The organism is Lentzea sp. NPDC054927, assembly GCF_053610285.1.
In genome coordinates, this window is record NZ_JBSGXZ010000037.1 from 1 (window position 1) to 56,337 (window position 56,337).

The 56,337-nt window shown below is 67.7% G+C and carries 56 protein-coding genes (1 of these 56 only partly in view); 28 read left to right on the top strand and 28 right to left on the bottom strand.

What is annotated here, in order from left to right; all coding sequences use genetic code 11:
• Positions 1 to 177 precede the first annotated feature (177 nt).
• Positions 178 to 834, bottom strand: a complete 657-nt coding sequence (locus tag ACWGE0_RS34560; RefSeq protein WP_452265089.1) for a response regulator — start codon at positions 832 to 834, stop codon at positions 178 to 180.
• Positions 835 to 843: 9 nt separating this feature from the next.
• Positions 844 to 2,019: a sensor histidine kinase gene (locus tag ACWGE0_RS34565; protein WP_452265090.1), complete on the bottom strand. Its 1,176-nt coding sequence runs from the start codon at positions 2,017 to 2,019 to the stop codon at positions 844 to 846.
• 118 nt (positions 2,020 to 2,137) lie between these two features.
• Here ACWGE0_RS34565 and ACWGE0_RS34570 point away from each other — a divergent pair, with 118 nt between their 5' ends.
• The gene (locus tag ACWGE0_RS34570; RefSeq protein ID WP_452265091.1) at positions 2,138 to 2,818 is read left to right on the top strand and encodes a hypothetical protein; all 681 of its coding nucleotides are present in this window, start codon (positions 2,138 to 2,140) and stop codon (positions 2,816 to 2,818) included.
• Positions 2,815 to 3,183: a GntR family transcriptional regulator gene (locus ACWGE0_RS34575; protein WP_452265092.1), complete on the top strand. Its 369-nt coding sequence runs from the start codon at positions 2,815 to 2,817 to the stop codon at positions 3,181 to 3,183. The genes ACWGE0_RS34570 and ACWGE0_RS34575 overlap by 4 nt, the downstream gene beginning before the upstream one ends.
• Here ACWGE0_RS34575 and ACWGE0_RS34580 read toward each other — a convergent pair.
• The gene (locus tag ACWGE0_RS34580) at positions 3,168 to 3,617 is read right to left on the bottom strand and encodes a hypothetical protein (RefSeq protein WP_452265093.1); all 450 of its coding nucleotides are present in this window, start codon (positions 3,615 to 3,617) and stop codon (positions 3,168 to 3,170) included. The two genes, ACWGE0_RS34575 and ACWGE0_RS34580, sit on opposite strands and share 16 nt — an antisense overlap.
• 48 nt (positions 3,618 to 3,665) lie before the next feature.
• Between ACWGE0_RS34580 and ACWGE0_RS34585 the strand changes: the two genes are divergently transcribed.
• From ACWGE0_RS34585 to ACWGE0_RS34615, 7 genes are all read left to right on the top strand, one after another.
• Complete coding sequence (locus ACWGE0_RS34585; protein WP_452265178.1) at positions 3,666 to 5,177, top strand: dynamin family protein; 1,512 nt, start codon at positions 3,666 to 3,668, stop codon at positions 5,175 to 5,177.
• Positions 5,174 to 5,539, top strand: a complete 366-nt coding sequence (gene grpE, locus ACWGE0_RS34590) for a nucleotide exchange factor GrpE (protein WP_452265094.1) — start codon at positions 5,174 to 5,176, stop codon at positions 5,537 to 5,539. Before ACWGE0_RS34585 ends, grpE begins: the two co-directional genes overlap by 4 nt.
• Positions 5,536 to 7,356, top strand: coding sequence for a dynamin family protein (locus ACWGE0_RS34595; RefSeq protein ID WP_452265095.1), 1,821 nt, complete (start codon positions 5,536 to 5,538; stop codon positions 7,354 to 7,356). The genes grpE and ACWGE0_RS34595 overlap by 4 nt, the downstream gene beginning before the upstream one ends.
• A 245-nt stretch (positions 7,357 to 7,601) precedes the next feature.
• On the top strand, positions 7,602 to 8,189 hold the full coding sequence (locus ACWGE0_RS34600; RefSeq protein WP_452265096.1) for a hypothetical protein: 588 nt from the start codon (positions 7,602 to 7,604) through the stop codon (positions 8,187 to 8,189).
• Entirely contained in the window at positions 8,186 to 9,070 is an 885-nt protein-coding gene (locus ACWGE0_RS34605) for a copper resistance D family protein (protein ID WP_452265097.1), read from the top strand. Before ACWGE0_RS34600 ends, ACWGE0_RS34605 begins: the two co-directional genes overlap by 4 nt.
• Before the next feature lie 23 nt (positions 9,071 to 9,093).
• Positions 9,094 to 9,963, top strand: a complete 870-nt coding sequence (locus ACWGE0_RS34610) for a cupredoxin domain-containing protein (protein ID WP_452265098.1) — start codon at positions 9,094 to 9,096, stop codon at positions 9,961 to 9,963.
• Complete coding sequence (locus ACWGE0_RS34615; protein WP_452265099.1) at positions 9,963 to 10,535, top strand: cupredoxin domain-containing protein; 573 nt, start codon at positions 9,963 to 9,965, stop codon at positions 10,533 to 10,535. The genes ACWGE0_RS34610 and ACWGE0_RS34615 overlap by 1 nt, the downstream gene beginning before the upstream one ends.
• On the opposite strand, the gene ACWGE0_RS34620 is transcribed toward ACWGE0_RS34615, so the two are convergent.
• Positions 10,500 to 10,685 (bottom strand): DUF397 domain-containing protein, encoded by a 186-nt coding sequence (locus tag ACWGE0_RS34620; RefSeq protein WP_452265100.1) that lies wholly within the window; start codon positions 10,683 to 10,685, stop codon positions 10,500 to 10,502. The two genes, ACWGE0_RS34615 and ACWGE0_RS34620, sit on opposite strands and share 36 nt — an antisense overlap.
• The gene (locus ACWGE0_RS34625; protein WP_452265101.1) at positions 10,682 to 11,542 is read right to left on the bottom strand and encodes a helix-turn-helix domain-containing protein; all 861 of its coding nucleotides are present in this window, start codon (positions 11,540 to 11,542) and stop codon (positions 10,682 to 10,684) included. Before ACWGE0_RS34625 ends, ACWGE0_RS34620 begins: the two co-directional genes overlap by 4 nt.
• 101 nt (positions 11,543 to 11,643) lie before the next feature.
• Between ACWGE0_RS34625 and ACWGE0_RS34630 the strand changes: the two genes are divergently transcribed.
• From ACWGE0_RS34630 to ACWGE0_RS34645, 4 genes are all read left to right on the top strand, one after another.
• Positions 11,644 to 11,880 carry a hypothetical protein gene (locus ACWGE0_RS34630; protein ID WP_452265102.1) on the top strand — a complete coding sequence of 79 codons (237 nt, stop codon included), beginning with the start codon at positions 11,644 to 11,646 and terminating at the stop codon, positions 11,878 to 11,880.
• 41 nt (positions 11,881 to 11,921) lie between these two features.
• Entirely contained in the window at positions 11,922 to 12,608 is a 687-nt protein-coding gene (locus ACWGE0_RS34635) for a DUF6802 family protein (RefSeq protein ID WP_452265103.1), read from the top strand.
• Between the two features lie 314 nt (positions 12,609 to 12,922).
• Entirely contained in the window at positions 12,923 to 14,734 is a 1,812-nt protein-coding gene (locus ACWGE0_RS34640) for a phosphoenolpyruvate carboxykinase (GTP) (protein WP_452265104.1), read from the top strand.
• A gap of 74 nt (positions 14,735 to 14,808) precedes the next feature.
• The gene (locus ACWGE0_RS34645) at positions 14,809 to 15,018 is read left to right on the top strand and encodes a hypothetical protein (protein ID WP_452265105.1); all 210 of its coding nucleotides are present in this window, start codon (positions 14,809 to 14,811) and stop codon (positions 15,016 to 15,018) included.
• A gap of 293 nt (positions 15,019 to 15,311) precedes the next feature.
• Here the strand turns inward: ACWGE0_RS34645 and ACWGE0_RS34650 are convergent, their stop codons facing one another.
• From ACWGE0_RS34650 to ACWGE0_RS34670, 5 genes are all read right to left on the bottom strand, one after another.
• A complete protein-coding gene (locus ACWGE0_RS34650; RefSeq protein ID WP_452265106.1) occupies positions 15,312 to 16,157 on the bottom strand; it encodes a septum formation family protein in 846 nt (281 codons plus the stop codon).
• Entirely contained in the window at positions 16,154 to 17,401 is a 1,248-nt protein-coding gene (locus ACWGE0_RS34655) for a hypothetical protein (RefSeq protein ID WP_452265107.1), read from the bottom strand. Before ACWGE0_RS34655 ends, ACWGE0_RS34650 begins: the two co-directional genes overlap by 4 nt.
• 70 nt (positions 17,402 to 17,471) lie before the next feature.
• Positions 17,472 to 19,106, bottom strand: coding sequence for a monocarboxylate uptake permease MctP (mctP, locus tag ACWGE0_RS34660; protein WP_452265108.1), 1,635 nt, complete (start codon positions 19,104 to 19,106; stop codon positions 17,472 to 17,474).
• Positions 19,106 to 19,372: a DUF3311 domain-containing protein gene (locus tag ACWGE0_RS34665; RefSeq protein ID WP_452265109.1), complete on the bottom strand. Its 267-nt coding sequence runs from the start codon at positions 19,370 to 19,372 to the stop codon at positions 19,106 to 19,108. The genes mctP and ACWGE0_RS34665 overlap by 1 nt, the downstream gene beginning before the upstream one ends.
• Before the next feature lie 105 nt (positions 19,373 to 19,477).
• Complete coding sequence (locus ACWGE0_RS34670; protein ID WP_452265110.1) at positions 19,478 to 20,164, bottom strand: GntR family transcriptional regulator; 687 nt, start codon at positions 20,162 to 20,164, stop codon at positions 19,478 to 19,480.
• 96 nt (positions 20,165 to 20,260) lie between these two features.
• Between ACWGE0_RS34670 and ACWGE0_RS34675 the strand changes: the two genes are divergently transcribed.
• Complete coding sequence (locus tag ACWGE0_RS34675) at positions 20,261 to 21,040, top strand: LamB/YcsF family protein (protein ID WP_452265111.1); 780 nt, start codon at positions 20,261 to 20,263, stop codon at positions 21,038 to 21,040.
• A gap of 155 nt (positions 21,041 to 21,195) precedes the next feature.
• Here ACWGE0_RS34675 and ACWGE0_RS34680 read toward each other — a convergent pair whose 3' ends face one another.
• The 7 genes from ACWGE0_RS34680 to ACWGE0_RS34710 form a co-directional block, all read right to left on the bottom strand.
• The gene (locus ACWGE0_RS34680) at positions 21,196 to 22,095 is read right to left on the bottom strand and encodes an ROK family protein (protein ID WP_452265112.1); all 900 of its coding nucleotides are present in this window, start codon (positions 22,093 to 22,095) and stop codon (positions 21,196 to 21,198) included.
• A gap of 11 nt (positions 22,096 to 22,106) precedes the next feature.
• Positions 22,107 to 24,275, bottom strand: coding sequence for an NEW3 domain-containing protein (locus tag ACWGE0_RS34685; RefSeq protein ID WP_452265113.1), 2,169 nt, complete (start codon positions 24,273 to 24,275; stop codon positions 22,107 to 22,109).
• A gap of 58 nt (positions 24,276 to 24,333) precedes the next feature.
• Positions 24,334 to 26,445 carry a hypothetical protein gene (locus tag ACWGE0_RS34690; RefSeq protein ID WP_452265114.1) on the bottom strand — a complete coding sequence of 704 codons (2,112 nt, stop codon included), beginning with the start codon at positions 26,443 to 26,445 and terminating at the stop codon, positions 24,334 to 24,336.
• A gap of 4 nt (positions 26,446 to 26,449) precedes the next feature.
• The gene (locus ACWGE0_RS34695; RefSeq protein ID WP_452265115.1) at positions 26,450 to 27,217 is read right to left on the bottom strand and encodes an amino acid ABC transporter ATP-binding protein; all 768 of its coding nucleotides are present in this window, start codon (positions 27,215 to 27,217) and stop codon (positions 26,450 to 26,452) included.
• Positions 27,214 to 28,014, bottom strand: coding sequence for an amino acid ABC transporter permease (locus ACWGE0_RS34700; RefSeq protein WP_452265116.1), 801 nt, complete (start codon positions 28,012 to 28,014; stop codon positions 27,214 to 27,216). The genes ACWGE0_RS34695 and ACWGE0_RS34700 overlap by 4 nt, the downstream gene beginning before the upstream one ends.
• A 76-nt stretch (positions 28,015 to 28,090) precedes the next feature.
• A complete protein-coding gene (locus ACWGE0_RS34705) occupies positions 28,091 to 28,903 on the bottom strand; it encodes a basic amino acid ABC transporter substrate-binding protein (protein ID WP_452265117.1) in 813 nt (270 codons plus the stop codon).
• 143 nt (positions 28,904 to 29,046) lie between these two features.
• Positions 29,047 to 31,701, bottom strand: a complete 2,655-nt coding sequence (locus ACWGE0_RS34710) for an MGH1-like glycoside hydrolase domain-containing protein (protein ID WP_452265118.1) — start codon at positions 31,699 to 31,701, stop codon at positions 29,047 to 29,049.
• A gap of 148 nt (positions 31,702 to 31,849) precedes the next feature.
• On the opposite strand from ACWGE0_RS34710, the gene ACWGE0_RS34715 reads away from it, so the two are divergent.
• Positions 31,850 to 33,619 carry a hypothetical protein gene (locus ACWGE0_RS34715; RefSeq protein WP_452265119.1) on the top strand — a complete coding sequence of 590 codons (1,770 nt, stop codon included), beginning with the start codon at positions 31,850 to 31,852 and terminating at the stop codon, positions 33,617 to 33,619.
• Here ACWGE0_RS34715 and ACWGE0_RS34720 read toward each other — a convergent pair.
• Positions 33,570 to 34,988, bottom strand: coding sequence for a M20/M25/M40 family metallo-hydrolase (locus ACWGE0_RS34720; RefSeq protein ID WP_452265120.1), 1,419 nt, complete (start codon positions 34,986 to 34,988; stop codon positions 33,570 to 33,572). The genes ACWGE0_RS34715 and ACWGE0_RS34720 overlap by 50 nt on opposite strands.
• A 355-nt stretch (positions 34,989 to 35,343) precedes the next feature.
• On the opposite strand from ACWGE0_RS34720, the gene pdhA reads away from it, so the two are divergent.
• From pdhA to ACWGE0_RS34740, 4 genes are all read left to right on the top strand, one after another.
• Complete coding sequence (gene pdhA / locus ACWGE0_RS34725) at positions 35,344 to 36,540, top strand: pyruvate dehydrogenase (acetyl-transferring) E1 component subunit alpha (RefSeq protein ID WP_319964862.1); 1,197 nt, start codon at positions 35,344 to 35,346, stop codon at positions 36,538 to 36,540.
• On the top strand, positions 36,540 to 37,565 hold the full coding sequence (locus ACWGE0_RS34730; protein ID WP_452265121.1) for an alpha-ketoacid dehydrogenase subunit beta: 1,026 nt from the start codon (positions 36,540 to 36,542) through the stop codon (positions 37,563 to 37,565). The genes pdhA and ACWGE0_RS34730 overlap by 1 nt, the downstream gene beginning before the upstream one ends.
• Before the next feature lie 14 nt (positions 37,566 to 37,579).
• Entirely contained in the window at positions 37,580 to 38,983 is a 1,404-nt protein-coding gene (locus tag ACWGE0_RS34735) for a dihydrolipoamide acetyltransferase family protein (protein ID WP_452265122.1), read from the top strand.
• A gap of 94 nt (positions 38,984 to 39,077) precedes the next feature.
• Complete coding sequence (locus ACWGE0_RS34740; protein WP_452265123.1) at positions 39,078 to 40,577, top strand: carboxylesterase/lipase family protein; 1,500 nt, start codon at positions 39,078 to 39,080, stop codon at positions 40,575 to 40,577.
• Positions 40,578 to 40,641: 64 nt separating this feature from the next.
• Here ACWGE0_RS34740 and ACWGE0_RS34745 read toward each other — a convergent pair whose 3' ends face one another.
• Positions 40,642 to 41,163, bottom strand: a complete 522-nt coding sequence (locus tag ACWGE0_RS34745) for a hypothetical protein (RefSeq protein ID WP_452265124.1) — start codon at positions 41,161 to 41,163, stop codon at positions 40,642 to 40,644.
• 246 nt (positions 41,164 to 41,409) lie between these two features.
• Here ACWGE0_RS34745 and ACWGE0_RS34750 point away from each other — a divergent pair, with 246 nt between their 5' ends.
• Positions 41,410 to 42,330: a helix-turn-helix domain-containing protein gene (locus tag ACWGE0_RS34750; RefSeq protein WP_452265125.1), complete on the top strand. Its 921-nt coding sequence runs from the start codon at positions 41,410 to 41,412 to the stop codon at positions 42,328 to 42,330.
• Positions 42,331 to 42,405: 75 nt separating this feature from the next.
• Positions 42,406 to 42,726, top strand: a complete 321-nt coding sequence (locus tag ACWGE0_RS34755) for a hypothetical protein (protein WP_452265126.1) — start codon at positions 42,406 to 42,408, stop codon at positions 42,724 to 42,726.
• Between the two features lie 126 nt (positions 42,727 to 42,852).
• Here ACWGE0_RS34755 and ACWGE0_RS34760 read toward each other — a convergent pair whose 3' ends face one another.
• The 3 genes from ACWGE0_RS34760 to ACWGE0_RS34770 form a co-directional block, all read right to left on the bottom strand.
• On the bottom strand, positions 42,853 to 43,560 hold the full coding sequence (locus tag ACWGE0_RS34760; protein WP_452265127.1) for a thermonuclease family protein: 708 nt from the start codon (positions 43,558 to 43,560) through the stop codon (positions 42,853 to 42,855).
• A gap of 104 nt (positions 43,561 to 43,664) precedes the next feature.
• Entirely contained in the window at positions 43,665 to 44,879 is a 1,215-nt protein-coding gene (locus ACWGE0_RS34765; RefSeq protein ID WP_452265128.1) for an acyl-CoA dehydrogenase family protein, read from the bottom strand.
• 23 nt (positions 44,880 to 44,902) lie between these two features.
• Positions 44,903 to 45,532 (bottom strand): SCP2 sterol-binding domain-containing protein, encoded by a 630-nt coding sequence (locus ACWGE0_RS34770; RefSeq protein ID WP_452265129.1) that lies wholly within the window; start codon positions 45,530 to 45,532, stop codon positions 44,903 to 44,905.
• Between the two features lie 98 nt (positions 45,533 to 45,630).
• Here ACWGE0_RS34770 and ACWGE0_RS34775 point away from each other — a divergent pair, with 98 nt between their 5' ends.
• A complete protein-coding gene (locus ACWGE0_RS34775; RefSeq protein WP_406601489.1) occupies positions 45,631 to 46,269 on the top strand; it encodes a TetR/AcrR family transcriptional regulator in 639 nt (212 codons plus the stop codon).
• Here the strand turns inward: ACWGE0_RS34775 and ACWGE0_RS34780 are convergent.
• Both ACWGE0_RS34780 and ACWGE0_RS34785 read right to left on the bottom strand, forming a co-directional pair.
• Positions 46,258 to 47,028, bottom strand: coding sequence for a MaoC family dehydratase (locus ACWGE0_RS34780; RefSeq protein ID WP_452265130.1), 771 nt, complete (start codon positions 47,026 to 47,028; stop codon positions 46,258 to 46,260). The genes ACWGE0_RS34775 and ACWGE0_RS34780 overlap by 12 nt on opposite strands.
• A complete protein-coding gene (locus ACWGE0_RS34785; protein WP_452265131.1) occupies positions 47,028 to 48,263 on the bottom strand; it encodes a 3-oxoacyl-ACP reductase in 1,236 nt (411 codons plus the stop codon). Before ACWGE0_RS34785 ends, ACWGE0_RS34780 begins: the two co-directional genes overlap by 1 nt.
• A 53-nt stretch (positions 48,264 to 48,316) precedes the next feature.
• On the opposite strand from ACWGE0_RS34785, the gene ACWGE0_RS34790 reads away from it, so the two are divergent.
• From ACWGE0_RS34790 to ACWGE0_RS34800, 3 genes are all read left to right on the top strand, one after another.
• Entirely contained in the window at positions 48,317 to 49,522 is a 1,206-nt protein-coding gene (locus ACWGE0_RS34790) for an acetyl-CoA C-acetyltransferase (RefSeq protein ID WP_452265132.1), read from the top strand.
• On the top strand, positions 49,519 to 50,490 hold the full coding sequence (locus ACWGE0_RS34795) for a serine hydrolase domain-containing protein (protein ID WP_452265133.1): 972 nt from the start codon (positions 49,519 to 49,521) through the stop codon (positions 50,488 to 50,490). Before ACWGE0_RS34790 ends, ACWGE0_RS34795 begins: the two co-directional genes overlap by 4 nt.
• Positions 50,491 to 50,575: 85 nt before the next feature.
• On the top strand, positions 50,576 to 50,830 hold the full coding sequence (locus ACWGE0_RS34800) for a hypothetical protein (RefSeq protein WP_452265134.1): 255 nt from the start codon (positions 50,576 to 50,578) through the stop codon (positions 50,828 to 50,830).
• On the opposite strand, the gene ACWGE0_RS34805 is transcribed toward ACWGE0_RS34800, so the two are convergent.
• From ACWGE0_RS34805 to ACWGE0_RS34815, 3 genes are all read right to left on the bottom strand, one after another.
• Entirely contained in the window at positions 50,820 to 51,497 is a 678-nt protein-coding gene (locus tag ACWGE0_RS34805) for a S1 family peptidase (protein WP_452265135.1), read from the bottom strand. The genes ACWGE0_RS34800 and ACWGE0_RS34805 overlap by 11 nt on opposite strands.
• Positions 51,498 to 51,571: 74 nt before the next feature.
• On the bottom strand, positions 51,572 to 51,940 hold the full coding sequence (locus ACWGE0_RS34810) for a hypothetical protein (protein ID WP_452265136.1): 369 nt from the start codon (positions 51,938 to 51,940) through the stop codon (positions 51,572 to 51,574).
• A gap of 71 nt (positions 51,941 to 52,011) precedes the next feature.
• A complete protein-coding gene (locus ACWGE0_RS34815; RefSeq protein ID WP_452265137.1) occupies positions 52,012 to 52,626 on the bottom strand; it encodes an SIMPL domain-containing protein in 615 nt (204 codons plus the stop codon).
• A 154-nt stretch (positions 52,627 to 52,780) separates the two neighbouring features.
• Between ACWGE0_RS34815 and ACWGE0_RS34820 the strand changes: the two genes are divergently transcribed.
• The 3 genes from ACWGE0_RS34820 (at position 52,781) to ACWGE0_RS34830 (ending at position 55,359) form a co-directional block, all read left to right on the top strand.
• Positions 52,781 to 53,974 (top strand): AAA family ATPase, encoded by a 1,194-nt coding sequence (locus ACWGE0_RS34820; RefSeq protein ID WP_452265138.1) that lies wholly within the window; start codon positions 52,781 to 52,783, stop codon positions 53,972 to 53,974.
• Between the two features lie 158 nt (positions 53,975 to 54,132).
• On the top strand, positions 54,133 to 54,279 hold the full coding sequence (locus ACWGE0_RS34825) for a hypothetical protein (protein ID WP_167969512.1): 147 nt from the start codon (positions 54,133 to 54,135) through the stop codon (positions 54,277 to 54,279).
• A 225-nt stretch (positions 54,280 to 54,504) separates the two neighbouring features.
• Positions 54,505 to 55,359, top strand: coding sequence for an NAD(P)-dependent oxidoreductase (locus ACWGE0_RS34830; RefSeq protein ID WP_452265139.1), 855 nt, complete (start codon positions 54,505 to 54,507; stop codon positions 55,357 to 55,359).
• Here ACWGE0_RS34830 and ACWGE0_RS34835 read toward each other — a convergent pair.
• Positions 55,356 to 56,337, bottom strand: partial view of an LGFP repeat-containing protein gene (locus ACWGE0_RS34835; protein ID WP_452265140.1) — the 3' portion only. The gene runs 158 nt beyond the window's last position; 982 of the gene's 1,140 nt are visible here — the last part of the coding sequence; its start codon lies off the right edge, out of view — the gene reads right to left on this strand; its stop codon occupies positions 55,356 to 55,358. The two genes, ACWGE0_RS34830 and ACWGE0_RS34835, sit on opposite strands and share 4 nt — an antisense overlap.

Here is a 56,337-nt window from a genome sequence, read left to right on the forward strand (position 1 = left end):
ACCAACACCCGGGTTGGGGTCACTACCCGCCCATACGGGGGTCTTTTCGCCACCCCTGCCTGGTTGCAGCAAGTGCTGAGGCACGACTCGTGACGGGGACCCGCCCGGAGCGCTGTTACAAGCTAAGGACGCCTCGGCTTCGCCATCAGGTCGCCTCGGCTTCGCCATCGGCTTGATTTAGGCGTCGCCTGGGCGGACTAGGCCGGTTTCGTAGGCCAGGACCACGGCTTGTACGCGGTCTCGCAGTTCCAGCTTTGCCAGGATCCTGCCCACGTGGGTTTTCACGGTGGCCTCGGACAGGAAGAGCTTGCGTGCGATCTCGGTGTTCGACAGGCCCTTTGCGATCAGCACGAGCACCTCGCGCTCGCGTTCGGTGAGGACGTCGAGCATGGCGGCGTCGCGGAGTTCGCCGCCACCGTCGCCTAGGAAGCGGCCCAGGAGGCGCTTGGTGACGGAAGGGGAGACGACGGCGTCGCCGGAGGCCACCGCGCGGAGGGCCGATACCAGGTCGGCTGGTGGGGTGTCCTTCAGGAGGAAGCCGCTGGCGCCGTTGCGGAGGGCGGACAGGGCGTATTCGTCCATGTCGAAGGTGGTCATGACCAGCACTTTGGCTGTGTCGGCCTCGGTTATGCGCTTGGTGGCTTCCACGCCGTCCAGCACTGGCATGCGGACGTCCATGAGTACGACGTCGGGGCGGAGTTTGTCGGCCATTTGCACGGCGTCCAGTCCGTCGGCGGCTTCGCCGATGACGTCGATGTCCTCTTGCGCGCCCAGCACCATGCGGAAGCCCATGCGCATGAGTTCTTGGTCGTCGACCAGCAGCACCCGAATCACTCGATCACCCTATGCGGCTAGTGGGAAGCTCGCGCGGACGCGCCAGCCTCCGCCTGGGTTGGGGCCTGCTTCGAACTCGCCGCCCAGGACTGCGGCGCGTTCTCTCATGCCGATCAGGCCGTTGCCGCCGGAGACTTTCACGACGTCGTGGGGGGTGCCGAAGCCGTTGTCCACGATTTCCAGGCGTAGTTCTTCTGGCGAGCGGGTCAGGCGGACGATGGCGGTGGTGCCTGATCCGGCGTGTTTGATGGTGTTCGTCAGTGCTTCCTGCACGATTCGGTAGACGCTCAGGCCCACGCCTACTGGTAGGTCGTCCACGTCGCCGCTGATTTCCAGGCGGACCGGTACGCCGGCCGCGCGGGTGTTTTCGGCCAGTTCGACCACGCCTCGTGCGTCGGGTTGGGGGGCCCACTGCGTTTCGGCGTCTTCGCTGCGCAGGACGCCTAGGAGGCGGCGCATTTCGGTCAGGGCCTGGCGGCCGGTGTCGGCGATGGTGCGGACGGCGTTCTCGGCTACTTCTGGCTGGGAGCGGATCGTGTAGGCGGCGCCGTCGGCGTGGACGATCATCACGCTCACCGCGTGTGCGACCACGTCGTGGAGTTCGCGGGCTATGCGGGAGCGTTCTTCGCCTACTGCGATCTTGGCTTGCTGGTCGCGTTCGGTTTCCAGCAGGGCGAGGCGTTGTTCGAGTTCGCTTTGGTAGGCGCGGCGGGCGCCTACGAACTCGCCCATGGCCCAGCTGAAGCCGAAGATCACGAAGACCATGAACACCAGGAAGACGCCCTGGATCTCGCCGATCTGGAAGATCGCCCAGAGCAGGGTGCCCGCGAGCAGCCAGGCCGAGTAGATCAGGCCTGACTTGCGGCCGATGTACGCGACGAGCGTGTACAGGGCGATGGCGAGTGCGAAGTCCGACATCCGGGCCGGGATGCCGTTCTCCCCGCCGTGTGTGAAGAGTTGCAGGAACGCGCCCGCGAGGATCAGGTAGCTGGTGCCGAGCGGGTGGTAGCGCCGGAACGGCAGAGGGCCGAGCATCAGGAGTGTGACGGCGAGGAACGCGGAGAACGACACCCCGCGGTCGATCCCGCTGACACCTACTCCGAGGTCGAAGATCAGCAACAGCCCGGCGATCAGGGAGTCCCCGAACGCCGGGTGAGCCTTCATCCACAGGCTGAACCTCCGCACTGGACAAGGTTAGGTGCGGGCCGAACCTTCGCGCGTCGCGCCACGGGTTGACGCTGCGTACTACTTCAGTGTGAGTTATTGTGTCGAGGGGTTGATACAAAGCTGAAGGGGGTGGCCGATGTTCGACCGGGATTTCTGGATCCAGTTCGTTGCGCTCGCGATCTCAGGCCTGTTTCTGCTGGTGATGTTGTGGCCGATCACGTCGACCGGTGTGAAGCTGTTGAAGAAGTGGCAGGTGGCGGACCCCTCCGACGGGCAGGTCGAGGACGCCGTCCGCTACCTGAAGCGGCGTCGGCTGCTCTACCCGTGGCTCTATTCGGTGCTCTGGCTCGTGCCGAAGTGGGGCGACGACGTCGACCAGCTCGTGGTGGTGGTGCTCGCGGGAACGCTGCTCGCCGAGTTGCTGGCGCTGCGTCCGCGCCGTGGCGCTCGTCGTGAGGCGTCGCTCGCACCGCGGGGGTTGTTCGACATCGCGTCGAAATGGGTCCTGCTCACCTACGTGGTGTTCGTGGTGGTTGTCGTGGTCTACCTCGTGATCAGCCCGCGGTGGACCGCTGTCGCCTGGCTGGCGGGGTCGGTGCTCGCGGTGGGGCTGGTCGTCTGGGCTGCCGTCGCGCGGCCTGCCGATGGTGATGAGGAGGTCGACATGGCGTTGCGCACCCGCAGCGTGCATGTCGCGACGGGGCTCGGTGTGGCCGTGGTGGGAGGGCTGGCCGGTCCCTGGTTCGGGATCGCCGGCCTGCTGGCCTGGGTCTCGATGGCGAACACGAAGCCGCAACCAGCCAAGATCGTCAGGTGACAGCTCCCAAGATCGTCGTCGACGTCGACAACGGCGTCGCGCCCTGGCGTCAGGTGCGCGATCAGCTGGTGCGGTTGATCGGCGGGGGTGTGCTGCCGGTCGGGTCGCGGTTGCCGACGATCCGGCAGCTCGCCGCCGACCTGGGGCTCGCCGCGGGAACCGTCGCGCGGGCGTACCGGGAGCTGGAGACCGAAGGGGTGCTCACGACAGGACGAAGGCAGGGCACCGTGGTGGCTGCCCTGCCTTCGCATGCACCGGACCCGCTCTCCGCCGCTGCGGCGGAGTTCGTCGCCATCGCTCGGTCACTCGGCGCCAGTGAGGGGGAGGCACTGAACGCCGTGCGAGCCCACTACGTGGGTGAGTAAGGCGACTCGATCTTTGGTGCGGGTCGCGGTTCGCCGATGTGCGCTTGACGTTCCTCTTGCCGCTCTTCGTAGATGCGGTGTTCCTCGGCCATCTGGTCAGCGAGTTGCTGCTGCATCTGGCGATCCCGAATCCTGGCCAGGATCGCCATCGTCGCGCCGTGAGCGGCTGCCAGCAGCAACAGCACGACGCCCAGTTTCAGGACCACGTTCTTCACCGCGCTGCCGGTGTCGACCTCGATGATCGACACGATCGCCAGCAGGCCGAGCACGACGAGGTGGAACAGCACGGCCGTCAGCTTCATCATGCCGCTGGCCTGCTCGTCGTCGTACGCAGCGCGCCTCAGGTATCCCTTGCCGCTGTGGTAGATCAGCTGGCCGTCGACCACGACCAGGACGATCCCCAGCACTAGGAACGTCACGTAGCTGTCACCCATGTGGTGTGGCTACCCGCGCACGCACGTACACAAACCGTGGCACGATCAGTGCCCGTGACGGCGTTGCAAGGACAACAACAACTGGCTGGACCGCTGTGCGCGGCGGTGGCCCACTTGTGCGTCGCCTTGCAACCTCAGGTCTCCCAGCAGACCGCCGCCGGATTCCAGGAAGTGTTGCGCCGCCTGCACGCGCCGTTGCAGGTCGCGGTGGCCGGGCGGATCAAGTCGGGCAAGTCGACGCTGGTCAACGCGTTGATCGGACGACGGGTCGCGCCCACCGACATCGGCGAGTGCACGCGGCTCGTCACGCGCTATCAGTACGGAACGGTCGACCGCATCGAAGTCGTGCTTCGGGACGGACGACGCCAGGTGCTGCCGTTCGACGCGAACGGCATGATTCCCGCTTCTCTTGGCGTGGAAGGCATCTCCCACATCGAGGCGTACCTGACGAACGCCGTGCTGCGCGACTTCACCGTCATCGACACACCAGGTCTCGGGTCGCTGGACGCGGCATCGGTCGCGCGCACCGAGGAACTGCTGGATCCCGTGTCGCGCAACGCTGTCGCTGGTGCCGAGGCCGTTCTCTACGTCGTGACGCAGGGCGTGCGCGCGGACGACCACTCGACGTTGGCCGCGTTCACCGCCGCGACCGCCTCACGTGAGGCAGGGCCGGTCAACGCCATCGCCGCCTTGAACAAGGTCGACGCCGTGGCGCAGGAAACCGTGGAAGGCTCGGACGGCGACGTCTGGCGGGCCGCGGAGATCCTGGCGTCGAAGCAGGCCCAGCTGCTGAAGCCGCGGGTCGCGGACGTGCTGCCGGTGATCAGCCTGCTGGCGGAGTCGGCCGAGACCGGGGAGTTCACGTCGGCGGACGCGGAGGCGTTGCGGCAGCTCGCGGCGTTGGACGCGGACACCCGCACGATGATGCTGATGTCTGGCGACCTCTTCACGTCGTGGGACTGCGAAGTGGCGGCGGGCGTGCGCTCGCGGTTGCTGGAGAAGCTCGACCTCTACGGCATCGGCCGCGCTCTCGCGGCGTTGGACGCCGAACCAGGGCTGACGGCCGGCGCGCTGCGGCGGGTGCTGTTCGACGCGTCCGGGTTCGCCGCTGTCCGCGGCCGGCTGGACGCGGTGTTCCGGGCGCGGGCCGATGGCATCAAGGCGGCGGCCGCGCTGGCGTCCGTCACCTCGCTGGCCTCGGGCGATCCCGGCGAACGGCAGCGCGTGCACGACGCGATCGAGGTCCTGCTGGCCCGGCCGGAGGCGCACCAGCTGCGGCTGCTGGAGGCGTTGACGCTGGTGTCGTCCGGCGCGGTCACGCTGGCCCCGGACCTGACGGAGGAGGTGCTGCGCGTCGGCAGCACCCCGGACGTCCCCGCTCAGCTGGGACTGGCCGGCCGTCCTGGCTCTGACCTGGTCGCATACGCGCTGGAACGGGCCGGTTGGTGGCGTTCGTTCGCGTCGTTCGGCGCGACGCCGGCGCAGGCTCGAGTGGCGCATGTCGTCCATCGGGCGTATTTCCTCATCTGGCAGCAACTACGTGCTGGGGGGCACCGATGAGCGTGAACGGAACCGATCCGACCGATGTGGCGTCGGATGACGGTGTGGAGACCATTGCCGACGAGCTGCTCGACCAGGCGTTGGCCGAGCGCCGCGCGCTGGTCCAGCTGTGCATGTACGCGCTGGACCGCGCCAGTGCCGGCGTGGTCGCACGCATCGAGGAAGGCCTGTCGTCCATAGGGGTCGTGGCCCTGCGTGCTGACGGTGAGCGGTTCGACCCGTCGCAGCACGAGGCGGGCGGCACGGTGCCGACGGACGACAAGGCGCTGCTGGGCCTGGTCGCCGAGACCGAGGTGCCGGGCTTCTGCGACCGCGGGCGACTCCTGCGGGCTCCGATCGTGACCGTGTACACGGCCCGATGAGCAACCTCTCCCAGACGGTCCGGCAGACGCGCGAACGCCTCACCTCTCTCGTGCGTGAGCTCGACCCGTCGATGGCCGACTGGGTCACTCGCCGCGCGGCCACGGAGGTCTCGTCCGTGGTGATCGTCGGCGAGACGAACCGCGGCAAGTCCTCGCTGGTCAACGCACTGCTGGCCACTCCGGGTCTGTCGCCGGTCGACGCCGACGTGGCCACCTCGACCTACCTGGTCTTCCAGCACGGCCCGACCTGGGCGGCCCGCGCCTGCTATCCCGGCCTGCTCGCGCCGGTGTCGTTCCCGCTGCCCGCACTGATCAACTGGGTGTCCGCGGCCCACGACCTGCCGCCGGGCGAACTCCCGCCGCGCTACGTCGAGGTGGACGCGCCGATCCCGTTGCTGGAGCGCATGTCCGTTGTGGACACTCCGGGCGTCGGCGGCCTCGAGTCGGTGCACGGCGAACTGGCTCTCGAAGCCGTCACCTCGGCCACCGCCCTGGTCTTCGTGGTCGACGCGTCGTCCCCGTTCACCCGCGGCGAGCTCGACTTCCTGAAGCGCGTGGGCGACCGCGTCGAAACCGTGGTCTTCGTCCTGACCAAGACCGACCAGTACCGCGGCTGGCGCCAGATCCTCGACGCCGACCGCGCCCTGCTGACCGAGCACGCCCCGCGCTTCGCTGACGCCACCTGGTACCCGGTGTCGTCGCGCATGTTCGACATGGCAGCCCTCGCCCCGAACCCGGACGCCGCCGCCATGCTCCGCGAACGTTCCGGCGTCGCGCTGTTGCAGACCTCCCTGCAGGAGCTGGTCGCCGGCCGCGCCGGGATGCTGGCCGAGGCCAACGCCCTGCGCGCGCTGTCGACCGTGCTGGACGAGCTCACGATTCGCTTGGAACACGAAAAGCGCGCCCTGTCCGTGGGCGAGGACGAAGCCGCCATGTTGAGGGCTCGCCGCGAAGAGCTGCAAACCGAACGCCGCTCGTCCACCCGAGGCTGGCAGGTCCGCCTGCGCGGCGAGGTCCAACGCGCCCGCGTCGAGAACTCCCACGAGATCTCCCGCCAGATGCGCGACCTCCAGACCTGGTACCGCCAGGCCATCGACACCGCCGACCGCACCGGCCTCGCCCAGCTGCCGCAACAGGTCGACACGGCGCTGCAGGTCGTGTCCGGCCGCATCTCCACCGCACTGTCCGTGCGCCTGGCCCAAGTAACCGACGCCGTGCTGGCCACGATGTTCTCGGCAGAGGAACTCACCCTGATCCGCGGCCAGTTCGCACGCGGCGAACAACCCCCGGTCGTGTTGCGCCCCAAGGAAAAGCGCCCACCGACAGCCGAAGACAAGCTCCTGGTCTTCATGGGCGTCTCCGGCGGCCTGGGCGCAGGCAAACTGGCCGTCATGCCGCTGGCCGGCCTCGGCATCGCCGTGCTGAACCCGATCGTCCTGCCGGTCACCATCGCCCTGGGCCTGGGCGCTGGCTGGTGGATGGCCCGCACCCGCACCCACACCGCCGAGAAGCAGCACGTCAAGCAATGGCTCTCCGACGCCATCGCCGACGCCCGCTCCACAGTGGACCAACTGGCCGCCGAGCAACTCATCGAAGCCGAGCAGGCCCTGTCCCTCGCCCTGGACGAGGCCCTGGCCAAGCGCATCGAGGCCATCGAGGCCGAACTGCGCGAGGTCGACCGCGCGCTGCGCATGGAGGCGGGCGAACGGGGCCGCGAACTGCAGTCCGCGACCCGGCAGCTGGCCGAGGTGGAGTCGGGGCGGGCGAAGGCCGAGGAGCTACTGGGCCGGATCCGCTCGGTGCGTGACCGCGCGTAGAGCCGAAAAAGACTCAACGAACGTACCGGCACGTAGGTACGGACCTCTGACGAGTTCATTTGTACCATCGATTGAAGTTAATCGAGCAATGCTCATTTACCCAGGTCAGAGCCTTCTTGCCGGGGCAACTTAATTCGGTATTTCATGGCACGCACCGGTGTCGATGCATTTGGTGAGGATCTAGTTCACGAATGCGTCATCGAATGGGTGTTCCCGGTAATTCGCCACTGCTTCGCTGCTGAATCATGAAGTTGCAGCGAGACCAGGTGGTGGCGGCGACCCTGGTGGGCACCGTGGTCGTCCTGCTCGGGTTCGCGTCGGGCATCGGTCGTGTCCCGCAGGCGCAGAACACCGTGAGTCAGCCGAACACGCACGTGCCCTCGACGGCGACCACGACGCGGCCAGAACAGCCGCGTCCGCCGGCGAACAACGTGCCACAGCCCGTCGCGCACAACCCGGTTCCGGCGCCGCACCTTCCCGCGGGTCCATACGTTCCGGCACCTGAGCATCCGCACCCGAGCACGCCACCGGGTACGACGCCGCCTCCGACGACCCGGCCTCCGACAACCACGCCGAACGAGCCCTGTGATGCCGGTGCGATCACGAAGCTGTTGCGGCAGCTGGGTTTGCTTTCACTTCTCGACGAGCTGCCGGTCGTGCCCGAGCTGCCGGAGGGGACGAAGAAGGCGGAGGAACTGCCAGTTGTGGACCTTCCGCTGCTCGGCGGCCTCGGTGATGTGGGCAAGTTGCTCGACGGTCTGCTCGGCTCGACGTGCGCCCTCGTCGTGGACGAGAAGACCGACAAGGTGACGGCACTGCTGGACACGCCATGACCGAGGCGGCGAGGTCGTGGTTCCTGTTCGCCAGGTCGTTCGACTACCTCGGCACGGTGCTCTTCATCGGTGGCACGGCTTTCATCGCATGGCTGTGGCCGGACGGTGCGGATTCCGCCCGCAGCAGGCGGTTGATCGCGTTCGGCTGGGTGTGCGGGTTCGCGGGCACGGTCGCCGGCCTCTGTCTCAACGCCGCCTGGGTCGCCGGACGGCCACCGTCCGCCGCGCTCGACTGGTCGGTGCTGGTGCCGCTGTTCGACGCACCGTTCGGCCGGGTGTGGTTCGCCCGCGCCCTGCTGTGGTTGCTCGCCCTGGTCGTGCTCGCCGACCTGACCAGGCGCGGAGCGAGAGCTGCCAGGTCGTTGTCGTGGCGCGTCGGTGCGGGTGCGGTCGCGCTCGGAGTCGTGCGCACCAACGGGATGACGGGTCACGTCCTCGACCTGCCGGGGTGGAGCCAGGCGGTCGTGTTCGCGCACCTGCTGGTGGTCTGCCTCTGGGTCGGTGGGCTGATCGTGCTGCTGCTGGCAGTCCTGCCGGCCCGCGACCGCGACGTGCTCGCGGAGGTGCTGCCGCGCTACTCGCGGCTCGCCATGGTCTCCGTCGCGGTGCTCACGGTGATGGGGGCGCTGCTGGCGTGGCGGCTCGTCGGCTCGATGAACGGGTTGCTGCACACCGGCTACGGCCGGCTCCTGTTGCTCAAGCTCGCTCTCTTCGCCGCACTGCTGCTCATCGGATTCGCGAGCAAGACCTGGGTGGACCGGCGGCTGCGCGTCGCCGCGACCACCCGCGTGCTCGCACTCTCGGTCACCGCCGAGACGGTGCTCGCCGTCGTCGTGCTGGGCGTGGCCGCCTTTCTCGTCACGACCAGTCCAGGTCGCTGACCCGTTGGAAGAAGGAGTCCACTGTGGACAAAGGTAACCGGTTCGCCGTGCTGGTGGCGGCACTGGGCATAGCAGGGACAGCACTGTGCCTGAATCTGGTGGGCGCGGGACAGGCAACTCCGGCCGGCGTCGATCTCGCCGCGCAACAGGGCGAGGCCGCGCCGGCGGCACAGCAGGCGACCAACGTCGAGATCATGGGCTACGCCTACCAGCCGGCCACCTTGACGATCGCCGCCGGCGACACGGTCACCTGGACGAACCACGACACCGCACCCCACAACGTGGTCGTGACGGACGGGCCGGAGAAGTTCACGTCGCCGAACCTGCAGCAGGGACAGACCTACAGCTACACGTTCTCCAAGTCGGGCACGTACTCGTACTACTGCTCGATCCACCCGGACATGAAGGCATCTGTCACGGTCACCGGCACCACGACGCCGCCCACCACCACGACGCCGCCATCGACCACCCAACCCACCACCACGACACCGCCGACCGGCCACCCGACGACGCATCCGACTCCCACGACGACCACGCCGCCTACGGGAACGCCGGACTGCATCAAGAAGGAGGCGCTGGCGCCGTTCATCGCGCACGTGAAGTCGGCGCACTTGGAAACGTCGCCGTTGCAGCAGGTGCAGGACGCGTTGGCGTTCGACAACTACATCAAGGCACACACGGTGCTCCTGGAGCAGATGCTCGACCCGGCCCTCAACTCGTCGCTCGATCGTGACGTGTTGGCGCCGTTCATCGCGCACGTGAAGTCGGCGCACCTGGAAACGTCGCCGTTGCAACAGGTGCAGGACGCGCTGGCGTTCGACAACTACATCAAGGCACACACCGTGCTGCTGGAGCAGATGCTCGACCCGGCGTTCAACCAGGCGGTCTGCTGATGATGCGCGGCCTGGCCGGCGTTGTCCTGGCCGCGCTCGCCGTGCTGACCTTCGCCGTCAGCACGGCAGCCGCCGCCGAAACGCACCGCATTCCGATCGCGCAGTACGCGTACGTGCCCGCCACGATGACCGTGCACGTCGGCGATGTCGTCACGTGGACGAACCAGGACCAGGCGGCCCACGACGTCGCGGGTGGCACGTTCCGTTCGCCGATGCTCGCGCAGGGCCAGTCGTGGAGCTTCACGTTCACCCAACCGGGCACGTTCGACTACATCTGCTCCGTGCACCCGGACATGCGGGCACAGATCATCGTGCTCGCCGAGGAGACGCACGAGCAGACGGTGGCACCACCGCCCGCACAGCCGGTCGCTCAGGCACCCGCACCGACGACAACGACCACGTCCGCACCCGTGGAGGTGCCGACGACCAGTGCCGTCGCGGTCGCCGCGGTGCCGGCGCCGTCATCACCGTCATCACCGGCACTGCCGCCGATGCTGCTGCTCGCAGGACTCGTCGCGGCGGTCACCACGCTGTGCCTACTGATGATCGGCTCGCGCCCGGACCGCTCCTAGGAACGCCCTCCACGCGGCAGGCGAGATCCCGAACCGCGGCCCATCAGGGTTCTTGGAGTCGCGAACCCCGACGGTGACGTCGCTGAACCGAACCTCAACGCAAGCATCACTTCCACCAGCGCTGTGGCTGCTCTTGCACCACGCGGTCAATCAGGGGCCCCTTGCAGGAAGTCGATGAGCGCGGCACGGGTGTCCCTGGCGCTCCAAGCAAAGTCTTGGATTTGCTCAAAGAGCTGCATCATGGGATCCGTGTAGGACGGCTCATCGTAGTAGGTGGACGGTCCATAAAGCACGGTGGCGAACGTGATCGGTTTGGCCGTGTCGAACTCGAGGGCGACCAGGCCACCACCGAGGCCTGGGTTGTTGACGGCGTCGAGCGGCACGATCCGGATACTCAGGGCGCTGTGCTGCTCGAGCAACTGCAACATGTGAAGAACCTCTTCGCGCATCACGGAGTGATCACCCACGACGTGCAACAGCGAGTCCTCGGTGAAGACGATGTCGATGCGCTCGACGTTGCTCGAAGTGAGCACCTTCTGCTGCAGCGCGAGGCGGAAGGCGATGCGTTCGGCCGTCTCCTCCTCCGTGCCGAAGGAACCGCCGGCGTCGACGATCGCCTTGACGTAACTCTGCGATTGCACGAGCCCAGGGATGACGCCGCACTCGTACCAGCTGATCCGTTTCGCGGCCGACAGGAGGTCCATGTACCGGAGGAACGCGTCGGGCAACGCGTCCACGTACCCGAGGCGGGGCTGCCTGCGCCTGCTCGCCTTGCCCAGCGCGAGCACGGTGGCACGTTCGTCGGGCTTCACCCCGTAGAAGTCGAGCAATCGGACGAGCTCAGTGGTGCCGAGCGCGCCCTTGCCGTTCTCGACCTGACTCAGCCGACCCGCGCTCCGGCCGATCTCGTCAGCCGCCTCCTGCTGCGACTTGCCCGCCTCGTTGCGCAGGCGCTGGAGCGTCAGTCCGAGCTGGAGGCGTTCCACAGTTTGCCGTGCTTGGCCCACTTGGTTGCCTCCTCTCATTCGCTTAGGCGAGCGACTTTAGTCTCAAGTAGGACTAAAGTTAAGTCCAACAAGAGCGGCCTGGGGTGAAGATGAGGTTGACCATGGGCGTTCAGCGCGAGTGGCTCCTTCACTGCAGCGACAGTTACGCGGACCGGGCGGTCTGCGAGGTCAGCGTGAGCGCGGGGGCCGTGGAGATAGCCGGCCCCGACGGACCGGCGTTCACCCTCGAAGGCAGCGAGATCGCCAGGTTCCGCGCGGCCCTCGACGCCGCCATCGATCAGAGCGAGATCGACCTGGGCTCGCGTCGCGAGGTTGGCGAGGGAACCGAACCGGCATAACGTGGGTCATACCGGTACGCAAGAGCCCAGGAGGTGTCCCGGTGTACATCGACGAGAACGGTGCGGCCGACGCCGAGCTGAAGGTCACCGTCGAGGATGAGGAGTACACCGCCGACGTCACCTTCGATCTCGACCACGACGGCGTGAACGACTCCGCGGTGGTCGAGACGGACGACGGTGGTCATCTGGCGTTCACCGACAGCAACGGTGACGGTGATGCCGATCTGATGACCACGTTCGACAAGGACGGCAATCTCCTGAGCCAGGCTCGGTTCGAGGAGAATTCCGGCGAGTGGGTTGCGGTCGATCCGAACGACTCGCACGAACAAAAGACGAATTCGTCGCCCTCCGAGACGATTGTCGTGGACACCGACGAAGGCGATCGAAACGTCGGCAAGGCGACCGAGGACACCGACGGCGACGGCAAGGCCGACACCGCCGTCGTGCGCGACGACGACGGTGACACCTGGCTGTTCACCGACAAGAACGGCGACGGACGGGCCGACGTGGCGACCGAGATCACACGATCGGGCGAGGTCACGATGTCCGAACACCGTGGTGACGACTGGGTCGAGGTCGAGCACGGGCACATCGAGTCCGACGGCCGCTACGTGACGGACTCGAAGAGCGGCATTCTGGACGACTCGGACGACTGGTTCGAGGAAGAACGGTTCGACGGTGTCGTCCGAATCGATTCCACCACCGGTCAGTGGATCAGCCCGAACTGACGTCCGACTGAAGCGCAGGTCACAGGCCCCGGTGTGGTGAGAACCGCACCGGGGCCTCTTGTGTTTTTCCCACCTCAAGCGCGCCTTAACGCCGTCCGAGTGCTGAATCGATTACAGAATCGGTTTTGTGAGGGAAGCGACAGGCTGGGGGTGCTTTACCTGCCATTCACCGGGCTAACCTCGATCCATCCCCTTCCACGCACGCCCGGCCCCACCGGGCGTTGTGGAGCTATTCCCGAGGACGACGAAGTCCCCACACCGGACCCAGCTACGTCCTCGGGCGGCCGAGGCGTTCAGTCAGGAGACGAGACGAGATGACGGCAGTGACCATTCCCGGTCTCGAACACGCACCTACCAACCACGCGCGCTTGCTCGCATGGGTTCAGGAAGTCGCAGAGCTGACCTGCCCCGATGAGGTTGTTTGGGCTGACGGGTCCCAGGGTGAGTGGGATCGCCTCACGCAGAAGCTCGTCGACGCCGGCACCTTCGTGCCGCTGAAGAAGAAGCAGAACTCCTTCTGGGCCGCCTCCGACCCCAGCGACGTCGCTCGTGTCGAGGAGCGCACGTACATCTGTTCGGTGCGCGAGGAGGACTCGGGCGCGACGAACAACTGGATGGACCCTTCCGAGATGAAGGCCATCATGACCGAGCTCTACCGGGGCTGCATGCGTGGCCGCACGATGTACGTGATCCCGTTCTGCATGGGCCCGCTCGACGCGGAGAAGCCGATGCTGGGCGTCGAGATCACGGACTCGGAGTACGTGGTCGTCTCGATGCACATCATGACCCGCATGGGCACCAAGGCCCTCGCGGTCTTCGGTGACGACGCGGACTTCGTGCCCGCGCTGCACTCGCTCGGCGCTCCCCTCGAGGCCGGCCAGCAGGACGTGCAGTGGCCGTGCAACGACACCAAGTACATCTCGCACTTCCCGGAGACCCGCGAGATCTGGAGCTACGGCTCCGGCTACGGCGGCAACGCCCTGCTCGGCAAGAAGTGCTACTCCCTGCGCATCGCGAGCGTCATGGCGCGCGACGAGGGCTGGCTGGCCGAGCACATGCTGATCCTCAAGCTGACCTCGCCGGAGAACAAGGCGTACTACATCGCCGCCGCGTTCCCGTCGGCCTGCGGCAAGACGAACCTCGCGATGCTCGAGCCGACCATCCCCGGCTGGAAGGTCGAGACGCTCGGCGACGACATCGCCTGGATGCGTTTCGGTGAGGACGGCCGCCTTTACGCGGTGAACCCGGAGAACGGCTTCTTCGGCGTCGCGCCCGGCACGGACTACCACACCAACCCGAACGCGATGCGCACCATCGCCAAGGGCAACTCGCTGTTCACGAACGTCGCGCTGACCGACGACGGCGACATCTGGTGGGAGGGCATCGGCGAGGCCCCTGCTCACCTGACCTCGTGGAAGCACCAGGACTGGACGCCGGACGGCGACGAACTGGCGGCGCACCCGAACTCGCGCTACTGCACGCCGATCGAGCAGTGCGACATCAAGGCGCCGGAGTGGGACGACCCGAAGGGCGTGCCGATCTCGGCGATCTTCTTCGGTGGCCGCCGCGCCACGACGATCCCGCTGGTGACGGAGTCGCGCGACTGGCAGCACGGCACCTACATGGGCGCCACGCTCTCGTCGGAGACCACGGCCGCCGCGGTCGGCAAGACCGGCGTCGTGCGCCGCGACCCGATGGCGATGCTGCCGTTCATCGGCTACAACGCCGGTGACTACTTCCAGCACTGGGTCGACCTCGGCAAGCGCGCCGACGCCGACAAGCTGCCGAAGATCTTCTACGTCAACTGGTTCCGCCGGGGCGACGACAAGCGCTTCCTGTGGCCCGGATTCGGCGAGAACTCGCGCGTGCTGAAGTGGGCCATCGAGCGCATCGAGGGCAAGGCCGCCGCGCAGGAGACCCCGATCGGGTACGTGCCGACCGCGGACGACCTGGACCTCGAGGGCCTGGACGCGCCGCGTGAGGACATCGAGGCCTCGCTCGAGTTCAACGCTGACGAGTGGCGCGCCGAGATCCCGCTGGTCGAGGAGTGGTTCGCGAAGATCGGTGAGAAGGTCCCGACCACGCTCCGCGACGAGCTGGCGGCCCTGAAGCAGCGCCTGGGCTGATCCTTCTCAGGTGTTTGGTGACCCAGCGGTCAACGGCGACCGCTGGGTCATCTTTTTGGGGTACTACTAGTGGTGTGACGCAGGACGACTTCCTCGGCGGACTGAACTTCGACGGTTCGAAGCGGGATGTGGAGGTCGGCCCGACGACCGGCATCGTGCGCTACTACCCGGTGCCGCCCGCCCCGCCGGCCCGCACGCCGTGGTGGCGCTACACGCTCGTGTTCGTCCTCGGTTTAGCCGTCGGTACCGCTGCGGGTGTGGTCCTGTGCAGCAATTTTCTCTGAATCAGTGCAGCTCATCGTCCACTTGAGACGAAGTTGTCCACAGGTGTGGACGAGCTTGTGCACATGTTGTGGATAGCTGTGGACAGCCCTGTGGGTACTCCGGGCACTTCTCTGCAACTCGCAAAAAGGTCTTGCTCCAGGAATGAACCTGGCCCCTTCCGGGAACGTCTTAGGTATGTGATGGCGATCACGAAGATCGTCACCGGACGGTAGGGAGGTGTGCCGTGGGGATCGCAGGAATCGCGATGCTGGTGCTGTCCCTGGCCGCCGTGCTGATGGTCGTGGTCGCCGGGTCAGTTCGGGAGCGGGTTGTCTCGGATGCCGAAGAGAGTGCCGTTGAAGGCCTTGTTGGCCTCGGCGTAGCAGACGGCGTTCGTCCAACCCTCTGACCAGCCCTGGGAACCGGGGTTTCGCCACGCGGGGAACACGTCGGTGCGCTTGGACGAACCCAGGTAGTCGTGGACGGCCTTGGTGCACTTGGCGTCCGCGATGGAGTTCATCTGCTCCTTGGACGGAGCGGGGTCGGTCGACTTGCCGAGCGACACGACACCGGCGGGCACGGCCTCGGCCAGGTGCGCACCGGTGTTGCACGGGATGACCTTGATCTCCTGGTCCTTCGACGGCGAGCCCTGAGTGCAGTTCTGGAACGTCGTGAAGCCGTTGCCGCCGAGGAGTCCCTTGACAGGACCCTTGCGCGCCAGCGGCTTCTCGTCGGGACTGATCTCCACGACGGTGCACAGCCGCCAGCGCTGACCGTCCTTCCAGCCCTGCTCGTTGGGCCAGAACGCCATGATCCGCAGGCGCGTCGCGTCCGCGTCAGGGCTGCCCAGGTACTCGGTGAGCATCTGACGGCACGGCGGCAGCGCGGCTTTGCGCAGCGCCTGCTGATCGGGGTAAACGGTCGGCAGGCCGGTGAGCTCACCCACGCCCATCACTTCGGCTTCGTGCGAGTCGGTGCACTGCAACGCCTTCAGGTCGGACAGGTTCATGCACTGGCCGACTTTGGGCAGTGAGGGTGCGGAGGCGGAGGCAGTGGACGGCAGAGGTCCGGGGACCGCCTGCCCTCCCACCTGGATCGCGCACGCGGACAACGCCCACGAGCTCAGGACGATCGCCACCGCCAGCCGCACACGAGTCACACCACAGAGACTAGGGCCTTCACCTGATCGGCGATGTCCCGACGCTGCTTTTCGAACGCCGCATCGGTCAGCGCGGCCGGGTCGACGGGCTGGCCGAGCACCGGCGTGTGCAAGTGTCCACCGAGCACATTCGTTGCGCCGTAACCGATTCGCAGGCGGTTGGCCCGGTACATGCTCTCGTTGGAGAGGTAGTCACCGCCGCCACCGCTGGCCGCGACCCTGCCGGGAGTCGGCTCGTCCGTGCGGCACGACTGCTGGGAGCCGACGACGACCCACTCGCAGAAGGCCCGGTTGTAGTTCACGGTGAACGGACCGGTGCCCGCGTCGATCATCTTCTGGAACGGCAACGAGGTCTCGATGAACTCGTTGGCAGGCTGCGGCCAACCTGCGGCGTTCGGGACGCTGCCGTAGGAGTTGACGTTGTTGTTGTCCGCGAAGCCGCCACGCCAGCGCGCCGCCCACCGCTCGACGTCGAAGCGGCCCGGCCGGCCCTGGCTGATCGTCACGAACGCGTCGGGCTTCTGCGCGAGCGCGCTGCCGTAGAACTGCTCGACGACCCCCTCGTCGAACCCGCCCCACAGCACCGGCAGCACCGCGGCCTGCAGCACGACCTTGCCGTTCGGCGTGGAGATCTCCCTGCCGTCGAGCTGCAACGCCGCCGCACCGGCGGGGTTCGCGCGCCGCACGTTCACGCCGGTGAGCTGGAACGGGTCGAAGCCCGTCACGGCGACTCTGCGCACGCCCGGCTTGCTGGGGAACGCCGAGTCGCTCAGTCCCCGCGAGGCCCAGTCGAACTTCTGGATCAGCTTCGCGCGTTCGTCGACGGGCAGGGAGAAACGCGGCTTCCACTGGCGCAGCGCACTTGAGAGCTGCAGACGTGCCCAGTACAGCGGCCTGTCGTCATAAGCGTCGTGTGTCAAAGGCTGTGTGCTTTGCGCGCGGGCGACGGCGGCCTTCCACAGCGCGGTGCCCTCACGTTCCACGAACTGCTGCGCCTGCTTGGACGCGGCCTGGCGGCAGAGCTTGGCGGTGAACTCGGTGACGCGGCCGTCGAACCCGGCGAGCTTCACGAGCGCGGGACCGACGGCGGGACCGCCCGTCACGAGCGTGTCGTCGAGCCGCTGTTCCTCGACGGTCAGCGGGGCGGTGGTGTCGTAGCAGTTCGCGTCCTGCGCCTGAGCGGCTCCAGGCGCGACGACTAGGGCGAGCGCGGTCAGTCCGACCAGTCCGGCGATGGTTTTCACGCACTGATCTCTAACGGATGGGGCCACCCGCCGAAACCGACGGGTGGCCCCTACCGTTAACTCCTCCGTCTCAGTGGGTCGCCACCGGCTTGACCCGCGGGCTGTCCTCGTCGACGTGGTAGTCCGACGGATCGGTCTGGTCCGTGCCGTTGAAGACCTTGGCCTGCCTGGCGATCAGCGTGACGATCACCGCGACGACCAGGTTCACCGCCAGCGCGATGATGCCGACGTAGATCGTCATGGTCGACGCGCCGAACGGGTGCCAGCCGAAGATCGACAGCTTGCCCAACGGCAGCGCCGAACCGGCGAAGTGCGCCTTGCCGATGGCCGGGTTGCCGATGTTGTAGAGCAGCCACATGCCGTAGCCCATGCCGCCGACCCAGCCGGCGACCAGGCCGTAGACGTGGAACCAGCGCGTGTACAGCGCGATCGCGACCGCCGGCAGCGTCTGCAGGATCATCACGCCGCCGATGAGCTGCAGGTCGATGGAGAACTGCGGGTCGACGAACACGATGAACGCCACCGCGCCGAACTTCACGACCAGCGAGGCGAGCTTGGCCTGCTTGGCCTCCTCCGCCGGGGTGGCGTGCTTCTTGATGTACTCCTTGTAGACGTTGCGCGTCCACAGGTTCGCGGCCGCGATCGACATGATCGCCGCCGGCACCAGCGCGCCGATGCCGATGGCCGCGAACGCGATGCCCGCGAACCATGACGGGAAGTTCGCGCCGAACAGTTCCGGCACGATCGTGTTGGTGTCGGGGCGGCCGGTCGCCTGGTTGACGATCGGCTTGGTGCCCGCGCTGATCGCGACGTAGCCGAGCAGCGCCAGCAGGCCCAGCACCAGCGAGTATGCCGGCAGCGCCACCATGTTGCGCTTGATGACGTTGCGGCCGCGGCTGGCCAGGATGCCGGTCAGCGAGTGCGGGTAGATGAACAGCGCGAGCGCGCTGCCCAGTGCCAGCGTCGCGTACTGCAGCTGGTTGTTGCTGTTGAGCAGGATGCCGTCGGTCTTGGCCGGCGTGGCGTCGAACTTCGCCTGCGCGTCGTTGAAGATCTCGCCCCAGCCGCCGAACTTCGACGGCAGGTAGACGATCGCCACCAGGATGACGATGTAGATCAGGATGTCCTTGACGAACGCGATCAGCGCCGGCGCCCGCAGACCCGACTGGTAGGTGTAGAGCGCGAGGATCACGAACGCGATGAACAGCGGCAGGTGGCCGAGGATGCCGCTGCCGTTGAGGCCCATGCTCCGCAGCACGGCTTCAAGGCCGACGAGCTGCAGCGCGATGTACGGCATGGTCGCGACGATGCCGGTGATGGCGATGATCAGCGCCAGCCAGTGCGAGCCGTAGCGGCCCTTCACGAAGTCGGCGGGCGTGACGTAGCCGTGCACGCGGCTGACCGACCACATCCGTACCAGCGGCAGGAAGACGATCGGGTAGAGGATCACCGTGTACGGCAGCGCGAAGAACCCGGTCGCGCCAGCGCCGAACATCAGCGCCGGCACCGCCACGAAGGTGTACGCGGTGTAGAGGTCGCCACCGACCAGGAACCACGTGATCCAGCTGCCGAACTTCCGGCCGCCGAGGCCCCACTCGTCGAGGTGCTCGAGCGTGTCGCCCTTCTGCCACTTCGCCGCCACGAACCCCATGACGGTGACCAGCAGGAAGAGAACGCTGAAAACAATGAGCTCGGTCCACTGCATCAGTTCGCTCCCTCGTCCAGGTCGTCCACGCCGAGCTTGTCCGGCTTGCCGGTGACGGCGGGTGCGTCCTTGGTCTTCACGTAGACCAGGCCGACGCACAGGACGCCGACCGGCACGAAGACGAACTGGTACCAGTAGAAGAACGGCAGCCCGAAGAGTCGGGGCTCGTCAATGTTGAACCACGGCGTGATGAGCATGAGCAGCGGAAGTATGAGCAGCAGGTTCCAGTTGCTCCAGCGCAAGCCGGTCTTGTGATCCGACGGCATGGTGGGCCTCCGTGTACGCGGTGTTGCGCGGATGTTAGGCCTGATCACACGTGCCGTCAGCCTCGTGATCGCAATCGTTGCACTCGGCTTAACGTTCTCTTTGGACTAATAGGCCTCTAGGCGGGCGACAAGGTCCTGTTCAGCCGCATCGAGGTACTCCGTGAGCTGCTCGACCGCCTGGTCGACACTCCCGTTGTTCAACAGTTCAACAATCCTGAGGTTCCACGGCACGTACGCCTGGTAGAAGTCGTTGATCTCCTGCGCCACGTTGAACGCGAGCATGAGCTCGGCGAAGAGCCGGTCGGACTCCTCGTTCAGCCGTTCGCTGCCCGCGAGCCGCACGATGGCGCGGTGGAACTGGATGTTCGCCTGGCCCGCCCTGGTCCAGTCGTTCTTCTCGGCCCTGGCGACGGCCTGCCGAACCGGCGCCCGCGCGGCCTCCCGCAGCGCCTCGCTGACGTCGTTCCACCGGCGGAGCGCACCGCACTCGATCACCCGGCGCGCGGCGTAGAGATCACGCACGTCCTCGCCCGTAGGCCTGCGGACGAAGACACCGCGGCTGTGCTCGTGCACCAGCAGCCGATCCCGCGTCAGCAGCCGGAACGCCTCCCGCAACGTGTTGCGACTGACCCCGAGCGCGCCGCCGATCGCCTCTTCGCTGAGCCTCAGCCCCGGCGCCAGCTCCCCGTCGAGCACCCGCTCGCGCAGCATGTCCGCGACCTTCTGCGCGGTGCTCGCGCGCTCCAGGTCGGCCTTGCCCTGCGCCAGCGTCGACACCCACGTCTCGGTCACCTCGTAAGCCTATTGCAGGATCGTTCTATTGCAGTATCGTAGAATCGTTCAACAATCCCACGATCCAACAAAACCGGCGTGAGTTGGAGGGCGGCCATGGACCTGAACGCGGATCTCGGCGAGGGCTTCGGCCACTGGGCTCTGGGGGACGATCGTGCGCTTCTGGAGGTTGTGACCAGCGCTAACGTCGCCTGCGGGTATCACGCCGGGGACGCCGACACGATGCGCTCGGTGTGTGCTCTTGCCGCGGAGGCCGGGGTGGCGGTGGGGGCGCACGTCGGCTATCGGGACCTGGCCGGGTTCGGGCGGCGGTTCATCGATGTCGCTCCCGATACGTTGACCAACGAAGTGCTGGCCCAGCTCGCGGTGTTGGCCGGGTTTGCTCGGGTGGCTGGGACTCGGGTGTCGTATGTGAAGCCTCATGGGGCGTTGTACAACGCGTTGGTCCGGCATGAGGCCCAGGCTGACGCCGTGGTGGACGCGGTTCGGATGTTCGACCCGACGTTGGCTGTGTTGGGGCCGCCGGGGGCCGTGTGGTTGAAGCGGGCCTCGGTGGCTGGGTTGCGGGTTTGGCATGAGGCGTTTGCTGATCGGGCTTATACGTCGGCTGGGACGTTGGTGCCTCGGGGGGAGCCAGGGGCTGTGTTGCGGGATCCGGCGGAGATTGCGGCTCGGTGCGTGCAGATGGCGACCGAGGGGTGGGTTCGGAGTGTTTCCGGGCGGCCGGTTCGGGTGGTGGCTGATTCGATTTGTTTGCATGGGGATACGGCTGGGGCGGTGGGGATTGCTCGGGCGGTTCGGGCGGCGTTGGAAGGGGCTGGGGTGGTGGTGGGGCGGGTGGAATCGCCGCTTCGGCATGCTCGGCAGGCTGGGTGAGGGCTGTTCGGGGCTCCGCCCCGGACCCCGCCAATCTGATCAAAGACCTGCCCACGCCACACGCGGGTTGATGGCACGACTCGTGACGGGACCACCCACCGGAACCTCCCGTTTCAAGCGTTAGGACGCCTCGGCTTCGCCATCGGGACCCTGCGTCAGCGTGCCTGGTGGACCAGGGCTGCTGCGCCTACCAGGCCCGCCTCGCCGCCCAGTTGGGCCGCGCGCACCTCCAAGCCGTCCAGGTACGACAGGCCCGCGTGGGTTTTCAGGGTGCGGCGGATCGGTTCGAAGAGCAGCTCACCAGCCTGTGCGACGCCGCCGCCGATTACGGCGAGGTCGAGGTCGCACACTGCGGCGGCGCCTGCGATGGCCATGCCTACTGCCTGGCCTGCGCGTTCGAAGGCTTCCAGGGGGATTTCGTCGCCTGCCAGGGCGGCTGCGGCGAGGAGGGCGGCGTCGGCGTCGTCTGGGGCCTGCCAGCCGGTGCGGCGGGCCCAGGCGACCATGCGGGGGCCGCCTGCGATGGTTTCCACGCAACCCCGGCCGCCGCAGGTGCAGGGGGCGCCGTCGGGTTCTACGACGATGTGGCCGATGTGGCCCGCGTTGCCGGTTCGGCCGCCGAAGGGGCGGCCGTCGAGTACTAGGCCGCCGCCTACGCCGGTGGAGACGACCAGGCCGACCATGAAGGTGCTGCCTTGGCCTGCGCCGCGCCAGTGTTCGCCCAGGGCCATGCATACGCCGTCGCCTGCCAGTTCTACTGGCACGTGGGGGAAGAGTTCGACTACGGCGGCGCGTAGGGGGAAGGCTTGCCAGGAGGGGACGTTGATGGGCGAGACGGTGCCGCGTGCGGTGTCCACTGGGCCCGCCGAGGCGATTCCTACGCCGGAGATGGTGTCGTTTTCGACTACGGCGGACACCACGGCCAGGACGGCGTCCCAGGGGTCTGAGGTTGGTGTCGGTACTCGGGAGGAGCGCACCACGGCGCCGGAAGGGTCTATCAGGGCGGCGGCGATCTTGGTGCCGCCGAAGTCCAGTGCCAGCACCAGATCAGTCACGAGGGGCCATGTTAACCAGCCACTTCGAGGCGGATCGCTGGAGTGGTCCTGATCAGCGGGCCCGCTGCTATGCGGACTACGGCCGACCAGCTGCCGGGGGTGGCCCAGGGTGGGGCGGACAGGGTGAAGTCTAGCGGGGTGTGGCCCTGAGCTGGGAGAACGGCGCCGGCGCAGAACGGGCCGACCAGGTTCCACGAGTCGCGTGGAGAGAGCAGGCGGGCTTGGAGGGGGAGGTCGCCGTGGGCGCCGGAGGCCATGACGACGCGCAGCAGGGCCGACGAGCCGGGTGTTGCCGAGACGGTTGATGGGGAGGAGGCGACCCAGAGGACCTCTACGGGGTCTTCGGCGTCCCATTCCGGCACGGTCAGCAGCGCGATGTCGAAGACGTCGAACGGGAGGCCGTGCAGGGTCGCGCGGATCGGGTGGCAGCCAGGGGTTCGCGAGGGGGTCAGGTGCACGTCGGCCGACACGTAGCCGCCGGCGGGGAGCGAGACCGGGAGTTTCTCCCAGGAGGCTGACCAGCCGTCCGGCAGGGAGAGGTGGACGGCGCCCTCGAAGGCTGGGCCGTCGGACACGGCGACCACTCGCAGGCGGGTCGGGCTGAGCACCTCCAGGTGGAGGTTTGCCGGGAGGCCGCCCAACGGCGCGGGCTCGTGCAGCCAGTAGCGGGCGTAGACCGGGGTGACTGCGGGAGTGGTGGGGCCCAGGGGTGGTCCGGCCAGCGACAGGCGAGCGGCCACGGAAGGCAGGGTGCCGGAAGCCGGGGTGCGGGTGCCTGGTACGCCTACCAGCGGTGATGGGTCCAGATGGGCGACCTCGTGCCACAGGGTGAAGGTGGTGGAGCCGACCATCTTCTCGCCGACCTCGCTGTGCCAGACGGTCACCGGGCCGGTCAGCTTCGGAGGCTTCAGGGCCGGGCCGTCGACTGCTACCAGCGAGGCGATCGGGTCGTAGGACAGGACGTAGTGAGTGGACGCGATCTCTGTGCCGTAGCCGCGTTTCCAGCCGTGGTCGAGGTTGTCGTCGACCAACGCGTAGGTGCGCCAACCAGTAGCTGGCACGTCACGGGCCAGGAAGGTCACGGTCGGTCCGTCGACCAACGTCGGCAGCGGCTCGCCGTCGAACTCCACGTGCACGTTCCGGGCGGAAGGCAGGTGCACGGAGACGATGTCGGTGCAAGGGATCGGCAGCGGGTTCCAGACGACGACCGACGAGTCCACAGTGGACGTGAGAGCTGCGAGCGAGCGCGCTACGACGTCGGAACGCAGGTCGAAGGCTTCACGTGGGTGTGCGGAGGCGGCGCGGGTGAGGGCGGCGGTGGGGAAGGCGGCGCCGGTCAGGCGGGATGCGTGTGAGGCGAACACGGCGGCGGGTGAGTCGTCGAGAGGGGCGGGAGGCACGGGGACGGAGCCGCGCACGTAGTAGTCGCGGGGCAACGAGCAGACGACTCGTGGCCACGTGTAGCGCGCGCTCCAGTCGTGGTGGATCGCGGTCACCCACGGATTGGGCGCGGAACGGGCGGAGCCGACGGGCAGCATCACGTGCGGTGCGGGAGCGGAAGTGCGCAGCTTGAGGAAGGAGTCGTAGACGGAACGTTCGGCCTCGGCCAAGGAGGAGGCCTCCAGCGGTGAACCGGAAGGCAGCGAGGCGAGCAGCGGCGACACACCGACCACATTGGACTCGGCGCCGACCACCTCGACCCGTCCCTCGGAGATCAGCCGCAACAGCAGCGAGCGGTGCTGCGGGAACGTGTCCCAGTAAGGCTGCAACAGTTCCACGGACGTCACGGCGAACCGGTAGGCGGGATCGGTCAGGGCCAGGTCGAGGTGGGCCCGGAACGCGGTGAAGGGTGCGTCGCCCGCCACGTGGCCGATGAGGTGCACCGTCCAGCCCGGCGAGCCCACGACCAGCTGGAACGTACAGGATTCCTCGCCGGCAGCCGAGCGCACCACGGCCTGGGCGGGCACCGCGGAGCCGGGTGGGTGCGCGGAGACGTCGACGGCCAGCTCGTAGCCGAACGGACCGGCGACCAGCGAACCTCCGTGGCGCGGCGAGTGCAGGTCGGGGCCGGAGACGTGCGCGTGCACCGGGCCCGCCAGCGCGGGCGAGGTCAGCCGCACCACCTGCAGCAGCGCGGTCCGAGGCCCGACGAACAGCTCGGTGGACTCGGCGGCGATCACCGGACGATCGCACCATCGTTCACCACTGGACGAAATACCCCGATGGTGGAGAGTCGCACTAGCGTTTGAGCATTCGGGTCAGACCGGCGGCGACCGTGGTCGCCAGCAGCCAGCCCGTCACGATCAGGCCCGACGCGATCCACTGCGACACACCCGGCGTCTGCCAGCGGTTCTTGTTGCCGAAGTCGACGATCGGCACCACCAGGTCGATCGTGTAGAGCCACGCGTTCCACGGCAGGTGGTCGTCGTCGTTGATCTCGATCAGCGGACCCTTGACCTGGAACCAGATGCTGCCGACGACCCACGCCGCGATCAGCCAGCCCAGAGCGCGCGCCGGGCGGTAGCCGTAGCCGACCATCGACCGTTGCAGGAAGCTCCACACCAGCACCAACGGACCGAAGAACCGCATGCCCTCGGCGACCGCTTTGTAGCGCAGGCGTTGTTTCTCGATCAGCACGGTCGAGGCGTGTTCCTCGTTGCCGGCCGCGGTCAGCATTTCGGCGAACTGGTCGTACGGGCGTGGGTGATAACTGCGGCGCATGGCCTGCCGGAGCCAGCGCAGCCGTTGCTGGACCTGGGCGTCGTCGCGCAGGTCGATCGGGTAGGCGAGCGAGTCGTAGCGGAAGTCGTCGAGGTCGATGAAACCCGTGGCGTTCCAGAAGTTCTCGTTGTCGTCCAACGACGTGCAGCGTGCCTGCCGCAGCGTCACCAGGCCCTTGGGCGGTGACACGACGTTGACCATGAGCTCTTGGACGTGCATGCCCATGGCGTTCAACGCGTGGCTGTCGAGCTTGTAGCCGAGCACCGCGCCGTTGAAGTTCGCCATGCGGCCGATCGTCGCGCGCCGGCACCGCACGCCGCCGTGCGCGACGAACTCCTTGTCGCCGCGGGCGCAGATGAGGTCGCGGCCGATCGTGGCGCCGCCGATGTCGAGCGACGGCTTCTCGCGCGGCTGGTGGCGGTACTTGCCAGGCTTGATCAGGCGGCTGCCGCGCAGGTCGAGGTTCGCGCCGACGGTGATGCCGCGCAGCTCCAGGCCGCCGGAGATGTTCGACTCGCGCACCACGAAGTTGCTGCCGATCTGCGAACGGTTGGCCAGCACGGCATCCGCGGCCGGGTTGTCCACAGTGGCCCGTTCGATGGTGATGCTGCCGCGCACGTGCGTGTCGACCATGCGCAGCTGGCCCTTGATCTTGACGCCTCTGCCGACGACGTCACCGCCGATCTCCGCGCCGTCGACGTGCAGTGCGCGGCCCGAACCGGTCGGGTCGGTGCCGACAGCGGGCGGCGACACGGCGTCCAAAACGGCGTCTGCCAGCGACAACGTGCCGCCGATGCGCGTGTTGACGGCGCGGATGGTGCCCGCGCTGGTGAAGCCGCGGTCCAGTTCCAGGTCGCCGGAGACGTCCGCCCGGTCCAGGATCAGCGTCACGGACGGGTCGGCGTGCGGGTCGGTGGTCTCGTCGAGGTTGTCGCCGCGCGAGAGCATCGCGCCGCGCAACGACAGCGCCGAGCTGATCCGGGCGTTGGCCAGGAACACCACTCCGTGCGAGGTGAACGCACCGAGGAAGTTGCCGCCGACCTGCATGCCGTTGCCGTTCAACGTGAAGCCGTCGGGGTTCTCCAGCACCGCGCTGCCGAGGTTGACGTTGCCGCCGATGCGCGCGCCCGCGAACCGCACCTCGCCCTCGGTGTGGATGCCGAACCCGAGCAGCGCGCCCGCGGCCGTCAACCGGTCACCGTGTATGCACAGGCCACCGGGAACGCTGAACCTGCTGTCCCGCAACAGGACCGAGCCCGCGATCTCGGCGTCGGTCAGGTCGGTGAGCCCGGAGACGCGGCAGCCGAGCAACGAGACGTCGTTGCTGCTGCTGAGATTGCGCGCCTCGAGACCCGGCAGGTCGCAGTCGGTGAACGAGATGCCGGCGAGGTTCGCCTGCCGCACGTCCGGCGCCGCCTCGAACTGGCAGCGCTCGAACTCCAGCACGTACGGCACCTCGACCGCGCGCAGGTCCAGGACGCCGGTGATCACGCGATCCACCACGCGGATGACGGGTGGGGTGCTCGGCTTGCGCCGCGGCAACCTCCACCCGCCACCACCACTGGAGTTGTCGTTCTCCCCCATCAGGCCCCGCAGCACGTCCGCCGCGGCGACCTTCCCCCTCGCCACGCGGCTAGACCGGGTCGCTCGGACCGTGGTGCGTCGGGTCGAGCACGCGGGCCAGGAACTCCTGGGTGCGCGGTTCCTGCGGGTTGCCGATCACCTCGGCCGCCGGGCCCTCCTCGACGAGGTAGCCGCCGTCCATGAAGATCACCTTGTCGGCGACCTCGCGGGCGAACTGCATCTCGTGCGTCACGACCAGCATCGTCATGCCCTCGTCGGCGAGCTGGCGCATCACGCCCAGCACGTCACCGACGAGCTCCGGGTCGAGCGCCGAGGTCGGCTCGTCGAACAGCATCACCTCGGGGTCCATCGACAACGCGCGGGCGATCGCCACGCGTTGCTGCTGGCCGCCGGAGAGCTGCGCGGGCATCGAGTGGACCTTGTCGCTCAGCCCGACGCGCTCCAGGTTGTGCAGCGCGACCCGGCGCGACTCCTCCTCGGAGCGCTTGAGCACCTTGCGCTGCGCCACCGTGAGGTTCGCCAGCACGCTGAGGTGGGAGAACAGGTTGAAGCTCTGGAAGACCATGCCGATCTTCGTGCGCGCGGAGTCGATGTCGACGTCCGGGTCGGTCAACTCGACCCCGTTGACGACGATCTTGCCTCCGTTCGGCTCCTCCAGCAGGTTCACGCAGCGCAGCAACGTCGACTTGCCCGAACCGGACGGGCCGATGATGCACACCACGTCACCGCGGTTGACCTGCAGGTCGATGCCCTTGAGGACGTCCAGCGGGCCGAACGACTTCTTCAGGCCGGTGATCTCGACGAACGTCTCGCTCATGCGGACACCTTCTTCCGGCCGCTGGTACCGCGGCGCTCCAGGTACCGCGACAGGTAACCGAGCGGCAGCGTGATGATCAGGTAGCAGAGGCCCGCGATGAGGATCGGCGTCAGGGACGGGCTGCGGCTCAGCGTCTCCCGGCCGAACTTCGTGAGCTCGTACTGCTCGCGGAACAGGCCGAGGATGTAGATCAGCGAGGAGTCCTTGGTGAGCAGGATCAGCTCGTTGGTCAGCGGCGGCAGGATGATCCGGAACGCCTGCGGGATCACGATCGTGATCATGGCGCGGCCCTGCGACATGCCGAGCGAACGGGCGGCCTCGACCTGGCCCTTGGGCACGGCCTGGATGCCGGCGCGGATCGTCTCGGCCATGTACGCGGCACCGACGCCACCGAGCGCCAGCATGACCGTGGTCAGCGGCGGGAACTGCATCTGGAACGCGATCGGCACGCCGTAGTAGATACCGATGAACACCAGCAGCGCGGGCACACCGCGGAAGAACTCGATGTAGACGGTCGCGATCCAGCGGTACGGGGCGACCGACGACAGCTTCATCAGCGCGAGCACGAGGCCCAGCGCGAGGCCGAACGCGAAGCCGAGCGCGGTGTAGATGATGGTGTTCTTCAACGCGACGGTGATCACGTTGGGGAACATCGACTTCGCGATGCTCACGTTGAAGAACGCGCCCTTGATCTGGCCCCAGTCCGCGAGGAAGGCGACCAGCAGGGCGATGACGACCAACAAGCCGTATTGCGCGTAGCGGATGTATTCCGCGCGCTTGCGCTTGGACATGGCCATTGCGGCTCCTAGCGAATGTGGTGCGGACAAGCGGCGGGGCCGGCGCGAAGTACCCGCACCGGCCCCCGAGAAGCGACTACTTGGACGTCGGCTTCTTGCCGAACCACTTCTCGTAGATCTTGTCGTACTCGCCGTTCTCCTTGGCCTTCTTCAGGACCTCGTTGACCTTCGTCAGCAGGGCGCTGTTGCCCTTCTTGACGCCGATGCCGTAGGCCTCACCGGTGTCGAACTCGGTGGTGACCTCGGTGTCCGGGAACTCCTTGACGTAGTCGTAGAGCACGCCGTTGTCGTTGATCACCGCGTCGACCGCGCCGGTGCGGACGGCGGTCTCGGACAGCGGGAGGTCCTCGAACTGGACGACGGTGTAGCCGTTGGCGGCCGCGTTGTCGTTCGCGTACTTCTCACCCGTGGTGTCCTGCTGGACGCCGAGCTTCTTGCCCTTGAGGTCCGCCAGGGTCTTGAGGTTCGCGCCCTTCTTGACCAGCAGCGCCTGCGAGGCGTCGAAGTACGGGTCGGAGAAGTCGATCGCCTGCTTGCGCTCGTCGGTGATCGTCATGCCCGCGGCGGCCAGGTCGCACTGGTTCGCGTTGAACGACGTGCCCGAGGTGATCGTCTCGAACGGGGTGTCGAAGATCTGCTGGGTGACACCCAGGTCCTTGGCGACCAGGTCGACGAGGTCGACGTCGAAGCCGACCGTCTTGTCGCCCTCGCTGTACTGGAAGGGCTTGTAGGAGAGGTGGGTGCAGGTGACGAGCTTGCCGCTCTGCACCAGAGTGACACCCGAGTTGCCCGCAGGCTGGTTCACGGGGGTCGCGCAGCCCGACGCTGCCATCACGGCCAGCCCCACCACGGGGATCATGGCCATCAACTGCCTGGTTGGACGAGCCACTGCGTCACTCCTCGTAACTGTCGCGGACGAGTGAACGGGATCCTGCCATCTCGTGAGCGACCTGCACAGCACGCATGCGTTACAGAAAGTGCGTGTCAACTGTCACCAGGCGTGGAATGGCCAATGTTTACGAAACGGGTGGGTTAGCGCGAACGGTCCTGTAATAGTCCGGCCACCAGCGCGGTCCACCCGGTTTGGTGCGTCGCGCCGAGCCCTTCGCCCGTGTCGCCGTCGAAGTACTCACTGAACGTGACGTGCCGACGCCACAGCGGTGACTCCGAGGCCTCGATGCGCTTGCCGTCGGACGGCCGGCGCCCGTCGTGATCAGGCAGGAAGAGCCCGATGAGCCGGTCGGACAGTTCGTCGGCCACCTGACCCGCGGTGACCCAGCGGCCGGAGTGCGTCGGCATCTCGATCTGGAACATGCCGTCGTGGAACGCGCAGACCGTGCGGAGCGCCTCGACCAACAGCGCGTTGGTGGGCAACCAGACCGGGCCGCGCCAGTTCGAGTTGCCGCCGAACATCGGCGTGTTCGACTCGCCGGGCTCGTAGCCCATCCGGTGGTCCTGGCCCGCGACCTTGACCTCGAGGCCCTCCCGGTGGGCGGCGCTGAGGCTGCGGATGCCGTGCGGGGAGAGGAACTCGTGCTCGTCGAGCATCCGGTGCAGCACGCGGCGCAGCTTGTGCTCGTCCAGCAACGACACGAACGCGCCGCGGTCGTAGTGGAACGTGATGAACTGCCGCAGCTCAGGCCGGCGCTTGAGCAGGTGCTCCAACCTGCGCGTGAACCCGTGCAGCTCGCTGAGCACCCACGGTTCGAGGACGGCACTCGCCAGCAGCGGGATCAGGCCGACCATCGACCGGACGCGCACGGGTTCCGACTCGACGTCGCCGTCCGGGTTGCGGCGCGAGACCCGGTCGTAGCAGAAGCCGTCCTCCTCGTGCCAGATGCCGCTGCCCGACGAACCGAACTGCGTGAACGCCTCCGCGATCGACAGGAAGTGCTCGACGAACTTCGTCGCGACGTCCTCATAGGACTCGTCGTCGCGCGCCAGCTCCAGCGCCATCTGCATGAGGTGCAGGCTGTAGGCGGCCATCCACGACGTGGCGTCCGACTGCTCCAGCCGCCACTCGCCCAGCATCGGCTCGGACCTGTTGACCGGCCCGATGTTGTCCATGCCGAGGAACCCGCCCTCGAACAGGTAGCTGCCGCCCGCGTCCTTGCGGTTGACCCACCACGAGAAGTTCAGCAGCAACTTGTGGAAGACCTTCGCGAGGAACTGGCGATCCCGGCTGCCGTCCGCGCGGTAGACCTGCAACGCCGCCCACGCGTGCACGGGCGGGTTGACGTCGCCGAACTCCCACTCGTAGGCAGGAATCTGGCCGTTCGGGTGCATCATCCACTCGCGGCAGAACAGCAGCAGCTGCTCCTTCGCGAACGCGGGATCGACCATCGTGAACGGGATGGTGTGGAACGCGAGGTCCCACGCCGCGAACCAGGGGTACTCCCACTCGTCCGGCATGGAGATCACGTCGGCGACGTCGAGGTGCCGCCAGTGCACGTTGCGCGCTTCCTGCGTACGTCTCGAGCTCGGCGCCTCAGGCTTGGTCGGGTCACCGTCGAGCCAGTCGCGCGTCCGGAACCGGTAGTGCTGCTTGGTCCACATCAACCCGGCGAGCGCGCGCCGCAGCACGTGCTTCTGCTCGGGCGCGGCGTTGGGCGCGATGTCGTCGTGGAACTCGTCGGCCTCGGCCCTGCGGGCCAGCATGGTCTCTTCGTAGCTCGGCCCGAACGGGTCCATGTGCCCGTCGCCGCCGGTCAGCCTGAGCCGGATCGTCACGGTCTCGCCCGGCTCGACGGGGTCGAACGAGTACCACGCAGCGAACTTCGTGCCGGCCGCGCCCGCGTCGTCCGGTCCCACGACCTGACACGTGGACGTGCTGCCGTGGACGACGTAGTTGCAGATGCCGTCCTTGGTCCACGGCGACGGGTTGCGCTCGGCCCCGAAGAGCGACATCTCGTTGCTCTCGTTGTCCGTCATGAGCATCGACGGCGAGTCGTCCAGATGCAGCGTGTACCGGCCGAGGTTGCCGTGATCAGCCGTGACCTTGCGTCCGGTCGTGGTGCTCGCAACGAGCTGACACGGCCGTTGGTCCCGCCCCCACGCCCAGGTGTTGCGGAACCACAGCTGCGGCAGCAGGTGCAGCGGCGCGTCCTCAGGCCCCTGGTTGGTCGCCTGGATCTCGATGCAGATGTCGTCCGTTTCGGCCTTCGCGTACGTGACCTGCACGTCGAAGAACCGGTTCTCGTCGAGCACGCCGGTGTCTGACAGCTCGGGCTCGCGGTTTTCCCGGCCGGCGTTGCGCGCCATCTCCCGGAGCTGCCCGTACGGGAACTCGCGCTGCGGATAGCGGTAGACCACCTGCATCCAGGAGTGGGTGGGCGTCCCGTCGGTCACCCACCAGTGCTCCTTGACGTCCTCACCGTGGTTGCCCTCGTTGTTGGTGAGGCCGAAGTACCGCTCCTTGAGGATCGGGTCGTTGCCGTTCCACAGGGCGATGGCGAAGTTCAGGAAGCCGTGGACGTCGCAAATCCCCGCGATGCCGTCCTCGCCCCACCGGTAAGCGCGCGCACGAGCGTGGTCGAACGGGAACGACGCCCACGCGTCACCCTCGGGCGAGTAGTCCTCGCGGACCGTGCCCCACTGGCGACCCGAGAGGTACGGCCCCCACCGTCGCCACGGCGAAGTCGGGTTCTCCGACTCCGCGAGACGCGCCCGTTCCGCTTGTTCGCCCATCGCTCCAGTGTGCGACACCTGTTCGCACGCCTGGTCGGGTCCACGTCTTGTCTGAGTTAATCCTCACTAAAAGACGGCTGGACTGTCGGGTCGAGTGTGACCTGAACGGCCCATTTCGGTCGTGCCCGAACGAGCGCACGATGCCGGGATGACCGAGGACGAGGTCTTCGACGAGGCGATCAAGATTGGGCTTGCGCATGGCGAGGTCCAACACTGGCTGGCGGAAGGCTCCTTGTCGGAGGACAACCTGCGCAATGTTGCACGCTCTGCGCGCCCGGCCATAGTCGCTGCTGCCCGGCGCGAGCAGCGGAACGCTGAGCAGGACGACCGGTTGTGGTCGCGCGGAGCGAAGATCATCTTTACGGCAGTCGCATACCTAGGCTTTGCGATGGGGCTATTCGGCCTGGGTTTCGCGTACATGACGCCGTTGGGATGGTGGAAGTACGTGCTGATGACCCCGCTGGTAGCCGCTGTCGGGTACTTGGCCATCGTGACAGCGCCAAGATATCGAGGCCTCCGCACCAGACAGACCACCCTTCTGAAGTCCATCTGGCGTCTGACCATGGTGAACGATGGCGTTTTGCCGGTGTTCCGAGCTGAAATCAATAGCGTGGCTGTCACCCGCGGCACTGTGCTGCCCTCTACGGACTCGAAAGGTCTGTTCGGGGGCACCCCGCTCGTCGCCCATCAGCGGACGCGCGCCGGCGAGCGGCTCGCGGAGCTGGTGCGTTCCGTCAACGGTGGCAGCTTCGCACTCGCCGGACCGCGTGGTGCCGGCAAGACGAACCTGTTGCGGGCGTTCTGCGCGGGCGTCTACGCCAAGGTCGACCAGCCCGCGGACCTCACCGTATTCGCCGCCGCCCCCGTCGAGTACGTCCCGCGCGAGTTCCTCCTGCACCTGTACGCCGAGACCTGCAGGGCCGTGATCGCCAGAGGAGGACCGTCCCACCTGGTGAAGGCCGCGAAGGCCGGCCTGGTCTCGATCGCCTACGTCCAGACTCGAAGTAACGAGCTGAGCGGCAAATACGGTTTCAAGGGCGCCGAGCTCAGCTTGAAACGCGGGGTCAGCCTGGCAGGCCGGGCACCGACCTACCCCGAGGTCGTGAACGACTTCCGAGCGTTCGTGCAAGCACTCGACCGCGTGGTGATCGCGATCGACGAGATCGACAGGATCGGCACCGGTGAGTCCGCGCGCCGGTTCCTCAACGAGCTGAAGGCGATCTTCGACGTCCCTGGCTGCTACTACCTGGTCTCGGTGTCGACCGAGGCGCAACACGACTTCGAGCTGTCCGGCATGGGCCTGCGGACCGTCTTCGACAGTTCGTTCGACGAGGTCGTCCGCGTCGACTACCTGGACTTCGATGTCGCCAGACGCCTGCTCGGCAGACTGGTGATCGGATTGCCGGAGCAGTTCGCCGCGCTGGCGTTCGCGTTCTCGGGTTGCCTCGCCCGGCAGTTGATCCGGGCGGCCCGCGAGGTGCTCAGACAGCCAGAGGGCGCGAAGTTGAGCGAAGTCGCACGCATCATGACCCAGGACGAGCTTGTCCGTGTGTGCCAGACGACAAGCGATGCGCTGACCGCTCTCGACGACCGCCAAGGCGTCAGCACGTTGCTACGTGCGTTGATGGAACGGCCCGACGACCTCGACGCGTTCTCGAAACGCCTGGAGGACTTTTACGACGGAGAGTCCGAGAGCGTTCGCGAGCTGCGGGATCTCGCCGCGGCGAGGATCAAGTTCCTCGCCGTGGTCCGCGAGGTCTTCACCGACGACTTGACAGAGGTGCTCCCCGACCAGATCAGCGCGCTCGCGAAAGCGCGCCGCCTGGCAGGGAGCAATCCGGCGACAGGCTTGGCCTTGCTGGAGGAGTTCAGCTCTGCTTGGACTGCGCGTCCAGCACCAGAGCAACCGCCTCGGTGACCCGAGTGGCGTGCGCCACGTGCAGCCATTCGTCCGGCACGTGGCAGTTCGAGTCCGGCCCAACGGCGCCCGTCACCAGGAACTGCGCCTCCGGGTACGCCTCGTGCAGCAGCCCCATGAACGGGATCGAGCCACCCAGCGACACGGTCCGCCACGGAGAGCCGAAGACCTCCTTGCCCGCGTCGTCCAGCGTCGCGGACAACCAAGGCGCCAGCTCCGGCGCGTTCCAGCCGTCGGCGAACTCGACGCGCGAGAGTTCCACGGTCGCGCCGTAGGGCACGTCAGTGGTCAACCGCTGCTTGACCGCCTCCAGGGCCGCGGCCGCGTCGGCCGTGGGCGGCAGGCGGAAGGACAGGACCAGTGTGGTGAACGGTCGCAGCACGTTGCCCGCGTCGTCCGGCAGCGGCAGGCCCTCGGCGCCGGTGACGGACAGGGTCGGGCGCCAGCCGGAGTTCAGGGCCAGTTCCACCTCGTCGGAGGACATCGGCTGCAGGTCGCCGACGCGCGGCACGGCGCCCCACAGTGCGCCCGGCGCCGCTTCGACGGCCTCACGGACCTCGGCCAGGCGGTGCTCCGGGATCTCGACGTGCATCTCGGGGACCAGGACCTCGCCGGTCTCCGCGTTCTCCAGGCGGTCCAGCAACACGCGCGCGATTCGGAACGACGACGGCACGATGCCCGACGCCATGCCCGAGTGCAGGCCGCCCTCCAGCACCCGCACGGTGGCCGTGACCTGCACCAGGCCGCGCAGCGACGTCGTCAGCCACATGCGGTCGTAGTCGGAGCCGCCCGAGTCCAGGCAGACGACCAGCGACACCTGGCCCAGCTGTGAGGACAGGTGCTCCAGGTACGCGGGCAGGTCGGGTGAACCCGACTCCTCGCCGGTCTCCAGCAGCACGACGCAACGGGAGTGCGAGCCGCCGGCCGCGCGCACTGCCTCGATCGCGGCGATTGCGGCATATCCGGAATAACCGTCATCGGCCGCGCCACGGCCGTAGAGACGTCCGTCACGCAGCACCGGGGTCCACGGACCCAGTCCTTCGCTCCAACCACCCACCGGCGGCTGCTTGTCCAGGTGTCCGTAAAGCAACACCGTGTCGTCGCCAGAGTTGCCGAACGCGGGCACGTCGACCACGAGAAGCGGCGTGCGTCCCGCCAGTTGGACGACTTCGAGGGTCACACCGGGCAGCTCGCGCGACGTGATCCACGTGCGCACGTGCTCGATCGCGGCGGCCAGTTCGCCGTGCTCTTCCCAGGCGGGATCGAACGCGGGCGAGATCGCCGGCACGGCGACGAGCTGAGACAGGCTCGGGACGATGTCGTCGTCCCAAAGCGTCCTGACAGTGCTGGTCACAACTGAGCGGTCCACCTCTCGATCCTGTCACGACTCCGCCTCTGCTCGCGTCCTTAGGCTCTTCCCTGGAGGCTCGCAGCTAAGTTAACGATCGGTAACCGGGACAGCGGCGTTCGGTAGTCGGACGGCCTAGTCGGAGGACAAAAGGTCGAACTTCCGACTGTTGTCCCTGATCAGAACGTTGACTCGTGTGTTACGAAGTGGGACGGGTCTCACCAACTCGGGTGAGGCCGTGTCAGGATGTGGTCGTAAGCCACCGTCACCGTCGACGGCTGCCTCCGGCCCCACAGGGTTGGCGGCGACCGCCGACGTCGCCGCACGAGATCGTCACGAGCGATCAGGCGGTCGGAGAAGACAGAGGAGAAGGCGCATGTCGTCCCCTGAGCAATGGACGCACCCTGAGCCGGACGCAGCGCCGGCCGCCACTGCCGCAAAACCGACAGCGGAACAGGTGATCGCAGGCTTGCGAGCGACAGACGAGGGCGGCGCCGACCTGGTGCAGCTCCTCACCCCCGAGGGTGAGCGAGTGACGCACCCCGACTTCGACATCGACATCTCGCCGGAGGAGCTGCGCGGTCTGTACCGCGACATGGTCCTGATCCGGCGCGTCGACCGCGAGGCGAACGCGTTGCAGCGCAAGGGCCAGCTCGGCATCTGGGTGCCGCTGCTCGGTCAGGAGGCGGCCCAGATCGGCGCCGGCCGCGCGATGCGTGAGACCGACATGGCCTTCCCGAGCTACCGCGAGCACGGCATCGCGTGGACCCGCGGGATCAACCCGACGGAGCTGCTGGGCATCTTCCGCGGCACCGATCAGGGCACGTGGGACCCGATGGAGAAGCGGTTCCACCCCTACACGATCGTCATCGGCAACCAGGTCCTCAACGCGGCCGGGTACGCGATGGGCCAGAAGTTCGACGGCAAGGTCGGCGACGACGAGGGAGAAGCCACCATGTGCTTCTTCGGCGACGGCGCGACCTCTCAGGGCGACGTGCACGAGGGCTTCGTGTGGGCGGCTGTCTACGACGCGCCGCTCGTCTTCTTCTGCCAGAACAACCAGTGGGCGATCTCCGAGCCGACCGAACGCCAGTCGCGCCTGCCGCTGTACCAGCGCGCTCGCGGCTACGGCTTCCCCGGCATCCGCGTCGACGGCAACGACGTCCTCGCGACCCTGGCCGTGACGAAGTGGGCGCTCGACGAGTGCCGCCACGGCAACGGCCCGATCCTCATCGAGGCGTTCACCTACCGGATGGACGCGCACACCACCTCCGACGACCCGACGCGCTACCGGCTGTCGGACGAGCTGGAGATGTGGAAGCTCAAGGACCCGATCGAGCGGGTCAAGGTCTACCTGGTCCGCCAGCAGTGGGCCGATCACGACTTCTTCGACAGCGTCGAGGCCGACGCCGACAAGCTGGGCGAGGAGCTGCGGGAGTTCTGCACGAACATGCCCGATCCGCCCGCGGAACGGATCTTCAGCAACGTGTACGCGGAGGGGAACCCCAACCTCGACGCGCAGCGCGACGAATTCCTCGACTACGTCTCGGGTTTTGCTGGAGGTGAGCACTGATGGCTGCTCCGACGATGGATCGTTCGACCGCCGCTGCCCCGGCGACCCCGGTGCAGACGCTCACGATCTCGAAGGCGCTCAACATGGGTCTGCGGGCGGCCATGGAGGCCAACCCCAAGGTCATCATGATGGGCGAGGACATCGGCAAGCTCGGTGGCGTCTTCCGCATCACCGACGGCCTGCAGAAGGACTTCGGTGAGCAGCGCGTGCTCGACACGCCGCTCGCGGAGTCCGGCATCATCGGCACCGCTGTCGGCCTCGCGATCCGCGGCTACCGCCCGGTGTGCGAGATCCAGTTCGACGGCTTCATCTTCCCCGGCTTCGACCAGATCGTGTCGCAGGTCGCGAAGCTGCACTACCGCACGCAGGGCAAGATCAAGATGCCCATCGTGATCCGCGTGCCGTTCGGTGGCGGCATCGGTGCCGTCGAACACCACTCGGAGTCGCCCGAGTCGTACTTCGCGCACACCGCCGGCCTCAAGGTCGTCTCGTGCTCGAACCCGGCCGACGCGTACTGGATGATCCAGCAGGCGATCGACTGCGACGACCCGGTGCTGTTCTTCGAGCCCAAGCGCCGTTACTACGAAAAGGGCGAGGTCGACACGACCGCTCAGCCCGGCCCGCTGTTCGCCTCGCGCGTGCTGCGTCCGGGTACTGACGCGACGTTGGTGGCCTACGGCCCGATGGTCCGCACCTCTCTCGACGCCGCCAACGCGGCCGCCGAGGACGGCACGTCGCTGGAGGTCATCGACCTCCGCACGTTGTCGCCGCTGGACCTCGCGCCGGTGTTCGAGTCGGTGCGCCGCACCGGCCGGCTGGTCGTCGTGTCCGAGGCGCCGTCCGAGTCCTCGATCAGCAGCGAGATTGCAGCCAAGGTCCAGCAGGAGTGCTTCTACTCGTTGCAGGCGCCGGTGCTGCGGGTGACCGGTTTCGACACCCCGTACCCGCCCTCGAAGCTCGAGGAGGAGTTCCTCCCCGACCTCGACCGGGTGCTGCACGCCGTCGACCGCTCTCTCGCCTGGTAAGGGGAACACCGGAAATGCCGCAGTACAAGCAATTCCCCCTGCCGGACACGGCCGAGGGGCTGACCGAGGCCGAGATCCTCACCTGGCACGTGAAGCCGGGTGACACCGTCACGGTCAACCAGATCATCGTCGAGATCGAGACCGCCAAGGCGGCCGTCGAACTGCCGTGCCCGTGGGCAGGCGTCGTGACCGAGCTCCTCGCGGAGCCCGGCCAGACCGTCGAGGTCGGCGTCCCGATCATCACGATCGACACCGACCCCGGTGGCGCGGCGGCACCCGTCGCCCCGGCTCCGGCTGCTGCCGAGGCCAACGGCACCTCGTCCGGCAAGATCGGCGAGGAGATGCCGGGTGGGCGCATCGCGACGCTCGTCGGCTACGGCCCGAAGTCCGGTGCGGCCAAGCGTCGTGCGCGCAAGGACGCCCCGGCCGCCGCGCTGGCCGCAGCAGCCGCGATCACGCCGGCGGCCGCGATCGTGAGGGCTCCGGAACCCGTTGCGGCGCCTGCTCCCGTCGCGGCGCCCGTCGCCGCTCCGGTGCAGACGCCCGGCGGGTACGTGCCGCTGGCCAAGCCGCCGGTCCGCAAGCTGGCCAAGGACCTCGGCGTCGACCTGTACGCGCTGACGGGCTCCGGCCCGAACGGCGTCATCACGCGCGAAGACGTCGAAAACGCTGGTTCGGCACCCGTTGCCGCTCCCGCTCAGTCCTTTGTGGACAACGGTTCGCGCGAACGCCGGGTGCCGATCAAGGGCGTCCGCAAGGCGACCGCGCAGGCGATGGTGGACAGCGCCTTCACGGCCCCGCACGTCACCGAGTTCCTGACGGTCGACGTGACGCCGATGATGGACCTGCGCGCCCGCCTGAAGAACCACCCGGAGTTCCGCGGCGTGAAGCTGACGCCGTTGGCCTTCTGCGCCAAGGCGATCATCCTCGCCGCCAGGCGCACGCCGGACGTCAACGCGACGTGGGACGCGGCGGCGAACGAGATCGTCTACAAGGACTACGTCCACCTGGGCATCGCGGCCGCCACGCCGCGCGGCCTGGTGGTGCCGAAGGTCCGCGACGCCGATCAGATGTCGTTGAAGGAACTCGCGGTCGCGCTCGACGAGCTCGCCACCGTCGCCAGGGACGGCAAGACCTCCCCTGCCGACATGATGAACGGCACCATCACGATCACCAACGTCGGCGTCTTCGGCGTCGACACCGGCACGCCGATCCTCAACCCCGGCGAGTCCGCGATCCTCGCCCTGGGCGCGATCCGCGACATGCCGTGGGTGGTCGACGGCGAGATCAAGATCCGCAAGATCTGCCAGCTCGCGCTGTCGTTCGACCACCGCGTGGTCGACGGCCAGCAGGGCTCGCAGTTCCTGGCCGATGTCGGCGCGCTACTGGCCGACCCCGGCTTCGCGATGACCTACTGAGAGAACTTGGTATGTGAGGGCCCGCGGATCGTCGATCCGCGGGCCCTTCGTTCGACGCACGTGTGTCAAAGCTCGTACTGAGGGGACACACGAAATGCGCAAGCGACTGTCTTTGCTGATCAGCGCGGGTTTGCTGCTGGGCCTGACCGGAGTGGCGCAGGCCGGGGAGTCCGGCCTGGTGCGGACCGACTCCGGCCCGGTGCGCGGCACCGTTCTCGCCGATCACCAGCAGTACCAAGGGATTCCGTACGCGGCGCCGCCGGTGGGCGAGCTGCGGTGGCGTTCGCCGCAGCCGGTCACGCCGTGGACGACGCCTCGTGACGCCACCGCGCCCGGCCCGGCGTGCGCCCAGTCGGCCGGTGCCGGTTCGCCGAGCAGCAACGAGGACTGCCTGTACCTCAACGTCACCACGCCTTCGCGGCACGGGCGCAAGCCGGTCATGGTCTGGATCCACGGCGGCGGCAACAGCTACCTGTCCGGCGCCGGGTTCGGCACGAACCGCCTGGCCGTGCAGGGCGACGTGGTGGTCGTGACCATCAACTACCGGTTGGGGTTCTTCGGCTTCTTCGGTCACCCGGACCTGCCCGACTCGGGCGCGTACGGCATCGAGGACCAGCAGGCCGCGCTGAAGTGGGTGCAGCGCAACGCCGCCGCGTTCGGCGGGGATCCGCGCAACGTCACCGTTTTCGGTGAGTCCGGCGGTGCGTTCGACGTGTGTGCGCACGTGACGTCACCGCTGTCGCGCGGGCTGTTCCAGAAGGCCATCGCGCAGAGCGGCGGTTGTTCCACGACGTGGGGCGCCAACGGCGTGATCCACGGCAAGCCCGCGGGTGGCCCGTGGATCACGAAGTCCGCAGCTCAGGCCGATGCGGTGGTGCTGTCCGCTCAGCTCGGTTGTTCGGACGTCGCATGCCTGCGTGCGTTGCCTCCCACGGCTTTCACCGCGATCGACCGCGGCGCGACCCCGGTCGTGACCGGCAACCGCGTGCTGCCGGTGAACCCCGTCGACGCGCTGAAGTCCGGGCACTTCAACCGCGTTCCGCTGATCTGGGGCAACACCCGTGACGAGGGCCGGCTGACGTCCGCGACGGTGCCGGAACCGTTCGACTACAACGGTTTGCTGGTCCAGGGGTTCGGTGCGGAGAAGGCTGCCGAGATCGCCGCCGAGTACCCGGTGGGCGAGTCCGCGCGCCTCGCTTACGGCACGGTGCTCACCGATGGGGTGTGGGCGTGCAACCAGCTCGCCGACGATCGGCTGCTCTCCCGCTACACGCCGACGTACGGCTACGAGTTCGCCGACCGCACCGCGCCGCTCGGTTACTTCAAGGACCTCTTCTCGGAGAAGTTCCCCGGCGGAGCCCCGCACACCGCTGAGCTCGCCTACCTGTTCGACATCCCGATGTTCGAGCTCAACCCGGCACAGCAGCAGCTCGCGGCGACGTTGATCCGCGACTGGACGACGTTCGCCCGCACCGGCAACCCGCGTTGGGCGACGTACCGCGCTGGCAACGTCCAGGAGTACTCGCTCGAGCGAGTCGGTCAGATCAATGCTCTGACCAGGCACAACTGCTCGTTCTGGAACTCGATCGGTTAACGGGCCGAAAACCGGCGGTGAGTGCGTTCTGACGGAACGCACTCACCGCCTCGTTTCTCGTCTGCTACTGAATCGTGCCGGTCACGGCTTCCAGTCGCAGGCCCTGACCCGTGGTGCCGAGGGTGTTGAGTTCGCCGGCCGGCTTGCAGCTCTTGCCCGTCCAGCCGACGTCCTGCACGTGGGCCTCCGCGCACAGGCTCCGGGTGCTGCTGCTGAGCGACAGTGCCTCGATCCGCCGGCCCTGACCGGTCGTGCCGACCTCCAGGGCCAAGCCGTCCGGCAAGCACACCTGGTTGCCCCAGCCCACGTCCTGGACGTGCACCCGCGCGCAGGTCAAGCCGTCCGTGTTGTAGGAGATGACGCGGAGCGCCTCGAGTCTGTAGTTCAGGCCGGTCGAACCCGCGAAGGCCCAGTCGCCGTCGTTGTCGCAGTTCCAGGGCTGCCAGCCGACGTCCTGGACGTGACCGCTGAAGCAGATCACCGGAGGCGGAGCGGTCTCCGATCCCGGCGTCTCAGCGCTCGCCGGTGCGGCCACGGCGCCGAACAGAGAGGCGACGAGTCCGGCGCCACCCATGACGAGCTTCATCGCATGCGAAATTTTGTGCATCTCTTCCCCCAGATGAAACAAGGTCGGCGCACACCGAAAAGACCTACGACGAGGTCGCGAATCGATGTTTGCCCCCCAGGCGGTACCGACGCGGCATACCGTTTCACAAGCCGCACAGAGCCGTCACTAGCCTGTTCGGCTCAACTCGCCTGGACTTTCCGGCCGGGTCATCCGATGGAGTTCCGAGTTGACTCTCCAGCTACTGGAGACTGCAGAGTTGTCCCCGTGACGCGCTACCAGATCGGTGAGCTGGCCAGGATGACCGGCCTCACCGTCAGGACGATCCGGTTCTACTCCGACCAGGGCCTCATCCCGCCCACAGCGAGAACGGTCGGCGGCTACCGGACGTACGACGGTGAGGCGGTCGCCAAGCTCAAGCTCGTCCGCACCCTTCGTGACCTGGGTGTGGACCTGCCGACCGCCGGACGGGTGCTTGCCCGCGAGGTGACGGTGACCGACGTGGCGCGCGCCCATGCGGATGCGATCGACGCGCAGATGAGGACGTTGCGGCTGCGCCGTGCCGTCCTGCGCGCCGTCGCCAAGGGAGGGGAGATGGAACTGATGAACGAGTTGGCACGGATGTCGGACGAGGAGCGCCAGCGGATCCTCGACGACTTCTTCGAGGAGGTGTTCGGGCCGTACGAGCTGGATCCCCAGTTCGAGCAACACATGCGGTCCGTGCGCATCGAGCTGCCGGACGACCCGTCGACCGAACAGCTGGAAGCGTGGGTCGAGCTCGCGAAGCTCGTGCAGGACCCGGACTTCCGCGCGACGGTCAAGCGGATGTCCCAGCAGCACGAGGAACAGCGCCGAGATGGTGCGGACATGAGCCCGCCGTCAGGTGACCAGATGGAGGCGTTCAACTTCGCGATCGCCCAGGCCCGTGCGGCTCTCGACGCCGGCGTCGCGCCGGGGTCGGACGCTGCGCGCGAGGTCGTGGACCGCGTGAACGCCAACTGGGCGCAGGCGCTGAACCTGCCGAACGACGAACGTCTCGTCGAACGGCTGCGCGAGCTCTCCGACTTCGCGGACCCACGCGCCGAGCGGTACTGGGTGCTGATCGCGAAGATCAACGGCTGGCCCGCCATGCCGGACCACTCGGCCGAGCGCGCCTGGCTGCGCGAGGCAGGGCAGCCGTTCGGCTAGATCGCCCGCCACCGCACGGGAACCAGCTGGGCGCCCAGCTCGTTCCTGTAGCAACGAAGGGGGATCGTCATGTCGATGTTGTTCGAACTTCTCGGGGGAACCATCGCCGAGGCCTTCGCGCCCGGTGGAGACGACAACTCACGTGGTGACGGCGACGTCTTCCTGGACGGCGAATGGCACGAGGGCGAACTGTTCTTCGGCCCCACGAAGATCATCTGGGACGAGCGGATCGTCTTCAGCGACGACGAGGGCAGGGTCGAGCAGATCATCGACCAGGACCCGCCACACCCGAACTTCGTGGTGCTGCACTTCCGCCGCGCATCCGACGTGGTGCTGCTCGCCGTGCACCGCCGCGAACTCAAGCGCGTGGGCGCGATCCTTCAGCTGCCGACCTGATCGCGCTCGACACGCCCCCGCCGCACGGCTCGGGAGGTATGTCCAACCAGGACATTTACCACCCCATAACCGCGAACCGAGACGTTGTGAACGGCCCGCCGGCGCCGGGGGTACGGCGGGCCATCACTACTTCAGGCCCTTCACGACGTTCCGCAACTCGGCTTCCTTGCGGTACAACGTCGGCACCACCTTGGTGACCTTCGCCAGCAACACAGTCTGGTCCACCGGCGCCACCGCGTCCCACGTCAACCCGCCGGGCTTGGCCAGCTGATCCACCAGCCCGATCGCGGTCTTGGCGGTATCCGCCGCCACCGTCAACTGGGTCTTGGTGGCCTTGAGAGGTTGTGCCTCAACAGCAGCCGCAGCCTCCGTGATCGCCCGCACCTGCCCAGGCAACGTGCACGGCACCTCGGGCGAGTGCAGCCCTTTCAGCTTCTCGGCCGCCTCGGCGTTCGCCTGCTTCGCCTTGTCCAGGAAGCGAATCCCGTTGACCGTCGGCACCGCCAGCCCGTCGGCGATCAGCGCGGCGTTGACCAGCTTCCCGTCCTGTGTGGACACCGCGGCGAACGGCCCGTCCCTCACCACGGTGACCAGAGTCCCGTCCGGCAGCAACTCGCTCAGCCGCTTCGCCGACTCCGCGTGCAGACACTCGCCCGCCGCAGGGGCGGCAACGTTCACCAGCTTGATCCGGGTGACGCGATCACCCTCGCGCACCTCGACGGTCTCCGCGTCGACCACACGCACGACCTGGCTCACCACAACCGGTTCGGGGCGGTCCACGACCGTCACGACGTAGGCACTGCTCGCGGCACCGGTCAGGACCGCGGCAGCCATCACGAACACATTCGGGAGCATCACGATTCCCCCTAACGCCGATCTACTGGGCTGATCGGCGTAGGGGGACGCGGCGTTACTCCGCCATCACTCTCAGGCGTCGCTCACTTGATCTGCATCCCGGAAATCATCCGGGACACCACCAGCCGCTGGATCTCCGAAGTCCCCTCGAAGATCGTGAAAATCTTGGCGTCCCGGTGCATCCGCTCCACCGGGTGGTCCCGCGTGTACCCGGCCCCGCCGAGGATGTGAATGGCCCGCTCCGTGGCCCACACCGACACCTCGGACGCCTTGAGCTTCGACATCGACCCCTCACCGGCGGTGAATGGCACGTTGTTGCGGCCCATCCACGCGGCGCGCCACACCAGCAGCCGCGACGCGTCGATCTCCATCCGCATGTTCGCGAGGTCGAAGGCGATCGACTGGTTCTCGATGATCTTCCGGCCGAACGCCTCGCGGTCCTTCGCGTACTCCAGTGCGTAGTCGTAGGCGGCACGGGCGACGCCGACGGCCATCGCGCCCACGGTCGGACGCGTGGTCTCGAACGTCGCCATCGCTGCCTGACCGCCGGACTTCAGGCCCTCGCGGGCGCGCGCCAGCCGGGCCTCCAGCCGTTCGCGACCGCCCAGCACGCAACGTCCCGGCACCCGCACGTCGTCGAGGAACACGTCGGCGGTGTGAGAGGCCCGCATGCCGTGCTTCTTGATCTTGCCCGGCGACGACAGACCGGGCGTGCCGGGCGGCACGATGAAGCCGGCCTGGCCGCGCGAGCCCAACGAGGCATCGACCACGGCGGTGACGACGTGCACGTTCGCGATGCCGCCGTTGGTGGCCCAGGCCTTCTGGCCGTTCAGCACCCACTCGTCAGTCGCCTCGTCGTAGCGCGCCCGCGTGCGGTAGCCGGCCACGTCGGAGCCGGCCTGGGGTTCGGAGGCGCAGAAGGCGGCCAGCTTCGGGTCCGACTCGTCGCCGAAGCACTCCGGCACCCACTCGGCCAGCTGTTCGGGTTCGCCGCCCGCGAAGATGCCGGCCACGGCCAGGCCGGTGCCCATCAACGCCAGCGCGATGCCGGCGTCACCCCAGAAGAGCTCTTCGGTGGCGATGGGCAGCGACAGGCCGATCGGGTCCGCGAACCAGGTCGCCAGGGACTCGAAGCCGTAGAGGCCGATCTTCGCCGCCTCCTGGATCACCGGCCACGGCGTTTCCTCGCGCTCGTCCCACTCGGAGGCCGCTGGCCTGATCACGTCCTTGGCGAAGCCGTGCACCCAGTCGCGCAGGTCGGTCTGGTCTTCGTTCAGCTCGAGCGAGAAGCCGCCCACAGGAAGTCTCCCCAAAAATAGAGTTAAGCCTTCGGGATGTTGAACAGGCTCATGAACCCGGCCGCGAAGCCCAGGTCGCCCTTCACCTTCAGCTTGCCCGTCATGAACAGCACGGGGGCGGAGGCGTTGCCGGTCGCGAGCTTCAGGAAGTCGGCGGGCGTCAGCGTCACGATCGCACGGGCCTCGCGGGTCACGCCCTTGTTGATGGTGCACTTCGCGTCTTCGATGATGGCCTCGTAGACGTCTTCGAGCACGTGGAAGTGCACGACGGCACGGGTGGCGCCGGCCCGGTCCGCGCGGAAGTGGACCTCCATGCGGCGGAACACCTCGTCGAGCACGCGAGTGCGCAGCGCCTCATCGGCGACGACGCCCTCGATCTGGTCCTTCGAGGCGCGCGAGATGATCCTGGCGAAGTTGGACGGGTCCATCTTCGAGAGGTCGAGGTCCGCGCCGCCGTCGGCGAGCTTGCCCAACGCGTTGAGCAGCGCCGCGAAGTCGTCCTTGCCCAGCTTCTTCGGGTCGATGCCGCGGGCGATGACGTCGATGTCGACGTCGGCCAGAGCGGGGTCGTCCGGCGAGATCTGCTGCAAAGTGCTGATCAGCTCAGCCGGGCTGAGCTTCGCGATCGCCTCGGTGGTGAGGTCGAGCGTCATTGACACACCTCCTGGTACCTACTCGTGAGTAAGACTACTGGTGAGTAGATTGGGCGGCAAGCCGATCGGATAATCTTGCTGCTCCGAACCGAGGGGTAATGATGCGCACAGAAGGTCGAGCCAAGCGCTTGCCACGCGCGGTGCGTGAGCGGCAGATCATGGACGCCGCCGTCGACGTGTTCTCGCGGCTCGGCTTCCACGCGGCGTCGATGGACGAGATCTCCGACGTCGCCGGCATCTCGAAGCCGATGCTCTACGCCTACCTCGGCTCGAAGGAGGAGCTGTTCGCGACCTGCATCCGGCGTGAGGCCACCCGGATGATGGAGGCCATCGCGACCGGCGTCGAGCCTGATCAGGAACCCGACGTGCAGCTGTGGAGCGGGCTCAGAGCGTTCTTCGGCTTCGTCGGCGAGAACCGGGCGAGCTGGCTCGTGCTGCACCGCCAGGCGTCGACCCAGGGCGGGCCGTTCGCGGTCGAGCTCACGGACATGCGCGGCCGGGCGGTGTCGCTGGTCGCGGCGCTGCTCACCCAGTCGACCAAGGCGCCCGCGACCAAGCTGGAGGCCGAGTCGCTGGCCGCCGCGCTGGTCGGGGCCGGCGAGTCGCTCGCGGAGTGGTGGCTCGACCACCCGGAGGAACCCGCCGGCGTCGTCGCGGCCCGCCTCATGAACCTCGTCTGGATGGGCTTCGGCGACCTCGTCGACGGCAACGTCTGGCATCCACCGTCACGGCGTTAGATCCTGGGCCGAGCCCAGCAGGTGGGGTCCTTTGCCCCACACCGCGAACTCCCAGCCGTCCTTCTCGACGGCGGAGAACTCGACGCGCCCCGGGATCAGCAACGGCTTCTTGAACCGGACGTCCACGGTCACGGCCTCTGGCAACCGGCCTTCCAGCGCGGCGAGGCAGCGCGCCTTCGTCCACATCCCGTGCGCGATCGCCCGCTTGAACCCGAACAGCTTGGCGCTCAACGGGTACAGGTGGATCGGGTTGCGGTCACCTGACGCCGCGCCGTACCGCCTGCCGATGTCCGCCGGCACCCGCCACACCGCCGACCCGACCGGCCGCTCCAGCTCCTCGCCCTGCCCCGAGGAGCCGCCGGTCCGCCTCAGGTAGGTCGAAACGCCTTCCCAGACACCGGAAACCGACGTCACCACATCGACCTGGGTGCCCTGCGGATGCGGCCGCAGATCGCGCGCGGACACCGTGATCTCCAACGGTTCGCACGACATCAGCGGCCGCGACTGCGTGATCCGGTTCGCGATGTGCACCAGGCCGGGCAACGGGAACGGGAAACCCGCACCGGTCATCAGCTTCATCTGCAACGGAAAACCCAGCACGTGCGGATAGGTCAGCGGCAACGCGTCGCGCAACCCGAACCCGCACACCGAGTTGTAGGCCGTCAGGTGCTTCAACGAGACGTCGACCGTGGCCGAAACAGGCTCAGCGGCCAGGGTTTCCCCGCGCCGGAACGACGTCAGTGCAGCGCGCAGCAACATCACGCCCCCAGCAACATCTGTCCACACACCCGCACGACGTTGCCGTTCACGCCACCAGAACCCGGCGACGCGAACCATGCCACGGTCTCCGCGACGTCGACCGGCAGACCGCCCTGCGACAGGCTGTTCATCCGCCGTCCGACCTCGCGCGTCATCAACGGGACGGCCGCGGTCATCTTCGTCTCGATGAACCCCGGCGCGACGGCGTTGATCGTGGCGCCACGAGAAGCCAGCGCAGGCGCCAACGACCGCACCATCCCGATCACGCCCGCCTTCGAGGTGGCGTAGTTGGTCTGGCCGACGTTGCCCGCGATGCCGGCGATCGACGACACCCCGACGATCCGCCCGCCGTTGCGCAGCACGCCGCCGTGCAGCAACGCGTCGTTGACCCGTTCCTGGCAGGCCAGGTTGACCTCGAGCACCGAGTCCCACAGCGAGGAATCCATGCGGGCCAACGTCTTGTCGCGCGTGATGCCGGCGTTGTGCACGACGACGTCCACACCGCCGTGGCGCTCCAGCAGGTACGACGTCAACCGGGCGGGATCGCCGGTGATGTCGAGCTGCAGCGCCGACCCGCCAACGGAGTTCGCGACCTTCGACAGCTCATCACCGGCAGCGGGAACGTCCAGGCAGACGACATGCGCCCCGTCGCGCGCCAACGTCGAGGCGATCGCCTCACCGATGCCCCGCGAAGCGCCCGTGACCAGCGCGACCTTGCCCTGCAACGTGCCGACGGCAGCGTTGTCAGAAACGTGGATGACCTGCCCGGACACGTACGCGGACCGTCCGGACAGCAGGAATCGGAGCGTCGACTCGACGCCGTCCTCCGCGCCGTCCGCCACGTAGACCAGGTTCGCCGTGCCACCCCGCCGCAGTTCCTTGCCGACCGACCGCACAAAGCCTTCGAGCGCCCGTTGCGCCACGGAGTCCGGGGACCGTCCGATGACGATCACCCGCCCGCACGGCCCGAGCTGCGTGATCACCGGGTGGAAGAAGTCGTGCAGCTGTCGCAGGTCGGAAACAGCCGCGACATCGGACGCGTCGAAGATCAGGACGCCGTAGGGGGCGGGCCCTGTTTCGAGCTGCTTCAGAAAGGGCAGCCGGGAGGCGCCGCCGACCAGCACCGGTGTGGCCAGGGCGGCGTCGCGGCGAAGTGGATGCGGGTTCGGCAGGCCGAGCCTGCGCACGAGCTGGCGTCCCAGCCCCGAAGAGGCGAACTTCTGATACCTGTCCACGTCGCATAACCTACTCGCTAGTAAGTCTACCCGCTAGTAGGTAGTATGCCGGTATGCGAGTAGCGATCATCGGCGGCAACCGCATCCCGTTCGCCCGCTCGAACGGCCCGTACGCCACCGCCTCGAACCAGGACATGTTCACCGCGGTGCTGGACGGTCTGGTCAGCCGCTTCGGCCTGCAGGGCGAGCGCCTCGGCGAGGTCGTGGCCGGCGCCGTGCTCAAGCACTCCCGCGACTTCAACCTCGTCCGCGAGTCCGTGCTCGGCAGCAAGCTCAGCCCCCAGACGCCCGCCTACGACCTGCAGCAGGCGTGCGGCACGGGTCTGCAGGCGATCATCGCCGTGGCCAACAAGATCGCGCTCGGCCAGATCGACGTGGGCATCGCCGGCGGCGTCGACACCACGAGCGACGCCCCGATCGGCGTGAACGAGAACTTCCGCAAGCTCCTGCTGGAGTTCAACCGCACCCGCAAGGTCAGCCTGCTCACCAGGCTGCGTCCCAGCCACGTCGTGCCGCACCTGCCGCGCAACGGCGAACCGCGCACCGGCATGTCCATGGGCGAGCACGCGGCGATCACCGCGGCCAAGTACGGCGTCACGCGTGAGGACCAGGACGAGCTCACCGCGCGCAGCCACCAGAACCTCGCCCGCGCCTACGACGAGGGCTTCTTCGACGACCTCGTCACCCCGTACCTGGGCCTGACCCGCGACCAGAACCTCCGCCCGGACAGCAGCGCCGAGAAGCTCGCCAAGCTCAAGCCCGTCTTCGGTGACACGATGACCGCCGGCAACTCCACGCCGCTCTCCGACGGCGCCTCCGCGGTCCTGCTCGCCACCGAGGAGTGGGCGCAGCAGCGCAAACTTCCGGTGCTGGCGTACCTGACCTTCGCCGAGACCGCCGCCGTCGACTACGTGCACGGCGACGAAGGCCTGCTGATGGCCCCGGTGCACGCCGCGCCGCGGATGCTCGACAAGGCGGGCCTCAAGCTGCAGGAGTTCGACTTCTACGAGGTGCACGAGGCGTTCGCGTCCCAGGTGCTCGCGACGTTGAAGGCCTGGGAGACCGACCTCGGCGAGATCGACCGCGCCAAGCTGAACGTCAACGGCTCGTCGCTCGCGGCCGGGCACCCGTTCGCCGCCACCGGTGCCCGAATCGTGGCGACCTTGGCGAAGTTGCTGCACCAAAAGGGAAGCGGGCGCGGGTTCGTGTCGATCTGCGCCGCCGGTGGGCAGGGAATCACGGCTATCTTGGAACGGTGACGCTGCAGAAGCTGCTGGAGTCCCACCGCGAAGACGTGCCCACCGCGGTCGCGCTCATCGCCCGAGGTGACGACGTCGAGTTCGCGGCGGTCGGTGAGGACACCCGCGAGTCGGTCTTCCCGATCGCCTCGGTGACCAAGCCGATCGTCGCCGCCGCGGCCATGCTCCTGGTCCAGGACGGCGGGATCGCGCTCGACGACCCGATCGCGAACTGGCTGCCCGAACTGGCCGACCCGGTGGTCGTCCGCACCCCGGACAGCGAGGTCGACGACGTCGTCCCCGCGACGAAACCGATCACCGTCCGGCACCTGCAGTCGTTCCGTTCCGGCTGGGGCTTCACCGCGGACTTCTCGCTGCCCACCACGCAAAAGCTCCTCGACTCGACGCACGTGGACGGCCGTGCGGACCTGCCGACCCCGGACGAGTGGCTCAAGCAGCTCGCCGAGGTGCCGTTGCTGCACCAGCCCGGCGACGGCTGGCTCTACAACACCGCGGCGGACGTCCTCGGCCTGCTGATCCACCGCGTCACGGGCTCGCTCCCGGACTTCCTCACCGAACGGATCTACCGCCCGCTGGGCATGACGAACACCGCTTTCGGCAGCGACGTCTTCCCGTCCGGAGCGGGTGGCCTGAAGTCCACTGTGGACGACCTATTGGCGTTCAATCGATTCTTGTTGTCCAGTGGCATGCTTTCGGTGCTGGCGAACGACACCACGACGGCCGAGGAGCGCGAGGCGGCGCAGATCTTCCTGGAAGGCCAGGGCTGGGGCTTCGGCGGCAGCGTCGACGTCTCCGAGATCGACCCGTGGAACGTCCAGGGCCGCTACGGCTGGGTCGGCGGCTCCGGCACCGCCGCACATGTGGTGCCAGCACAGGGAATGGTCACCGTTCTGCTCACCCGCACCGCCATGACGAGCCCCACCCCGACCGCGATCATGCGCGACTTCTGGCGGTACGCCGCCGAGTGAGACGCCGAGTAAGGCTTGCCGAACCGGACGGTCCTTCATGCACACTCTCTGAACCGCAGCGCTGCGGTACTGGGGGGTGGAGCGGATGCAGGTCGATCCCGAAAAAGATCCGGTGCTGGCCCGCGCGCTCGTCGGCACCCTCCGCGACGAGTGGCGCCCGGCGGCCGACGCGATGGCGTCCGCGAGGGAATGGGAACGCCGGACGTACATCGTGCTGACCTTGGCCGCGGCCGCCATCCGCCGAGTCGGGTGGCTGGAGAAGTGGCGCAAGGCCAGGCCAGGCGATCTCGACGCGGCCGCGGTGCACCACGCGATGGAGTCGCTCCAAGCTAGCTCGTAGCGATCGTCTTCTCGATCCACTGGTGGTGCGGCGCAACGGCGGTGTAGACGATCCAGCCCTCACCACCACACGGCCCAATCGGTCCACGGCTGGTCACCGCGACAACCTTGCCGTCGACGACCGCCGGCGTACCCGAGTCACCGTTGCACGCGGTGGCCTCCACGGACTGCTCGACGCAGATCTCGTCGTCACCACCGCACTGGCCGAGCACCTTGGTGTCGAGCTGCTTGAGATGACGCGGCGAGGTCGCGTTCTCCTGCGCGTCCATGCCCCAGCCCAGCAACCGGATCGGCCCGGACACCGGCATCGGCCCAGCCGTCAGCGGCGCCTCGAGCACCGGATGGGCGAGCTTGATCAGGCCGATGTCGCCGTAGTCGCCCTCGTGCACGCTCTCGACCTCGACCACGGTGCCGCCCGTCAGCCGGTCGTTGGACCCGACCCGGACCGGGCTGCCCTTCTGCACCGTCGGCAGGCAGTGCTTGGCCGTCACGACCCACTGCGAGGCGATCAGGCCGCCACCACAGCCGTGCCCGTTGTCCTGGTGCCCGAGATCAGCGATCCACGTGTGGCTCTCGGTCGCCGTCTCCCCGCCGATGATCGCGTGAGCAGGCACGATCGACGCCATGGTGGCCGCCCCGACGGCCATTCCGATCAGCAAGTTCCGCATGGATCGGAACGCTATGCATCGGCTTCGTCAGCGCGGATCACGCCGCAGCATGATCCGCGCGTCAGACTTCAGAACTACGGCTGCACGGCGGCGAAGAACTTCTTGGCCAACTCACGCACGGCCACCCGGCACTGCTCTTCGTCGATCGTGGCGTCGCTGGTCCGGATCACGGTGAGCACGGCGTTCTCGTCGAGAACCTCCAAGCCGCAGGCTGTGGAGTGCTTCTCCTGCCAGCGCGCATCTGAGCCGATTTTCACCCCGGTGTCCTGTAGGTGCAGGTCCACGATGACCCGCTGGGATTTGCCTGCCGGAAGTCGTTCGGCTGCGGGGACGGCAGGTCTCCGCCCATCTTCTGCTTGATGTCCAGGCAGGACTTGAACATCGCCTGCGTGCGGCCAGCCCTGATCGGGAAGCTTCTTCAGGTCGAGATGATCAAGCGGCACGAGCCCGACCCTAGTGATGCGCCGGGCCCCGCGCAGGTGATCTGGGTAATCGAGTCGTCGCGCTCGGTGACCTAGTCGAGCAGTGACCAGGCGGCCGTGCAGGACGCGGCCACGGTGATCTGCTGCGCCTTGAGGTTCAGCTGGTCGACCATCCCCGCGGGGCCGGCCATCTCGAACGACGCGGCGCCGCTCATCATCCGCGGCGAGTAGTGCGCACCGCCCTCGGTGTCGCCGATGCGCAGCAACGGGCCGAGTCGCCGCCCCAGCGCTGTCGCGTAGCCCTCGGCGCGCCGCAACGCGTCCGCCACGGCCTTCTGCTGCGCGTCGCGGATGGCCTCGGTGTCGTCGACGAGCGTCCACGACGGTCCGTTGACCCAGGAGGGCTCGGCCTGCACGAGTTCGGCCAGCAGGCCGTCGAGCTTGTCGAGGTCCTTCACCCAGATCACGTACTGCTGGGTCGCGCGGCTGCCGACGCGCTGGTTGTTGTCCCAGTTGTCGTGCACGGACAGTTGCCGCGACCGCACCTCGAAGTCCTCGAGCAGCGGTTCGACCGCGGAGATGCGCTGGTTGAGCGTGCTCACCGCCTCGGAGCGTTCGGCACCGAGCGCCTCGAACGTCACGTCCACCTGGGCGCGGTCGGCGGTGCGCTCGACCTCGCCGGTCCCCTTCGTCACGACTTCAGCCACGCGGCCCAGCCAACCGGTGCCCCGGTTCATCCGCAACTATTACGCTCTATTGCTCAATCACTAGAAAGTCGAATACATCGGCATCCGGAGCCACTTCGAGGTTCGTCTGCGCGTCTCTACTGCGGGCCCTAGAAACGCCGATACGGTGCGAGGCATGGACCCGGTGCGCAACCCGTTCGCCCCCGGTGCAGGCCAGAGGCCTCCTGAGCTCGCCGGCCGGGACAAAGAGGTCGCCGCCTTCGAGGTGGTGCTCGAACGCGTGGCCCGCGGCCGTCCCGAACGCAGCCTCGTGCTGACCGGACTGCGCGGCGTCGGCAAGACGGTGCTGCTCGGCGAGCTGCGGTCCATGGCGGTCAAACGCGGGTGGGGCGCGGGCAAGGTCGAGGCCCGGCCGGAGGCTGACCTGCGGCGACCACTGTCGGCAGCGCTGCATCGGGCGATCAGGGATCTCGCGGTCCGGCACCGGGCGCCGGACCGGGTCGAGGCGATCCTGGGCGTGCTGAAGGCGTTCGCGCTGAGAGCGGCACCGGACGGCGCCAAGCTGCGGGATCGCTGGCAGCCCGGCATCGACGTGCCGGCGGCGACCGGGCGCGCGGACTCCGGTGACATCGAGATCGACCTGGTGGAGCTGTTCACCGACGTCGCCGAGCTCGCGCAGGACGTCGGCACCGGCGTCGCGCTGCTCATCGACGAGATGCAGGACCTCAAGCCGGACGACATCAGCGCGTTGTGCGCGGCGTGCCACGAGCTCTCCCAGCTCGGCGCGCCGCTCGTGGTCGTCGGCGCGGGCCTGCCGCACCTGCCGGCGGTGCTGTCCGCGAGCAAGTCGTACTCGGAGCGGCTCTTCCGGTACGTCCGCATCGACCGGCTCAGTCGTGAGGACGCCGATCGGGCGGTGCTCGCCCCGGTCGAACGGGAGGACGCGGGCATCACCGACGAGGCGCTCGACGCGTTGTTCGACGCGTCCGGCGGCTACCCGTACTTCATCCAGGCCTACGGCAAGGCCGCCTGGGACGCCGCGCCGGTCGATCCGATCAGTGCGCTGGACGTCTCCATGGCCGCTCCGGAGGCCGACGCCGAGCTGGCCGTCGGCTTCTTCGGCTCCCGATACGAGCGTGCAACGCCTGCTGAACGCGAGTATCTCCGGTCGATGGCCGAGTTGACCGACGGAAAGGATGCGGGGGTCAACACCGCCCAGGTGGCCGACCACCTGGGTCGCAAGCCCTCCTCGCTGTCGCCCGCGCGGGACTCGCTCATCAAGAAAGGCCTGGTCTACAGCGCGGAACGGGGTCAGATCGCCTTCACCGTGCCGCACTTCGGCAGGTTCCTGCTCGGTCGCGAGGACTGACAACGGCTCCCTATCGTTGTCCGGTCGTTCACGTTGTCAGCCGATGATTCATCGGCCTGTGCCCCAACTCACCGGATAATCGCGTGCGTTTGCGGGTAGGAGGGTGCATACTTGGGTTACCAACCAAACAGACCTCCGAGAGGGAAGTGCAGACCGAGATGAACTTCGCAGCGAAGCTCCGCGCCCGTCGTGCCGAGGCGCGTAACCGGAAGGCCGTGGCTCGCGCGATCGACATGGCCACCACCCCGGCCATGCGTCACGAGCTGATGGCCATCGCCCAGGCTCAGGTCACCACCCTGCGCTGACTTTCGACCCGGCACTCGCACGGCGCCCCGTCGCGAGTGCCTCCCTACGGGAACCCCTGGAGCACCTCCCGCGCTCCAGGGGTTTCATTCTGTTAAACGTGATCCACGCCACAGTATAATGGCGTTGTAACAGCGCACGTCGGTCCGCCGATGTCACTGTTGACCTCGCGGTGCTGTCGGACCCCCGACCTGGCAGCACCGCGAGGTTTCTTGTTTGCTGGGGACATGAAGATCGCCGTGCTCGGCACCGGCCTCATGGGTGCCCCCATCGCAGCCAACCTCGCCGCAGCCGGACACGAAGTCCGTGCCTGGAACCGCACGCGAGCGAAGGCGGAACCTCTTGCCGCCCAGGGCGTGGTCGTCACCGACTCTCCGGCTCAGGCCGTCGAGGGCGTGGAGATCGTCCTGACCATGCTCAACGACGGTGCCGCCGTCACCGAGACCATGAACGCGGCCGCGGAGGCGTTGCCGCACAACGCCGTCTGGATCCAGGCGTCCACGGTCGGCGTCGACGCGATCGACGACCACATCGCGCTCGCCCGTTCGCTCGGGCTGGACTTCGTCGACGCCCCGGTGCTGGGCAGTGTGAAACCGGCGACCGAGGGCAAGCTCGTCGTGCTCGCTTCTGGTGCGTCCGAGCTCCGCGACCGCGTCCAGCCGGTGTTCGACGTGATCGGCGCCCGCACGATGTGGGTGGGCGAAGCCGGTTCGTCGTCCCGGTTGAAGCTCGTCGCGAACAGCTGGGTGCTCGCGCTGACCGCCGCGGTCGGTGAGGCCGTGTCGCTCGCCGAGGCGTCCGGGCTCGATCCGAAGCTGTTCCTGGAAGCCGTTTCCGGCGGTGCGATGGACTGCGCGTACCTGCAGATGAAGGGCAACGCGATCATCGAGCGGGAGTTCCCGCCGGCCTTCACCGTGCAGAACGCGCTGAAGGACGCGCTGTTGGTGCGCGAAGCGGCCGTGCGCGCCGGTGTGGAGCTGGACGTGGCTATGGCCTCGGGTGCCCGCCTGAACCGCGCGGTCACCCGAGGCCATGGCGACGAGGACATGGCCGCCGCCTACTTCGCCAGCTTCAAGGACTAGTTTCCGACCGACCAGGCGCCCTTGGCTGGGGTCCAGTAGAAGGTGGAGTTCTCGAAGGTCTGCATGCGCCCACCGGGTTCGCCGGTCCAGTCCTTCTCGGCTTCCTTGGGGTAGCCGTGGGTGTGCTCGTCCCCGGTGGTGCCGAACTTCTGCAGGATGTCGCCGTACACCGGGTACGCGCTCGTGCGTGCCGACCAGTACCAGATGCCGTTCTGGAACTTCTGCCAGCGGCCGTTGTTCGCGCCGACGGCCTCCTCCATGAGCGGGTATCCCCAGCGGTGCTCATCGCCGTTGTTCATGAAGTTGGTGAGGATCTCCCCGAACACGGGGAACGCGCCGGTGCTGGAGGTCCAGTAGAAGTTGGCGTTCTGGAACTTCTGCCAGCGGCCACCGGGTGCGCCGGGCTGCTCGTCGTTGACCGGGTAGCCCCACCGGTGTTCGTCACCGGTGTTCATGAACTTGGTGAGGATCTCGCCGTAGACCGGGTGGGCGTTGAGGGCGGGGGTCCAGTAGATGTTGCCGCGCTGGAATCCCTGCCACCGGCCGCCGGGTGCGCCCGGCTGCTCGTTGCTGATCGGGGCGCCGACGACGCTGTTCTCCGCGCCCATCGCCCGCCACTTCACGCCGATGTCGCCGTAGACCGAGATGCGGACCTCGTCGAGCATCTGCCTGGCCTTCGCCTCTGCCTGGTCGTAGCGGGCGGGGCAGCACGAGCGCTGCACCTTGTCCGCGAGCAGACCCGCGCTGAGGTTCGGGTACTTCGGTTCGACGCGTTGCGCTTCGGCGAAGAAGCGGTCGGCGGCGTAGTCGACGTTCATGATCTGTTCGGGAGTGCCCCAGCCCTGTGAGGGCCGTTGCTGGAACACGCCGAGCGAGTCGCGGTCACCGCAGTTGAGGTTGTTCATGTGCGACTCGACCCAGCCGGCTTCGAACCCGGCGAGCATCACCTTGGCCGACACACCGCGCCGGACACCGACG

Coding starts and splice junctions, on each gene's coding strand:
- pdhA (WP_319964862.1), top strand. CDS start 35,344: ATGTCGTCCCCTGAGCAATGGACGCACCCTGAGCCGGACGCAGCGCCG.
- ACWGE0_RS34825 (WP_167969512.1), top strand. CDS start 54,133: ATGAACTTCGCAGCGAAGCTCCGCGCCCGTCGTGCCGAGGCGCGTAAC.
- ACWGE0_RS34715 (WP_452265119.1), top strand. CDS start 31,850: ATGACCGAGGACGAGGTCTTCGACGAGGCGATCAAGATTGGGCTTGCG.
- ACWGE0_RS34730 (WP_452265121.1), top strand. CDS start 36,540: ATGGCTGCTCCGACGATGGATCGTTCGACCGCCGCTGCCCCGGCGACC.
- ACWGE0_RS34760 (WP_452265127.1), bottom strand. CDS start 43,560: ATGGCTGCCGCGGTCCTGACCGGTGCCGCGAGCAGTGCCTACGTCGTG.
- ACWGE0_RS34615 (WP_452265099.1), top strand. CDS start 9,963: ATGATGCGCGGCCTGGCCGGCGTTGTCCTGGCCGCGCTCGCCGTGCTG.
- mctP (WP_452265108.1), bottom strand. CDS start 19,106: ATGCAGTGGACCGAGCTCATTGTTTTCAGCGTTCTCTTCCTGCTGGTC.
- ACWGE0_RS34820 (WP_452265138.1), top strand. CDS start 52,781: ATGGACCCGGTGCGCAACCCGTTCGCCCCCGGTGCAGGCCAGAGGCCT.
- ACWGE0_RS34570 (WP_452265091.1), top strand. CDS start 2,138: ATGTTCGACCGGGATTTCTGGATCCAGTTCGTTGCGCTCGCGATCTCA.
- ACWGE0_RS34605 (WP_452265097.1), top strand. CDS start 8,186: ATGACCGAGGCGGCGAGGTCGTGGTTCCTGTTCGCCAGGTCGTTCGAC.
- ACWGE0_RS34580 (WP_452265093.1), bottom strand. CDS start 3,617: ATGGGTGACAGCTACGTGACGTTCCTAGTGCTGGGGATCGTCCTGGTC.
- ACWGE0_RS34735 (WP_452265122.1), top strand. CDS start 37,580: ATGCCGCAGTACAAGCAATTCCCCCTGCCGGACACGGCCGAGGGGCTG.
- ACWGE0_RS34665 (WP_452265109.1), bottom strand. CDS start 19,372: ATGCCGTCGGATCACAAGACCGGCTTGCGCTGGAGCAACTGGAACCTG.
- ACWGE0_RS34630 (WP_452265102.1), top strand. CDS start 11,644: ATGGGCGTTCAGCGCGAGTGGCTCCTTCACTGCAGCGACAGTTACGCG.
- ACWGE0_RS34675 (WP_452265111.1), top strand. CDS start 20,261: ATGGACCTGAACGCGGATCTCGGCGAGGGCTTCGGCCACTGGGCTCTG.
- ACWGE0_RS34600 (WP_452265096.1), top strand. CDS start 7,602: ATGAAGTTGCAGCGAGACCAGGTGGTGGCGGCGACCCTGGTGGGCACC.
- ACWGE0_RS34790 (WP_452265132.1), top strand. CDS start 48,317: ATGCGAGTAGCGATCATCGGCGGCAACCGCATCCCGTTCGCCCGCTCG.
- ACWGE0_RS34775 (WP_406601489.1), top strand. CDS start 45,631: ATGATGCGCACAGAAGGTCGAGCCAAGCGCTTGCCACGCGCGGTGCGT.
- ACWGE0_RS34800 (WP_452265134.1), top strand. CDS start 50,576: ATGCAGGTCGATCCCGAAAAAGATCCGGTGCTGGCCCGCGCGCTCGTC.
- ACWGE0_RS34695 (WP_452265115.1), bottom strand. CDS start 27,217: ATGAGCGAGACGTTCGTCGAGATCACCGGCCTGAAGAAGTCGTTCGGC.
- ACWGE0_RS34780 (WP_452265130.1), bottom strand. CDS start 47,028: ATGTTGCTGCGCGCTGCACTGACGTCGTTCCGGCGCGGGGAAACCCTG.
- ACWGE0_RS34830 (WP_452265139.1), top strand. CDS start 54,505: ATGAAGATCGCCGTGCTCGGCACCGGCCTCATGGGTGCCCCCATCGCA.
- ACWGE0_RS34710 (WP_452265118.1), bottom strand. CDS start 31,701: ATGGGCGAACAAGCGGAACGGGCGCGTCTCGCGGAGTCGGAGAACCCG.
- ACWGE0_RS34640 (WP_452265104.1), top strand. CDS start 12,923: ATGACGGCAGTGACCATTCCCGGTCTCGAACACGCACCTACCAACCAC.
- ACWGE0_RS34700 (WP_452265116.1), bottom strand. CDS start 28,014: ATGGCCATGTCCAAGCGCAAGCGCGCGGAATACATCCGCTACGCGCAA.
- grpE (WP_452265094.1), top strand. CDS start 5,174: ATGAGCGTGAACGGAACCGATCCGACCGATGTGGCGTCGGATGACGGT.
- ACWGE0_RS34770 (WP_452265129.1), bottom strand. CDS start 45,532: ATGACGCTCGACCTCACCACCGAGGCGATCGCGAAGCTCAGCCCGGCT.
- ACWGE0_RS34745 (WP_452265124.1), bottom strand. CDS start 41,163: ATGAAGCTCGTCATGGGTGGCGCCGGACTCGTCGCCTCTCTGTTCGGC.
- ACWGE0_RS34755 (WP_452265126.1), top strand. CDS start 42,406: ATGTTGTTCGAACTTCTCGGGGGAACCATCGCCGAGGCCTTCGCGCCC.
- ACWGE0_RS34595 (WP_452265095.1), top strand. CDS start 5,536: ATGAGCAACCTCTCCCAGACGGTCCGGCAGACGCGCGAACGCCTCACC.
- ACWGE0_RS34740 (WP_452265123.1), top strand. CDS start 39,078: ATGCGCAAGCGACTGTCTTTGCTGATCAGCGCGGGTTTGCTGCTGGGC.
- ACWGE0_RS34805 (WP_452265135.1), bottom strand. CDS start 51,497: ATGCGGAACTTGCTGATCGGAATGGCCGTCGGGGCGGCCACCATGGCG.